This window comes from Alteromonas sp. W12 (assembly GCF_001924945.1).
Taxonomy (GTDB): domain Bacteria; phylum Pseudomonadota; class Gammaproteobacteria; order Enterobacterales; family Alteromonadaceae; genus Alteromonas; species Alteromonas macleodii.
Genome location: NZ_LQXH01000007.1, coordinates 461,370 through 519,040, shown reverse-complemented (window position 1 = coordinate 519,040; position 57,671 = coordinate 461,370). Strand labels below are relative to the sequence as shown.

General features: G+C 44.8%; 43 protein-coding genes and 1 other RNA gene (1 of these 44 only partly in view). 19 read left to right on the top strand and 25 right to left on the bottom strand.

The window, feature by feature from the left end; all coding sequences use genetic code 11:
* The 3 genes from AWH61_RS09820 to AWH61_RS09810 all read left to right on the top strand — a co-directional run.
* On the top strand, positions 1–575 hold the 3' portion of the coding sequence (locus AWH61_RS09820) for an SAM-dependent methyltransferase (protein WP_049587937.1). The gene continues 271 nt to the left of window position 1, outside the view; 575 of the gene's 846 nt are visible here — the last part of the coding sequence; its start codon lies off the left edge, out of view; its stop codon occupies positions 573–575.
* A gap of 14 nt (positions 576–589) precedes the next feature.
* The gene (locus tag AWH61_RS09815; RefSeq protein ID WP_014977183.1) at positions 590–796 is read left to right on the top strand and encodes a hypothetical protein; all 207 of its coding nucleotides are present in this window, start codon (positions 590–592) and stop codon (positions 794–796) included.
* Positions 797–873: 77 nt separating this feature from the next.
* Positions 874–4,041 carry a hybrid sensor histidine kinase/response regulator gene (locus AWH61_RS09810; protein ID WP_075177121.1) on the top strand — a complete coding sequence of 1,056 codons (3,168 nt, stop codon included), beginning with the start codon at positions 874–876 and terminating at the stop codon, positions 4,039–4,041.
* A 98-nt stretch (positions 4,042–4,139) separates the two neighbouring features.
* On the opposite strand, the gene AWH61_RS09805 is transcribed toward AWH61_RS09810, so the two are convergent.
* The 3 genes from AWH61_RS09805 to AWH61_RS09795 form a co-directional block, all read right to left on the bottom strand.
* Positions 4,140–4,589, bottom strand: coding sequence for a DUF3010 family protein (locus tag AWH61_RS09805; RefSeq protein ID WP_014950351.1), 450 nt, complete (start codon positions 4,587–4,589; stop codon positions 4,140–4,142).
* A 92-nt stretch (positions 4,590–4,681) separates the two neighbouring features.
* Positions 4,682–7,336 (bottom strand): ATP-binding protein, encoded by a 2,655-nt coding sequence (locus tag AWH61_RS09800; protein ID WP_075176936.1) that lies wholly within the window; start codon positions 7,334–7,336, stop codon positions 4,682–4,684.
* 362 nt (positions 7,337–7,698) lie between these two features.
* Entirely contained in the window at positions 7,699–8,889 is a 1,191-nt protein-coding gene (locus AWH61_RS09795) for a PQQ-dependent sugar dehydrogenase (RefSeq protein WP_075176935.1), read from the bottom strand.
* A 692-nt stretch (positions 8,890–9,581) separates the two neighbouring features.
* Here AWH61_RS09795 and AWH61_RS09790 point away from each other — a divergent pair.
* From AWH61_RS09790 to AWH61_RS09765, 6 genes are all read left to right on the top strand, one after another.
* The gene (locus AWH61_RS09790; protein WP_249922627.1) at positions 9,582–10,430 is read left to right on the top strand and encodes a hypothetical protein; all 849 of its coding nucleotides are present in this window, start codon (positions 9,582–9,584) and stop codon (positions 10,428–10,430) included.
* 101 nt (positions 10,431–10,531) lie between these two features.
* Positions 10,532–11,710 (top strand): alpha/beta hydrolase-fold protein, encoded by a 1,179-nt coding sequence (locus AWH61_RS09785; protein ID WP_075176933.1) that lies wholly within the window; start codon positions 10,532–10,534, stop codon positions 11,708–11,710.
* A 92-nt stretch (positions 11,711–11,802) separates the two neighbouring features.
* Positions 11,803–13,314 (top strand): serine hydrolase domain-containing protein, encoded by a 1,512-nt coding sequence (locus AWH61_RS09780; RefSeq protein WP_075176932.1) that lies wholly within the window; start codon positions 11,803–11,805, stop codon positions 13,312–13,314.
* Between the two features lie 212 nt (positions 13,315–13,526).
* On the top strand, positions 13,527–13,973 hold the full coding sequence (locus AWH61_RS09775; RefSeq protein WP_075176931.1) for a hypothetical protein: 447 nt from the start codon (positions 13,527–13,529) through the stop codon (positions 13,971–13,973).
* 78 nt (positions 13,974–14,051) lie between these two features.
* On the top strand, positions 14,052–15,011 hold the full coding sequence (locus AWH61_RS09770) for a hypothetical protein (protein ID WP_083605904.1): 960 nt from the start codon (positions 14,052–14,054) through the stop codon (positions 15,009–15,011).
* Positions 15,012–15,661: 650 nt separating this feature from the next.
* On the top strand, positions 15,662–16,909 hold the full coding sequence (locus tag AWH61_RS09765) for a hypothetical protein (RefSeq protein WP_075176930.1): 1,248 nt from the start codon (positions 15,662–15,664) through the stop codon (positions 16,907–16,909).
* A 365-nt stretch (positions 16,910–17,274) separates the two neighbouring features.
* Here the strand turns inward: AWH61_RS09765 and AWH61_RS09760 are convergent, their stop codons facing one another.
* The 10 genes from AWH61_RS09760 to AWH61_RS09715 all read right to left on the bottom strand — a co-directional run bounded on the left by AWH61_RS09760 (position 17,275) and on the right by AWH61_RS09715 (position 33,020).
* Positions 17,275–17,685 carry a hypothetical protein gene (locus tag AWH61_RS09760; protein ID WP_075176929.1) on the bottom strand — a complete coding sequence of 137 codons (411 nt, stop codon included), beginning with the start codon at positions 17,683–17,685 and terminating at the stop codon, positions 17,275–17,277.
* Positions 17,686–18,271: 586 nt separating this feature from the next.
* Complete coding sequence (gene gcvP, locus AWH61_RS09755) at positions 18,272–21,169, bottom strand: aminomethyl-transferring glycine dehydrogenase (protein ID WP_075177119.1); 2,898 nt, start codon at positions 21,167–21,169, stop codon at positions 18,272–18,274.
* Positions 21,170–21,290: 121 nt separating this feature from the next.
* Positions 21,291–21,680, bottom strand: coding sequence for a glycine cleavage system protein GcvH (gene gcvH, locus AWH61_RS09750; protein WP_014950360.1), 390 nt, complete (start codon positions 21,678–21,680; stop codon positions 21,291–21,293).
* Between the two features lie 26 nt (positions 21,681–21,706).
* Positions 21,707–22,786, bottom strand: a complete 1,080-nt coding sequence (gene gcvT / locus AWH61_RS09745; protein WP_014999215.1) for a glycine cleavage system aminomethyltransferase GcvT — start codon at positions 22,784–22,786, stop codon at positions 21,707–21,709.
* Between the two features lie 328 nt (positions 22,787–23,114).
* Complete coding sequence (locus AWH61_RS09740) at positions 23,115–24,467, bottom strand: sugar MFS transporter (RefSeq protein WP_075176928.1); 1,353 nt, start codon at positions 24,465–24,467, stop codon at positions 23,115–23,117.
* A 30-nt stretch (positions 24,468–24,497) separates the two neighbouring features.
* Entirely contained in the window at positions 24,498–25,649 is a 1,152-nt protein-coding gene (nagA, locus tag AWH61_RS09735) for an N-acetylglucosamine-6-phosphate deacetylase (RefSeq protein WP_075176927.1), read from the bottom strand.
* Positions 25,646–26,644, bottom strand: coding sequence for a glucosamine-6-phosphate deaminase NagB-II (nagB-II, locus tag AWH61_RS09730; RefSeq protein ID WP_075176926.1), 999 nt, complete (start codon positions 26,642–26,644; stop codon positions 25,646–25,648). Before nagB-II ends, nagA begins: the two co-directional genes overlap by 4 nt.
* The gene (locus AWH61_RS09725; RefSeq protein ID WP_075176925.1) at positions 26,641–27,546 is read right to left on the bottom strand and encodes a glucosamine kinase nucleotide-binding domain-containing protein; all 906 of its coding nucleotides are present in this window, start codon (positions 27,544–27,546) and stop codon (positions 26,641–26,643) included. The genes nagB-II and AWH61_RS09725 overlap by 4 nt, the downstream gene beginning before the upstream one ends.
* Positions 27,547–27,630: 84 nt before the next feature.
* Positions 27,631–30,192, bottom strand: a complete 2,562-nt coding sequence (locus AWH61_RS09720) for a family 20 glycosylhydrolase (protein ID WP_249922626.1) — start codon at positions 30,190–30,192, stop codon at positions 27,631–27,633.
* Between the two features lie 101 nt (positions 30,193–30,293).
* Positions 30,294–33,020: a TonB-dependent receptor gene (locus AWH61_RS09715; RefSeq protein ID WP_075176923.1), complete on the bottom strand. Its 2,727-nt coding sequence runs from the start codon at positions 33,018–33,020 to the stop codon at positions 30,294–30,296.
* A gap of 219 nt (positions 33,021–33,239) precedes the next feature.
* Here AWH61_RS09715 and AWH61_RS09710 point away from each other — a divergent pair, with 219 nt between their 5' ends.
* The 3 genes from AWH61_RS09710 to AWH61_RS09700 all read left to right on the top strand — a co-directional run bounded on the left by AWH61_RS09710 (position 33,240) and on the right by AWH61_RS09700 (position 36,734).
* On the top strand, positions 33,240–34,265 hold the full coding sequence (locus AWH61_RS09710) for a LacI family DNA-binding transcriptional regulator (RefSeq protein ID WP_014977199.1): 1,026 nt from the start codon (positions 33,240–33,242) through the stop codon (positions 34,263–34,265).
* The gene (locus tag AWH61_RS09705; RefSeq protein ID WP_075176922.1) at positions 34,265–35,785 is read left to right on the top strand and encodes a tryptophan halogenase family protein; all 1,521 of its coding nucleotides are present in this window, start codon (positions 34,265–34,267) and stop codon (positions 35,783–35,785) included. Before AWH61_RS09710 ends, AWH61_RS09705 begins: the two co-directional genes overlap by 1 nt.
* A 100-nt stretch (positions 35,786–35,885) precedes the next feature.
* A complete protein-coding gene (locus tag AWH61_RS09700) occupies positions 35,886–36,734 on the top strand; it encodes a LysR family transcriptional regulator (protein WP_014950370.1) in 849 nt (282 codons plus the stop codon).
* Between the two features lie 53 nt (positions 36,735–36,787).
* Here AWH61_RS09700 and AWH61_RS09695 read toward each other — a convergent pair whose 3' ends face one another.
* The 8 genes from AWH61_RS09695 to AWH61_RS09660 form a co-directional block, all read right to left on the bottom strand.
* Entirely contained in the window at positions 36,788–37,720 is a 933-nt protein-coding gene (locus AWH61_RS09695) for a DHH family phosphoesterase (RefSeq protein ID WP_039228034.1), read from the bottom strand.
* Positions 37,721–37,804: 84 nt separating this feature from the next.
* Complete coding sequence (locus AWH61_RS09690) at positions 37,805–39,094, bottom strand: M24 family metallopeptidase (RefSeq protein ID WP_075176921.1); 1,290 nt, start codon at positions 39,092–39,094, stop codon at positions 37,805–37,807.
* 110 nt (positions 39,095–39,204) lie between these two features.
* The gene (locus tag AWH61_RS09685) at positions 39,205–40,080 is read right to left on the bottom strand and encodes an EamA family transporter (RefSeq protein WP_075176920.1); all 876 of its coding nucleotides are present in this window, start codon (positions 40,078–40,080) and stop codon (positions 39,205–39,207) included.
* 47 nt (positions 40,081–40,127) lie between these two features.
* Complete coding sequence (locus AWH61_RS09680) at positions 40,128–41,672, bottom strand: M28 family metallopeptidase (RefSeq protein WP_075176919.1); 1,545 nt, start codon at positions 41,670–41,672, stop codon at positions 40,128–40,130.
* Between the two features lie 483 nt (positions 41,673–42,155).
* Complete coding sequence (locus tag AWH61_RS09675; RefSeq protein ID WP_014950375.1) at positions 42,156–43,328, bottom strand: FAD-dependent 2-octaprenylphenol hydroxylase; 1,173 nt, start codon at positions 43,326–43,328, stop codon at positions 42,156–42,158.
* Positions 43,315–44,661: an FAD-dependent monooxygenase gene (locus AWH61_RS09670; protein ID WP_075176918.1), complete on the bottom strand. Its 1,347-nt coding sequence runs from the start codon at positions 44,659–44,661 to the stop codon at positions 43,315–43,317. Before AWH61_RS09670 ends, AWH61_RS09675 begins: the two co-directional genes overlap by 14 nt.
* A 193-nt stretch (positions 44,662–44,854) precedes the next feature.
* Positions 44,855–46,174 carry a Xaa-Pro aminopeptidase gene (gene pepP / locus AWH61_RS09665; protein WP_075176917.1) on the bottom strand — a complete coding sequence of 440 codons (1,320 nt, stop codon included), beginning with the start codon at positions 46,172–46,174 and terminating at the stop codon, positions 44,855–44,857.
* Between the two features lie 76 nt (positions 46,175–46,250).
* A complete protein-coding gene (locus AWH61_RS09660; protein WP_039228193.1) occupies positions 46,251–46,817 on the bottom strand; it encodes a UPF0149 family protein in 567 nt (188 codons plus the stop codon).
* A 594-nt stretch (positions 46,818–47,411) separates the two neighbouring features.
* Between AWH61_RS09660 and ssrS the strand changes: the two genes are divergently transcribed.
* The 7 genes from ssrS to serA all read left to right on the top strand — a co-directional run bounded on the left by ssrS (position 47,412) and on the right by serA (position 54,416).
* Positions 47,412–47,594, top strand: a non-coding RNA gene (gene ssrS, locus AWH61_RS09655) — 6S RNA.
* Between the two features lie 21 nt (positions 47,595–47,615).
* Entirely contained in the window at positions 47,616–48,512 is an 897-nt protein-coding gene (locus AWH61_RS09650) for a ribokinase (protein ID WP_014950380.1), read from the top strand.
* Between the two features lie 22 nt (positions 48,513–48,534).
* Positions 48,535–49,476, top strand: coding sequence for a nucleoside hydrolase (locus AWH61_RS09645; protein ID WP_014977204.1), 942 nt, complete (start codon positions 48,535–48,537; stop codon positions 49,474–49,476).
* 66 nt (positions 49,477–49,542) lie between these two features.
* Positions 49,543–51,171 (top strand): hybrid sensor histidine kinase/response regulator, encoded by a 1,629-nt coding sequence (locus AWH61_RS09640; RefSeq protein ID WP_075176916.1) that lies wholly within the window; start codon positions 49,543–49,545, stop codon positions 51,169–51,171.
* A gap of 300 nt (positions 51,172–51,471) precedes the next feature.
* Positions 51,472–52,092: a 5-formyltetrahydrofolate cyclo-ligase gene (locus AWH61_RS09630; RefSeq protein WP_083605902.1), complete on the top strand. Its 621-nt coding sequence runs from the start codon at positions 51,472–51,474 to the stop codon at positions 52,090–52,092.
* 90 nt (positions 52,093–52,182) lie between these two features.
* Positions 52,183–52,839, top strand: coding sequence for a ribose-5-phosphate isomerase RpiA (gene rpiA / locus AWH61_RS09625; protein ID WP_014950385.1), 657 nt, complete (start codon positions 52,183–52,185; stop codon positions 52,837–52,839).
* A 347-nt stretch (positions 52,840–53,186) separates the two neighbouring features.
* Positions 53,187–54,416 (top strand): phosphoglycerate dehydrogenase, encoded by a 1,230-nt coding sequence (gene serA / locus AWH61_RS09620; RefSeq protein WP_014980012.1) that lies wholly within the window; start codon positions 53,187–53,189, stop codon positions 54,414–54,416.
* A 126-nt stretch (positions 54,417–54,542) separates the two neighbouring features.
* On the opposite strand, the gene AWH61_RS09615 is transcribed toward serA, so the two are convergent.
* The 4 genes from AWH61_RS09615 to AWH61_RS09600 form a co-directional block, all read right to left on the bottom strand.
* Positions 54,543–55,289, bottom strand: a complete 747-nt coding sequence (locus AWH61_RS09615; RefSeq protein WP_039232199.1) for a DUF481 domain-containing protein — start codon at positions 55,287–55,289, stop codon at positions 54,543–54,545.
* Between the two features lie 213 nt (positions 55,290–55,502).
* Positions 55,503–56,306, bottom strand: coding sequence for a DUF481 domain-containing protein (locus AWH61_RS09610; RefSeq protein ID WP_075176915.1), 804 nt, complete (start codon positions 56,304–56,306; stop codon positions 55,503–55,505).
* Positions 56,307–56,439: 133 nt separating this feature from the next.
* Positions 56,440–57,264 (bottom strand): HDOD domain-containing protein, encoded by an 825-nt coding sequence (locus AWH61_RS09605; RefSeq protein ID WP_039232196.1) that lies wholly within the window; start codon positions 57,262–57,264, stop codon positions 56,440–56,442.
* A gap of 40 nt (positions 57,265–57,304) precedes the next feature.
* The gene (locus AWH61_RS09600; RefSeq protein WP_039228189.1) at positions 57,305–57,595 is read right to left on the bottom strand and encodes a DUF1289 domain-containing protein; all 291 of its coding nucleotides are present in this window, start codon (positions 57,593–57,595) and stop codon (positions 57,305–57,307) included.
* Positions 57,596–57,671: the final 76 nt, after the last annotated feature.

Here is a 57,671-nt window from a genome sequence, read left to right as displayed (position 1 = left end):
TTGAAGGTAAAAAAGTATGCGTGGCTTTTTATGGTCACCCAGGCGTATTTGTTACGCCTTCTCATGAGGCTATTCGTAGAGTGCGGGAACTTGGCCTAGATGCGCAAATGCTCCCCGGCGTGTCTGCAGAAGACTGCTTAATTGCGGATTTGGGAATAGATCCCTCTCGCTTTGGCTGTCAGTCTTATGAAGCAACTCAATTTTTGTTTCGCGATTACCGCATTGATCCTCACATGACGCAAATCATCTGGCAAATAGGTTTAGCCGGAGAAGCAACGCTAAGCGTGTTAGATGCTAATCACAGTGAATCTGGGCTTGCCATGCTGGCTGACATTCTGGCCGAGCACTACCCAGAAGATCACGAGCTGATTATTTACGAGGCAGCCACCCTGCCCCTTTGCGAGCCCAAAATACAAAAAGTGTTGCTTCGCGAATTGCAGTTCGCCAAGCCAACATTAATTTCGACCCTAGTTGTACCCTCACTTGGCATGCCAGCATACCGTCAGGATCGTTTGGCAAAGCTAGGTTTAACTGAGCAGCAAGTTATTGACTTTAGATCTCCAAAAGTAAACTAAAAGGAAAAAACGACATGGCAAAGAAAACAATTGTAGATTTCTTGGTTGAGCTAGACAGCAACAGCAAACTAATGGATGCGTATAAAAAGGACCCAGTGGGCACTGCAGAAAAGTACGGTTTATCTGGTGAAGATCTTCAGCTAATTAAAGACCAAGACTGGGACGAAGTAGCCAAACGCTTTGATGATACAAGCAAGGCTACCCGCGTAATTAGCTACTAGTCGTTATCTTTTTAAGCTAGCTGAAGTAGAAAGTGAAGCGCCGTTTGAAATGCATCTTCGCTATCGTTTGTTTTACGATGGCGCTTCCTACTTTTGCGCTTTTAAAAGAACCACTTAACACCACATCATCAGTCACTACGCTAGACGAACTGAAACAGCGAATTCAAAACAACGATGAGTCTGTAGAAACCACATTCACCGAGCTAGGCTATTTCTTCGACGCCCACCCGAACGCTTTTCAGCAATCCCGCTTATTCAACCTAAGAGCTTATAAGCACATTCTTGAGCAAGACCTTGTTGCGGGGTACGAAACTCTGTTGGAAGCCCGCAAGCTTGCAAAAAAAGGCGGCAACACCATGGCGCTGGCAGAGTCTTTTCGCTTAGAAGGGCTTATTTTGGACTTGTCAGGTGAGCATGCTCGTGCACTCGAAGCCCTTAATAAATCCCTTGCTGCTTTTATTGAAGTAAATAGCGATAACGCCCTACTTGTATATAGCGCTATGGGCAATGTATACATGTCGCTGCAAAACTACGAAATGATGTTGCAGCTAGGTCAAAACTTCCTCGCCGCAGCCCAGCGTTTAAATGATAAAGAAAACAAAGCCATTGCTTACTTTTTCCAAGGTTACGCGCAAACGGAACTGGGGGACTATCAAGACGCTAAAATAAGCCTTCTGCTGGCAGAAGAATTGTTCAAAGAGGTGCACTACCCCTTTATTGGTATTGTTCATACCAAAATGGCTGAGCTACATATCGCCCAAGGCAATTTAACTGAAGCGCTGACTATGTTGAACCGCGCTGCGGAATCAGACCGCAAAGTTGGTTTTAAATACAACGAAGGGTCTAGACTACTGCGCTTGGTCGACATCTACATTAAACGCAATCAAATAGACTTGGCTATTAGCGAACTTGAAGGTGGACTAAAAAAAGACGCCATAAAGAACGACAAGTCAGTGGTTCTAAGCATGTTGGAAAAGCTCATTTCACTACTTGAATCAACCAACAATTTTGAAGCCGCGTTAGAATATTCAAAGCTATACACGAAAACTTATGAAGAGAGTTTTAATGAACAGCAGTCAAGATTGTTAGCCCTTAACCGCGTGCGGCTTTCTATTTCCGAAAAAGAAGAAACCATCAAGCTTCTAGAGAAAGACAACCAGTTAAAAGAGCAGCGTAACCTTATACAGAAAAAGCAAAACACGTTTCAGCTGTATTTCATCGGTTTCGTGATCCTTTCATTGGGCTTAGTCGTTGGCCTATGGCTTAGAACTCGCCAACAACGTAAGGCGCTCGATGCACTTACTCAAGACCTTCAGAAAGCAACAAAAGCAAAATCTGACTTTCTTGCACGCATGAGTCACGAAATTCGCACGCCGCTTAACGCCATTATCGGCCTGACCAAGCTTTCACAGCGGGCTGCAGAAGATAAAGACCAACAAACGAACCTTATTCAGATAGAAGGCGCGTCGCAAACCCTACTAAGTATAATTAACGACATACTCGACTTCTCGAAAATAGAAGCGGGCAAGCTTGATATTGAATCGACGCAGTTCAATTTAGACGCGCTAGTAAACCAAACCATTAGACTGCATTTAGGGCGCGCTGAGGAAAAGCACATAGAGCTTATTCAGCATATATCACGTGACGTACCATTAAACCTTATCGGCGACCCGTTACGCATACAGCAAATTCTAAGCAATTTAGTCAGTAACGCTCTTAAGTTTACCGAGGATGGACTGATTTCGGTAAGCGTTAGATGCACGCATAATGTAGAAGACATTCAGCTTGAATTTGAAGTTAAAGACACAGGGATTGGGCTAAACAGCACGCAAAAGGCATTACTATTTCAACCATTTAACCAAGGTGATGAGTCTATATCTCGTCGATACGGCGGCACCGGCCTAGGCTTAGCAATATGTAAGCAGTTAGTCACATTAATGGGCGGAGAGATCTGGGTTGAGAGCCAGCTTGGAAAAGGCGCAAGCTTTCATTTTACCGTAACCGTTAAACAGGATGCTTCCCAACAAATTGTATCGCCGTCTAAGCAACTTTCGTTACTTAAGGTACTTATTGCTGATGACATTGGCGTGTCGCGCGACGCTATTATCGAGTCGCTATCAGTGGCTAACATTAAAGCAGATGTTGCGACCGGCGGTAAAGAAGCCGTAGCCAAAATGCGTGCTGCTGTGGGAAACAGTGCGCCTTACGACGTACTTATTTTAGATTGGAATATGCCTGACATTGATGGATTGGAAGTCGCAGCCATCATGAAACAGGAGTTTTCAATTAAGCCACCGAAGGTGATAATGCTGTATGCATTCGAGTCGCCTCATATGCGAGAGCAGGCTAACCAACTAGGTATTCGAACCTTCATTAAAAAGCCTTTTAGCACCAGTGAGCTTGTAGATAAGCTACAAGAGCTTTGCTTAAATGTGAACACAAGAACCCTACCAGCAGATGCTGCGCCTGTGCCTAATCTGCGCGGAACGAAGATCCTTTTCGCAGAAGACAATACGCTGAATCAAAAAGTAACCCTTGGTCTGTTAAACGACACCCACGCAAATATTGAAGTGGTTAGCAACGGCTTTGAAGCCATAAAAGCCTTACGTGAAGATAACAGCTATGACGTGGTATTGATGGATATCCAAATGCCCGTTATGGACGGGTTAACAGCAGCTAAAAAAATCAGAGATGAGCTGAAGTTAACTTTGCCGATTATTGCCATGACGGCGCACGCCATGCAGCAAGACATCGACAAGAGCCTGGCAGCGGGCATGGACGGCCACATCAACAAACCGGTTGACCCAAACCGCTTCTTTGACGTGCTTGTTGAAGTGCTAAATAAAGGAAAGTCGACGGCGACCACTGAAGTAACCGACGAGCCATCGGCAAACACAATACCGCTGAGCTTTATAGATAAATCTCAAGCCATGCAAGCAATGTTAAATGACGAGACTTTGTATAAAGAGTTACTTAACGACTTTGCAGCACTTAACAAAGAGCTAGATAACCTTCGAAAAGCCATTGATGAAAAAGACTATGCTTCTATTGTTCGTATAGCGCATATCTACATAACTGCCCTTCGGTACATTGGCGCTTACGCCTTAGCTGAGCTAGCTGCAACGATTGAGCTAACGATAAAACGTAATGAGCATGGAAGCGTAGCTGGTTTTAGCGATCAGTTAGAAGCACTTTACACAGCATTGGTAGAGATGAATGCGAAAGTTGAGGGAATGATGAAGTAAAACCTTTCAGGCTGGGAGAAGATTAATTAAGAAAAACAATGCCCGCACAATAAATGCGGGCACAGTAGTATACACGTTGAGCCAACCGCTCCCGATTATTACTCGTCTGACTCTTGCGAGGCATACTCATTTTTCATAAGCCACGCGTACGCCGTTGTAAAAGCGGTTTCTTGAAACTGTTTTAAACCCGTGTCAGAAAATGGCACTGCAAGCGGATTTCTGCGTAGTGATTCTTTAATATCCGTTGGGCTAAATACTACAACTTGAAGCCCTTCAATCAATTCAATGGCAGCCTCTAACTTGAAGCCAATTGCACTACCTGCAAATTTACCTTTGCTTTGGCGCTGACGAATTATCACTGCATCAATTTTGTAGTCTTCTACAAGTTTAGCGAAGGTGCTTTGGAAGCTCTTTAGCCCCTTCGCACTGGTATCGGCAAGCGTTAAACGGCGCGTACGGCAATCTGGCAAATGAAACAATCCGTCAGCCAGCGACACCAAACTAACAATTGCTTCATTACCTTTTAAATCTACACCACAGACTTTCATATTTATTCCTAATTACGTTTGTCCGGCATTATAACGCGTTTCACAGCATTTGAGTCATTCAGTCGGTAAGCTTCAACCTCTTAAAAGAGGTTTTAACTTAGTACCGACTGAATTGTGTCTTTTGACAAGGGCTTCACGAAATGCTGATCGAACCCTGCCGCTTGGGAGTCCTCTACATATTTCTCTGAGCCCCACCCGCTTTGAGAATAAAACTTAACATTCTCTGATTCAGGTAAGGCTTTCAGCATTTTAACCAGCTCATAACCGTCAATATCTGGCATACCGATATCAAGAAATACGAAGTTAGGTTTAAACGCCTTGAATTCAGCGACAGCCTCTTTAGGAGAAGTAATACCTAAGGCAGTCACTCCCATAGACTCTGCTAATAAACAGTATGCATCGATAAGATCGGCATTGTCGTCAACGAACATAACTTTGGTTTGGCTTTGAATAGTCGGCTCAACTTCCTGATTGTCAGACTGCTCATAAGCCATTTTAGAAATGGGAAGTCTAACTTCAAAGGTACTTCCTCGGCCTAATCCTTCACTCATCACCGACACATCACCGTGATGCAGCATTACAAGTTTACTCACCAACGTAAGCCCTATTCCCAAACCGCCTTTAGTGTGTGTAGAGTGCGCCTCAATTTGGGTGAACATATTAAATACGTCTTTAAGCCTGTCTTCAGGTATCCCCATGCCGTTATCTTTAACCGCAACGACAACCATGACACCTTCCTCTCTGATATCTACAGTTATCCTTCCCTGCTCACTCGTATATTTAGCAGCGTTGTGAATAATGTTTGAGAATATCTGACTTAAACGCGCTTTATCGCCATAAACCGTCACATCTTTTTCAAGATAATTTACGGTTATATTATGCTTTTTCGCTTTTACCTGCTGGTCAACAATTTCAAGGGAATCTGACAGCACGTCTTGAATACTCAGTTTTTCAAACTCAAGCTTGACCTTACCTCGCGTAATACGCGATACATCCATCAAATCGTTGATAAGTTTTGACATGTATTCCGCTTGACGATTAATAATAGCCGTCACTCGTTTACGCGTTTTATCATCGTCAACCGTTTCTAAAATACTTGCGCCAGACATAATAGGTCCAAGCGGATTTCGCAATTCGTGAGCTAACGTGGCAAGAAATTCATTTCTGTAATTATCTTGTTTTTCAAGCTCTTGAATACTGATATGCATGCGTTCTTGCACATCAAGTGCATAAACAAGAAACATCCTGTTCAGTCGATTGGCAGTATCAACATCCGCCTTATCAAAACTCGTTGAGCGCCCTTTAATAGTGCGGGTATGGATAGTGAACGAAGCTCTGGGTTTAAGTCGCTGAGCTTTTGGTGCATCTTCAGACTTCTCATCTTCAGCGCCAATCCACTTTTGGACGCGATGGGTTTCCTTCCTGAACCAGGCGGTAAAATACTGTTTCTTTTCAAACAGTGGAATAATCATTATGCCAGCAATACCGTACTGTCGTGCTTCTGGGTAATCGTCATAAAGCGCGTCGTTGGTATATGGGAAGCCACCTTGGCTGCTTGCTTTGGAAAAGATTTCCTTGATAAGTTCTATCGGTAAAGTAGAACCGAGGGTAATGGTCTCGTACTGAGAATAATAAACAAACCCTGAACTATTAAGCGCTTCCAAAAATGCTTTTTCACCGCTTTTAACGACGCGACTGATAGGATTTGCTGGACCTATTCTATCTAGCATGGCATCAACTGCTTCGTCAGTTGCATACTTCTTGTGCTTTGCAATTTCTTCTTCTTTCGCCAATAAATGCCAGCTAAATAGCTGACTCAGGTTTTCGCACTGAAGCCTAACATCTTGTGGAATATAACTAGGCTCGCGATGGTGGCAAGAAATTAGCCCGTAAAGCTCGCCGTCCGTTACTAAAGAGATCGAAAATGAAGCCCGCAAACCTTGGTTTCTAATGTATTGAAGATGAATAGGTGAAAAGGTTCGCAGCAGCGAGCGAGTGAGATCCAGCGGCTCTCTGCCTGACGCTTCAGTCGATGGAACTAGCCTTGCAGGAGGTAACTCAGTATCAGGGGTTAGTCTTACCCAGTTAGTTTTGTAAAGCGCTCTAGCCTGTGCAGGAATATCTGACGCAGGAAAATACAAGTCTTGATATGAGTCCATATCATCGGCTTTAGCTTCTGCGATAACTTTCCCTGAGTAGTCATCATTGAATTTGTAAAGTACTACCCTGTCCATATTTGTGAGATACCGAATGGTCGAGACCATTTCTTGAGCCATCTCTCTTAGTGACGTCATTTCTTTAAAGCGCGGAGCAATAGACATAGCATAGAGTTTGATAAATTGCTCTGCGCTATAGGTATCTCTGAATTCAGTTGCGGGCTCTAGCTCGACAACATAGTTGTGACCAGAATCATAAACCACCGCCAAATAATCTATCGCCGCTCCTTCCTCTAACATCGAGGCTTTTAAGTGAAGCTTAATAGGCAGCCTAATTTTGGTTTTTGTAACCCTATCAAACGTCTCTTCAAGAAATGCCCTTTCATTCGTGTCTGATGAGAGTATTTCTAAAAAGTGTTTACCAATAAGAGGCTCAGTGAACACTGATTCGCAGTTGTCACTGACAATCGAAATCTTCAAGTCCTTGTAATTAAAAGCAATAAGAAAACCATAACTTTGTATACTTTCGGGAATATGTATTGGCTCGTCTTCGCAACGTTCAAAGTTAATGTTTTTTGGGGGCTGTGACATGAGGATCCTGAGGTTTGAATAGGTTAACTTATACTTTCATCTAGAGAGCAACGTATCACATCGCTCAACGGGTTGATACTAAACTCCTCCATTGTTTGCGCATGGCGTAAAGGTGCTCGCAGATACACCTAAACCATTTGCGAAACCGTCTTGTTTTTGCAATACATTTTTCCTTTGGGGTGTAAAAATGTGGCCCAACTTAGAAAAAGCGTCATTTAAAAGAAAAAGGCTTTAAAAAGTCACTCAAGAACAAGACTTGATGAAGCTATCGCAGCTTGAGAGCACACATTCTCATCACTTATCGATGTGTATTTATGTGCCCTCAAAGCCTATGTTTCAGCTTCATTCTGCTTACATAGCGTCTAGTTTAGTGAATTGAGCTTTATCAGCCTTCCGCCTTCTTTATCTTCAAGCACATAGATATTGCCCTTATTGTCTTGCTCAACCTCGCGTACTCGCTTGCCCCATTCATAGCGCTCTGCTTCTTCCACCTTCCAGTTGCCTTCATCGTCTATATTAAATGCAACTCGAACCAGCGCTTTTGAAGACAAACCGCCTATAAAACCATTTCCCTTCCAGTCACTAAACTTATCGCCTTTGTAAATGATAAAACCGGCAGGACTAATGGCAGGCACCCACGCCAATTCAGGCGACTTAAAGATGGGGTAGTCTTCGTGGTTAGGAATTTTCACGCCTGAGTAATGGTCGCCCTGCGACACTGCTGGGTAACCATAGTTGCGACCTCGTTCAATAATATTAAGTTCGTCGCCATGGCGCGGCCCCATTTCATGAGCCCATAAATTACCTTTCTCATCAAAATCGATGCCTAGCGGATTGCGGTGACCTAATGTCCAGATTTGTTCTGTTACGTTGCCTTGACCATAAAACGGATTATCTTCAGGTACGCTACCGTCTTCGTTTAAGCGCAGCACCTTACCTAAGTTCATCGCCATGTTTTGTGCTGGCGTGAATTTCTGGCGCTCGCCCGAGGTGATAAATAAATGGCCATCAGGTGAAAATGCCATGCGGTGAGAGTAATGCCCGTTCCCCGTCACCTTCGGCGACTGACGCCAAATTAGCTCTCTATCAGTCAGCTTCGCGCCACTATCAGATAAGGTAAGCGTGGCTCGCTCTATCACCGCACCGCTGAACGCATCGTCTTTTTCATCTCGTTCAATGTACGAAATATAAATGGTGTTATTCGACGCAAAGTCAGGGTGAATAATGACATCACCTAAACCGCCTTGCCCGCGCGCAGTAACACTTGGCACATTACTAACAGCAAAACGCTTCTGCTGGTTTTCATCAAGCAGCCATAGAGTGCCAGCTTTTTCCGTTACCAAGCTGTGCCCGTCTGGCAAAAATGTCATAGCCCAGGGGTTATCGAAGGACGCCTGAACATTACCCGTTACAGTAGTGCCCTTACTGCCCTTCATTTCAATTTGTTCAGATGTGTTCGACTGAGCAAAGGTAAAAAAAGAGGTGGCAAAAAGCGTAACCAATAGTGCGGCTTTCCGACGCTTGCTGGTTTTGTGCGTGCTTGTTGTTTGCATTAAGTTCTAGCCTTTTTGAGGGTTTGCGTACTGCTGGTTGCACGTTAAAACGTTAATTGCACGTAAACGGGCGGCGCAAAGGGTTTCAGTTAGCATTGGTTACGTAGATTTAATTAAACAGGTTTATATTATCGACTTGGTTTCGCTATTCGTATTTTTGCGTTGTGCTCGCTTTTCCTAAACTTTCTTTAATGCAGCGACACTTTACTAAAATACCGCCTGTGTTATTTTCCAAGAAGTTTTAGCAACGAAGATAAGGAGGTGATCATATGTCTAGAGTTAAGGTATTTGAACAGGCAGCTATGAGTGAGGGTCGTTCTAGCTAACCCCTTTTACGCAATTGCTCTATAAGGCTGCCTAGTCAGCCCAGCTCGGAAAGCCGCATCACGTTGCTGATTGCGGCTTTTTTACTCCCTCTACAGAATTTAATTACACAAGGCTAAATTTCTCGTTAGTCGCCTGTCAACACGTGAAAACCTTTCTAATATTCATAAAAACACATCAAAAAGATGGTAAATTGATCAAATCGTAGAAGCCGCGCTTAAAAAGCTACGTAAATTTAACGCTGTTACCTTTCCTAATAGAGTCACAAAGTAATAGTACGTTTAACACGAGACAAAGTGACGAGCGTTGAGGTTTTGCCAAGGAGTAAAAAGTTGTTCAGGGTTGGACTATTCATTTTAATAACATTAGTGAAATTTGCTCATGCAAATTCGAGTGACAGCATTGAGCAAAATAATGTTCTGGCGTTTCACGCAGACAATGCATTTCTTACTGAAAGGGTAAATCTGCAAGGCAATCCCTATTCTACTTCTGTCGATACGGTACAAATGCTAGTTAATGAAATAGGGTATACAGATCCCGTGCTTCATGTTCCACTTGTGCGTTCTTTTGCGTATATGCAGCATGGCGAAAACATTTGCGTACTTAATAAAATAAAAGCACCTGAACGCGAAAAAAATCACCTTTACTCACTACCGCTTAGCTTTTTCCAGACACAGCGTTTTTACCAACTGGCTTTACTGCCACCAATAGAAAAGGAACTTTTAGATGAAAAAGGCCGAATACTGAGCATATCTCGCGTATTAGAAGCCTTTCCAGACTCTTTTATTGTGTTACCAGAAGAATACTCATTCGGTGAAAGGATAGACGACGATCTAAAGCAAGTTAATCGAGAGCAAATCCTTCGTATAGCAAATAATATTTATTACTCTCGCTTTATGGAAATGTTTTCAAAAGGAAAGTCTGATTTTGCACTCATTTTTCCAGCAACTTTATACAGAAGTTTTGGAGAGAACATGCCTATTAAAGTACGCAGTTACTCTATTGCAGATAACCCTGACTATGTATCAGGCCACGTTATCTGCCCCAATACTCCTCAGGGTGCAGAGCACATAAAGCGTATAAACGCTGCAATAAAACGCATCTATTTAACACCTGAGTTTATTAATGCTCATACGCGCTATTTGCCCGCTCAGGACAAACAAAACTTGCGAACTATCATCGAGCAATCTATTGAAAAGTTAATGCTTGCCTATTAATGACTTGGTTATTTTTTGACAAGTTTGAGTGACTATGACAGCTTAGGTAAATTCAATTATAAAAAGAAACTCGCGCCTGATCGCGGGAAAGGGAATTCCAAATGTATCAAAAGCTTGCCTGCGTTTTTATCGGCGCCGTATTTACCCTAAGCCTTAGCTTTCACGTAAACGCCAAAGTACGTGGCGAGGCCGTAGTTACAACAATAAAGTCAGAAGTTTTGAATGAGTCGCGAGAACTACTTATTCACTTACCTAATAACTATTCCCGCTATAAACACACCACTTACCCAGTTTTATATTTGCTAGATGGACAGCGTAATTTTGCGCATACCGTAGGCACGCTTGATCTGCTAAATCAGTCTGGAATGGCGCAGGAAATGATTGTTATCGGTATTACCAACACCGAGCGCACGCGAGACTTCACACCTACCTATGATGAAAGCTACAACCAGTGGGGAATATCTGGTGGTGCCGACAACTTTTTAGACTTTCTAGAAAAAGAACTAAAGCCATACGTAAAGGCAAACTATCGCACTAATAACTACGCGATTGTTTCTGGGCATTCATTAAGCGCCCTTTTTACCTTATACGCACTGCAAGAGCGGCCTGAACTGTTTCAAGCTTACTTCGCATTTAGCCCAAGTTTGTGGTGGCACGACGAAGTGATATTTCCAGAGGCAAAAGCGTTCTTTGCGTCAGATAGCGACCTTAACAAATACCTTTATATCAATATGGGTAACGAAGGTGGGAACATGCTAAGCGCATACGAATGTTACGCTGAACTGCTAAATAGCAGCGAACGAAAAGGGCTTAACTTTGATACCGAGCTAGATACATCTGAAAGCCACAATACGACTGCACTTGCAGGTATGAGCTTGGCGCTTCAAAAGCAGCTTAATTCTTTACGCCCTACAGGTGCGATAATACAAGAAGGTATTCCTGCGGTAGAGCAATACTATAAAGACCTTTCTGCGAAATACGCTTTTGAAGCAAAGCCAGAATATAAAGCCGTAAACCACGCGGGTTATGCGGCGCTAAACAACCAAGAGTTTGACTCTGCCATTACAATTTTTAAGAAAAATATAGCTCGCTTCCCTAACAAATCTGATGCCTACGACAGCCTGGCAGACGGTTATGAAGCTAACGGCGATTTAGCCATGGCACTTGAAATGAGAGAGAAAGCACTAGCAATGAGCTATAAAGAAAATGTTGAAAATGGTGCTTTTAAAACGCGGTTGGCAAACTTGCGAAAGAAGATTGCGGAAGGTACAGGCGACTAGCTATCAAGTGCCTGAACTAGAAAATCGTTAGCATTAACCGAATAATAGTAGAAACGTACTCTGGTACGTTCACTCGTAATGGAATACACATAATGACATCAATCAAGCTCTTCTCCTCTTTAACACTTTCGTTTTGTTTAGCTTCGTTATTGGGCTGTACAGAGTCTGAAACCCTGCCCGCCTCCCCTTCTGCTGCCGCAGAATCAAAAGAAGCCAACCTTTTAAAAACTGGGCTTACTGAACGCATTCGAATTGAAGGCCAAGAGGTTGATTACCAATCTTTGGAGCAAAGACAAGCGCATTATGATGTGCCTGGGGTATCTGTCGCGTTTATGAGAAATGGCCAACTAGCTTGGACCATGCAAAGCGGCGTTAAAGATTTAGCCACTGAATTGGCTGTTGATGAAAACACAGTGTTCCAAGCAGGCAGTATTTCAAAACCCGCATTTGCGGCAGTATTGATGAAGTACCGCGAAGATAACCCACTAGATTTAGATGCAGATGTTAATACCTTACTCACCAGCTGGCAGTTGCCTGAACATGAATGGACTGGGCAAGACGTTGTTTCTTTACGCAGATTATTAAGCCACACGGCAGGCACCACAGTACATGGCTTCCCTGGTTACGCGGCGGGCGAACCAGTACCTAACTTGCAGCAAGTGCTAGAAGGTGCATTTCCCGCCAATACCGATGCCGTTGTTGTTGATATTCAACCTGGCACGCAAATGCGTTATTCGGGTGGCGGCACTACGCTTGCTCAGCTTACCTTGCAAGACGTAGCTAACGAGCCCCTGCCAACTCTGTCACAACGGCTTTTGTTTAAACCTTTAGGCATGACGCGTTCTGGCTTCGAGCAACCCATTACAACAAACCTATCAAACAATATGGCGACGCCGTATGACGGAGACGGTGCGCCAATTAAGGGTGGCGCCCATACCTACGCCACATTAGCAGCTGCAGGCATGTGGAGTACGCCATCAGACATGTTGAAATTGGCAAGCGGCGTGCGCAGTGCGTATTTAGGGCAGAAAACCGACTGGATATCGCAAGCCACCGCGCAGGAAATGTTAACCAACAATACGCCAAGCACTGAGCCGCCTAATGTAGGAATAGGCTTTTTTATCAATATGGATGATAACGGTGCAATTTTAGGCTTTGGTCACGGTGGCGCAGATGCTGGGTTTATGTCGCAGCTATACCTTGAACTAGATACCGGCAACGGCTATGCCATTATGACGAACGGCAATAACGGCAGGCAGTTAATAACTGAACTAGAAATGCGCTTAAAAGAAAAGTTAAACGTAGGTTACTCGGAAGCTGAGGTTAGGAAGTTAGTACCCATAAGCCAAAAGGAACTAAGCCAATACATTGGAACCTACGTGGTAACTAACCCTGTGAGTGTTGATGTGGTGCTAGAAAAAACAGCCAACGGATTTGTGCTTAACGCCTTACCTTATGTTGAAAACGAAGAATATTTTTATGAGGGTGGCGGACGATTTTTTGCTAAGAATGGGAGTAGTATTCGTTTTGAAGTGGATGAAGAAAATGGACTGGTTAATACGGTTGTGATGGATGGGAATATTCGGGGTTTTAGGAAAGAGTAGTTTATAGATTGTGAACTGTAAAATGCCCCTATTCCTTTTTTGTATCAGATACCGCCGTTGGTATATTCGAAGCCAGACGGCCGCTACGTACATGAAGCGGACATTTTGCCTTTCCCATGAAAACACAGAATATGTTTTTTTCAGGGGAAACGGGGGTTACTATGAGCTCTCAGTAATAAGCTGTTATGAGTCAATCAGCATCGAGTGTATAAATGGACGATAGAGTTAAGAAAATAGATAAACCTGAAAAGTGCGAGATCTTTGCCAAGAACTGTATCGAGCGTGGTAGAGAAGATTTGGCTCAAGAAGCAAGGGAGCGCGCCGTTCAACTTCGAGCTGAGGCATATGGAGCCAAAACTGAGGCGGAGCGTGAAGCGCTTGAAGCTGTATACGCATACGAAGAAGTATTGAGCGCGAAAAATGGAAAGAAAACTCGCGCTGGTCGAACCTGGCAAATGATAACTCGCCACGGTATTATTGGTGCAGTAGAACGTGCAGTAAACCGTCCAACTGAAACTCAAGGCTATACCGCTCTTGTCGAAATGGGTCTTGAAGACTATGCGTTTGAAAATGTAATTCTTCGTTATCCCAGCCTGTTTAGCGAGCAAGCAGTACAAATCTCCAGAGAGCGCATAGAGCAGTGGCAAAACTCATATTAAGCAAAGGCAACATTACCCTGCGGGCTGGACGCGCAAACGCGCGCCGCTGCTTTGGGCGTTATATTTTTCGGAGGGAAAGTGACTTTAATCATTACTGGGTACGTTCACAAGACAGGGTTTCATACAGAATATCCAAAATTACCACATGAATTCGAAGTCGTCAGAACCCCCACAGATAAAAGCCAAAAAAAATCAGGGATCTTTTCAATTGCAGACAGCGTTATTACAACAATAGGTGGTGCAGGGAAAATACCATTACTTAAAGGTTTTAAGAAAATTGTTAATATGCCTATTAAGTTATGGAAGCCTTATTTTGTGGGATCTGACTTTCGTGGTTATTTTTCAACATTTTTGGAGTGTGAGTGCTTTATTGCTTTCGCAGGTAGCACCCTTACTTCTCAACATGTATTGAATCAAATTTCTAATCATTTAAGCGAGCTTAGAATTGATTATAGGTCTAAACGAGTTGGGTCTGGTGACTTCATCGTTGTGAAAAGTTGTGATCATAATGAGCTAATTTCAACTGCGTCATTTTCACAATATGATGATTTATTTATTCCAGAGAAAGACTATGTTGGTCTATTGACGGCAGATGTAATAGTTGATGTCGTTGAACACTCAATTAATAAAGCCTTAAGCTCTGCTAAGGAATTTAGATTATCTGAAAAAGCATTCAATGAGATGTATACGGAATTTACTTTGGGCATAAATTGTCCTGCTACTGGAGAGGATGTTATTTATCAATTTGACATGGATAAACGCCTCAACAGTGACGGTGTTTTTGAGGTTTTCGTAAACAAACAAAGAATTGCAGATAACCAAGTGTCAATTATAGGAATGAGGAATGAATTCAAAAATAGAATTGACGATGTCGTGGAGTCAGCCATAAATAATAATATTAACTTGTGTGATGAATTAACTACCTTTATGGCTCAAGCTATTAGTGAAGTTGATGAACGTGGTTCATTTGAAATAGGCAGGCCAATCGTAGTTAAAAAACTTAAAGATGGAAAGCTTAAAAAAATATCAGTTCAATAAAAATCTATCAAACTTGTTAAACAAGGAAGGAACTGTTGGTTTTGCTCCTTCATCGCTAATTTTAAGAAACCATCTTTTTCCTGTTAACAGGGCGTTGACCGTCCGTTTCATGTCTCAAGATGCCGTTAGCGTGTAGGGCTGATAAGTACATAAAGCGGTAGTTCATCTCAACTCAGGTAGACGACTGCTCCACATACAATACAGTCATTCAGCATTACCTTTGGCCCTTTGCGAAAGTGGCTATATCACCTGACACCAGGGGTAGTTGATAGCTCTAGTTCGTCCGATACTCTTTTGAATCTTTACATAAAGCGTTCTCTCTCAACCGTTCAAGTTAATTGTCGCTCTATACTCATGAGTGAATCCTGAGAAGATTCATGAGAGAGAATGAGAATCGTTAGAACCACATTGGTTGTTTTTATATACACTTGAATGTCGGAATTTTTTACACGTTGTTGTGTTTTTGAAACTCTGATTACTTGTGTCTTGCTCATAGGCCGCATAATCATTTGGCCTTGTGGTAAAGGTGCATTAATTGCATTAGGTAAAAAATGTAAGTTGAATTTGCTGAAATTGAGCTGTCTGTTCGTTTTCAAGTAATCGCAATTATTCGACCAGCGCCTGCTACACAACATTAAAAGGAACTTAAAGTGAAACCTTACTTCTGTGTGTCTAATCTTTCAATTTCTTGTATTTTACTGACTGTTTTTTTTAGTTCTCCCAGTCAAGCCAGTTTTATGCAGGTGAGCGTTGGTGGAAATATTGCAAATGGTTGTACTCAAACGTTAAGTCAGTCAACTTCGGAGACATGTGTTTATGACGACAACTATTCAAGATTTTTAGCCCTCACAGACTTATCTAATTATACTGTATACACTGGAGCAGAAACTATTATCGGGGGAGCAATACAGACAATAGCTAATGCAACAATTACTGACACCGTTTCTTTTGACTTGCTTGATGGCCTAACGTCAGCGAACATCAAAATTAGGTTAACAGGCTCATACTCAATTCCTGATATGTTATCAAACGGACGTTCACAGAATGTGGGTGGAGGATACAGTTTCACTGGACGGGGATTGAATTCCGACGGGAGCGTTGATTTTAGCAAAGTCATTCGATCGGCTGAAGCTGCTCAATATGTCACACCTGGTTGGGGCAACGGTAACAGAAGCGACAATGAAACGTATTTCATCGATGAAGAACTGACCTTTAATATTACTGAGAATTTAAAAGACCTTAGTTTTACTTTATCCAGTACTGCAGGAATTAATATTACAAATAGCAAACCTGACCAGTATGCCGCCTTCAACAATACCAGCGGTATTCAATTATCCTTTGAACTTCCTGAAAACGTAGTTCTTTCTAGTACTGCGTCGGGTCTATACACGGGCTTAACTTCGGATCCAGTTCTTTTAGACAGAGCTGATGGCGGCTGGTCTTCTAATTTTACACCTGTAGTGTCCACGCCCATGGATCCAGAGGTCGCCATAGGTTACGAATATGAAGTAACTGGTAATCAGTTCTCTAGCATGCGAATTAGTGAAGACTACGGTGATGGAATTTTTGAGTTATATCTTTGGGATGATTTTGCCGGTGAATATATCTACGATCGCTTGTTTACAAGCCGAGAGTTAATCACCTTTAATTTTTCAACCGATGTTCAAAAGTTCAAAATCGAAGGCATTGAAGCAGACCAGATGGTCAACCCTGACGATCCTCTTGGTTTTGTGACTGATTTATCTTTCAGGTGGCTAAACCAGGGAAATTGGACAATGACGCCAATTACCACTTTCACCAACACGGCTCCGTCCCAAAATGTTCCTGACCCCCCAATGGTTTCGATTATGTTAGCGGGAATGATTAGACTTTTCTGGCGACGAGTTGCTAGAAAGTAAAATAGTAATCCGTTAACGAGACTCAAAAATGTGGATGTCTGCTGTCTGCAAATGGACTCATTCGAGTAACCTTCATTGACAGTCAAAAATATGCACTAATCAGAAGTTCAAAAAGTTCAGCGTAGAATGTCCGTTATTTGTCTAAAGCGGCACGTCAAATGATTTCTAAACCTACAAATGAGAGTGTCAGATCACAGGTAAGCAACAACAACCCGTATTAATACAATCCATCAATTCATAGACATAAAAACAGGCTAGCAAAATCTACAAGTTCTTTGAAGTTGCCTAGGAAGTACCTCTATCTCTCTTTTCCTTCTGGAACAATTTAAAAGCTAGTTTCTTCCTGTGCGCCTCTCTCTCTTCAGCTAGCTTGTTCTGATACTCATCCTTGGCGCTTTTCTCTTCTTCCTCACTAGGTTCTGGGTTCTGGGTTCTGGGTTCTGGGTTCTGGGTTCTGGGTTCTGGGTTCTGGGTTCTGGGTTCTGTAAAATAATATCTTCTGTAGTTTGCTCAAACTCAGTTTCAACTGTATTCCCGTTACCTTCAAATTCTTCAATTAAGGCATGTATTAATGTTGATTCATCTTTAAGTGAGTCAACTCTTAACTCAATATACTTACTTTTAGCTGCCTGCTCGTCACCACTAGATAGACTAAAGGCTTTAGCCCATAGCCCTTGCCTTATGTTTCCTTTCGCAATTTCACCTACCACAATCTCGTAGAGTCGCTCTTCTATCAAACGATTTATAGCCGCTTTTATTCTAAATTTTTGAAACATAAATTGTCCTTAATAACACGAATAGTGATTCGCACAAGCTTAATACCGCCCCTTATTTCCCTAAAAATAAAGAGTCAAGCAACTCCCGTTTCTGGCACAGATAGAGTATAAGAAATACTAACGCTATGTACTACCAAATGTTCCAGCTCAAATTAAGGCTAATTGCACGTGAATCAAAGGGGACTTTTTAGAAATCAGTAACGCAGTTGATGTTAAAATAGCTAATTGAATTGGTCTTTGGTACTGAAATTTACAATGAGATATTTACAAGCCCCTATCCGATCTTTTTGTGTGTTCAAGTGCTCGTGTGTTTTAGTGCTTCATGCGCCAAAATCGAAGTAACGTTGAATGATATAGTCGCTGAAAAGGCCATCTCCCAGCGTTGCTTGAGTTGCCGTTAACAGTGATGATAATGCATAGTGTCGTGCAGTAGGTTCCGTTTCGGAGATTGTGTCATGAAACTGACCGTCTGCAAGTTGTCTAAAACGGATTTCTAAGCACTATAACTATAAAACAAAAAAGGCGAACCACAGGTTCACCTTTCAAATCAATAAAGCTCTAGCAGCAGCGCTGCTAAACCAACACCCTACTCCTCAACATAGCTCTCGATGCTGGGGCAAGAACAGATCAGGTTACGGTCGCCATACACGTCATCAATACGGTTAACTGTTGGCCAGAACTTGTTTCTGTGTACTTCTGGAGCTGGGTACGCCGCTAGCATGCGGTCGTAGCTGCGGTTCCAGTCGCTGTCACAGATGTCAGCTAGTGTGTGCGGTGCATTGTGTAGCGGGTTGTCAGTCGCATCCCACTCGCCGCTTTCTACTTTCGCAATTTCTTGGCGAATGCTAACCATAGCGTTGATGAAACGGTCTAGTTCGTACTTCGCTTCCGACTCGGTTGGCTCAATCATAAGCGTACCCGCTACTGGGAAGCTCATGGTTGGCGCGTGGAAACCGTAGTCGTTTAGGCGCTTCGCAATGTCTAGCTCGGTTACACCGCTTGCTTCTTTAAGCGGGCGAAGGTCAATAATACATTCGTGCGCTACGCGACCGTTGTTGCCTTTGTAAAGCACTGGGAAGTGCCCTTCTAACTTCCTAGCCACATAGTTAGCGTTAAGAATAGCTACTTCGGTTGCACGGCGAAGACCAGCGCTACCCATCATTTTGATGTACATGTAGCTAATAGGCAGAATTGATGCACTGCCCCATGGCGCTGCAGATACCGCACCACAGTCTTTGCCTGCCGTTTCTACGTTAACAACCGTGTGGTTTGGAAGGAATGGCGCAAGGTGCGATTTAACACCAATTGGTCCCATACCTGGGCCACCACCACCGTGTGGAATACAGAAGGTTTTGTGTAGGTTAAGGTGCGACACGTCTGAACCAATGAAGCCAGGCGACGTAATGCCCACCTGCGCGTTCATGTTCGCGCCATCCATGTAAACCTGACCGCCGTATTGGTGAACAATGTCACAAATCTCGCGCACGGTTTCTTCATATACACCGTGGGTAGACGGGTATGTGATCATGGCGCAGGATAGGTTGTCGCCCACTTCTTCCGCTTTTTTGCGAAGGTCGTTAAGGTCTACGTTACCTTTGCTATCACAAGCTACTACTACCACTTTAAGGCTAACCATTTGCGCAGACGCAGGGTTAGTACCGTGGGCAGAGCTTGGAATTAAGCACACGTTTCTGTGACCTTCGCCACGGCTTTCGTGGTAACGCTGAATAGCCAATAAGCCCGCGTATTCACCTTGCGCACCTGAGTTAGGCTGCATTGAAAGTGCGTCGTAACCTGTTACGTTAATTAACCACTCGCTAAGCTCGGCAATCATTTCTTGATAGCCCGCTGCTTGGTCTAGTGGCGCAAACGGGTGAAGTTGACCGAATTCAGCCCATGTTACTGGGATCATTTCAGCCGTTGCGTTTAGCTTCATGGTGCACGAGCCCAATGAAATCATTGAGTGGTTAAGCGCCAAGTCTTTGTTTTCAAGGCTCTTGATGTAACGAAGCATCTCTGTTTCAGAGTGATACTTGTTAAACACTTCGTGTGTTAAGAAGTCGCTAGTACGTACTAAACCTTCAGGAATAGATTTTACGTCTTGCGTGGTTACTTCTGCATCCAGACCTTCCACTGTTAAGCCGTGCTCTTCACCAAGAAGTACGTCGAATAGCGCAACAATGTCTTCACGTGTGGTAGTTTCGTCTAGCGACACACCTACCGCACCTTCAAGGTCAGCACGTAGGTTCATGCCTTTTGCGTAGGCTTTTGCTAGTACGTCTTCCTTGTTGTCTACCATTACGGTTAGCGTGTCGAAGTACGTGCTGTGCTTTAGAGCTACACCTTTCTGATTCAAACCAGTAGCAAGAATGTCGGCGAAGCGGTGAATGCGCTCAGCAATAGTTTTAAGGCCTTGAGGGCCGTGGTACACCGCGTAGAAGCTTGCCATGTTGGCTAACAGCACCTGCGCTGTACAGATGTTCGAGTTCGCTTTTTCGCGGCGAATGTGTTGTTCACGAGTTTGTAGCGCCATACGAAGTGCTGGGCGACCACGAGTGTCTTTACTTACACCAATAATACGGCCAGGCAGTGAACGCTTGTAGCTGTCGCGTGTAGCAAAGAATGCCGCGTGTGGGCCACCGTAGCCCATAGGTACACCAAAGCGCTGTGCACTACCAAGTGCAACGTCTGCACCTAGTTCGCCAGGCGACTTAAGCATTACTAAGCTCATAAGGTCAGCGGCTACTGCCACAATCCCTTTTTTCGCTTGTACTGCAGCAATGATGTCGCTGATGTCTTTTACTTCACCAGTAGAGGTTGGGTATTGAAGTAGCGCACCGAATACGTCGTGTTCTGCTGCTTCTTCTGCCGCACCTTTGATGATTTCAAAACCGAACATTTCAGCGCGGGTTTCTACCACGTCAATGGTTTGCGGGTGAACGTCGTTTGCAATGAAGAAAGCGTTTGATTTTTTATTCTTAGATACGCGCTTAGCAAGGCCCATGGCTTCAGCCGCCGCTGTACCTTCATCAAGTAGTGACGCAGATGCTAGCTCTAGGCCAGTTAGGTCAATGGTCACTTGTTGGAAGTTAAGAATAGCTTCCAAACGACCTTGGGCAATTTCTGGCTGGTAAGGCGTGTACGCTGTGTACCAACCTGGATTTTCTAGCACGTTGCGAAGAATAACGTTTGGTACGTGTGTATCGTAGTAACCCATACCAATGAAAGAACGGTTAATTTTGTTCTTTTGTGCAACGGCTTTAAGTTCACTTAATGCTTCAACTTCTGTCGCCCCTTCACCACATTTTAGTGGCTCTGGTAGCGCAATACCTGCCGGTACAGTTTGCTCAATTAAATCGTGTAGTGAGCTTGCACCAATAGCAGACAGCATTTCTTCAATTTCGCCTTTACCCGGGCCAATGTGACGGCGGATAAAAGTATCTTTTTGCTCTAGTTGAGCCAATGTAGGGGAAGTATTCGACATAACGTTGTTAAGCACTCGTAATGGTTGCCGCAAGGGCGCGTTAAATCTTTAAGTTAAAAAGGGGCTGAATTATCTTCATGCCCCTTTTCAAATTATGGTTCTTTTAAAACTGCGTAACGAATTACTCTTCGTCGATGCTGTTTTCGTAGCCTTCAGCGTCTAGTAGACCTTCTACTTCTGCCGCATCGTCAGCTTTAATTTTGAATAGCCAACCGTCGCCGTATGGGTCAGAGTTAACTAATTCTGGTGAATCTTCTAGGTCTTCGTTAATCGCTACAATTTCACCTGAAATTGGCGCGTAAACGTCAGACGCTGCTTTTACCGATTCAGCAACACATACGTCGTCGCCAGTGCTTACTGCGTCGCCAACATCTGGCAAATCAACGAAAACCATGTCGCCAAGTAAGCCTTGTGCGTGCTCAGAAATACCTACAGTGAAAACACCGTCACCTTCAGGGCGAACCCATTCGTGCGTAGCGGCATAGCGTAAATCAGTTGGGATGTTGCTCATAATCGTTCCTGTTATTCTCTGTTAACTTATAAAACACTTTTTCCATTGCGAACAAAGGAGGGCTTAACCACTTTTACTGTAACCCACTTTTTGCGCATTTCCACTTCTACTGTTTCACCAACATCACTTGGTACTCGTGCCATCGCAATCGAGTGACCTAGTGTTGGAGAGAACGTACCTGAAGTGATAACGCCTTCGCCGCTTTCTGTTTTCACTTTAAGACCGTGACGCAGCACGCCTTTTTCAGTCATCACCAAGCCTACTAGCTTGTCGGTACCCGCTTCGCGCTGCGCTTCTAGTGCTTTACGCCCTACGAAGTCACGATCAGCCGGTTCCCATGTAATTGTCCAGCCCATGTTGGCGGCTAATGGCGATACGGTTTCATCCATATCTTGGCCGTACAGGTTCATGCCTGCTTCAAGGCGAAGGGTGTCACGCGCACCTAGGCCGCATGGCTTAACGCCCGCGTCTAGCAGTGCTTGCCAGAAGCTTTCCGCTTGCTCAGCTGGCACCATAATTTCGTAGCCTGCTTCACCGGTATAACCTGTGGTAGCAATAAATAAGTCTTCTGCTTGTACACCAAAGAATGGCTTCATGCCCGCTACCGCTTCTTTTTGCGCTGCGCTGAACAAAGTGGCGGCTTTTTCTTTTGCGTTAGGGCCTTGTACGGCAATCATGGCAAATTCAGGGCGCTCGGTGATGGTTACGTCAAAGCCTTCTGCTTTGCTCATTAACCAGTTCATGTCTTTTTCGCGCGTTGCTGAGTTAACCACTAAACGATAGTTAGTTTCGTCGAAGTGATAAACGATAAGGTCGTCTACAACACCGCCTTCTTCGTTAAGCATGCCGCTGTATAGCGCTTTGCCTTTGTCTTTTAGTTTTGCCACGTCGTTGGCTAAAAGGTACTGAAGATACGCTTTGGCTTGCGCGCCTTTTACGTCAACAATGGTCATGTGAGACACATCAAACATACCGGCGTCTTGACGCACAGCGTGATGCTCTTCAATTTGTGAACCATAGTTAATTGGCATATCCCAGCCGAAGAAATCGACCATTTTCGCACCGGCTTCTAGGTGCTTTGCGTGTAGGGCGGTGGTATTAGACATTCCACTTACTCTTTTTGAATTGAAAGGTAGAAAACGAAGTTGAGTATAGTGAGCTAACGTTTATGCAACAAATTGGAAATTTTTATCAATACATTTAAAAAGCAAATGTATTATGCGGTGAACATCAGAAATGCAAATATTCATTATAAGTTAGGGGTTAACCAGAATTCGACAAACTACCCCAGCTACCTGTCTCTTCAACCGAGACAGCACCGAATTTAATCCGGCAGCAGCATTAATGCAGCTACACCGACCAACAAAAAAATGCGCTTAAAAGCGCATTTCTTTAAACAATTAAACCGAGAGCCACACGGCATAACACTGGTATTTACCAGCGTTGTTTATTACAGCCCGATACGGCGTAGTAAGCAATAAAGCAGTAGCAAGGCAGCATAATCGCGTAGGCACTTTGACCACCTACTAGCTCACTAGCTGCGCCGTAAACCATGGGCAAAATAGCCCCACCTGCAATACCCATAATAAGTAGTGCCGAACCTTGTGCAGTGTATTTACCTAAATTATTTAGCGCCAGCGGCCAAATTGCAGGCCACACCATGGCATTTGCCAAGCCAAGAAGCGCAATACAGGTCACGCTGTTAGGTAAGAAAGGAAGCGATTGCACACCCGTCCATCCCCACAACACTTCAGAGATCCCAGTATCAGTGTTTGAGCTCATTAGAATGCATGTGGTAAAAACTACGCCCAATACCGCAGAGCTTAGTAGCGCCGTTTGCTGAGAAATAAATCGAGGAATACAAATAAGGCCTACTGCGTATCCAATAACCATAGCAATCATGGTAAATGACGTAAGCGTGGTCGCGTTTTCTACGCCAATTGAAGAGCCATACAACCCAATGGTGTCGCCAGCAATAACTTCTACCCCAACGTAGAAGAACAGGCTTATTGCGCCCAATATTAAGTGTGGGAAATGCAGGATCTTTTTATCTTTATTTGAGGAAAGCGATGCTTCCGCAGTTTCGCCTTCTGCTTGCTCATCATTAATGGCTGGCAATGCAAGGCGCATAAATACCAGAGCCAGTACGCCCAATGCGATGGCCATTGCAACGTAAGGCTGAATAAGTGAGACAGACATATCATTAATTAGCGTGGCTTTTACGTCTTGTGGCATGGCGTTTAACGACTCTTGATTTACGTCAGGCAAACCACTTAACACTAGACTAGTAAAAACAATAGGAGCCAGCACGCCAGCCGCTTTATTAAGCAGGCCCATAAAGGCAATGCGAGCGGCAGCGCTTTCTTCGTTACCTAGGCGAACAATGAACGGGTTTGATGCTGTTTGAAGTATGGTCAAACCGCTACCTACCACAAATTGTGCCAGCAAAAACACGGGGAACATGGCGCTCAGCGCGGCAGGTACAAACAACAAACATCCCACAGCGATAATGCTAAGCCCTAGGCTCATGCCCTTCTGGTAGCCTGTTTTTTCGAGGATCTTTGCCATAGGTAGCGCCATGACGACATAAGCGATGTAAAAACAAAAGGCGATAAGCAACGCTTGCATTTCTGTTAGCTCGCACACCATTTGCAAAAACGGAATTAATGCCCCGTTTAACCATGTAATGAAGCCGAAAATGAAAAACAGTAAACCGATACTTAGAATAGGTACAAAGCGCCCCATTCCTGTTGCGTTGGGTACTTGCGACTGAGCTTGTGTTGTCATAGCAAAGATCTCTTATTTATTATTATGTTGTTAGTTAGCGCAAAGGCGTTTACTTCCGTTCTGCCACACTTCTAACAGAGTATTGTCGTTGTTTATCACTAAAAAGTTAGCGCGCTTTCCTACCTCTATTTCACCTACCCTATCATGTATTTTGGTGAAGCGTGCTGGCGTTGCGCTTGCCATGGTACTGGCATGTTCTAATGCGATATTGATGTCGTTAATGCTGTTCGTTACTGCGCCGTGCATATCTAAACAGCTACCGGCTAACGTCCCGTCGGGCGTGGTTAACTTGTTACCTTGGCGCGTGATATGAGTATCGAAGAACGCGATGGTATCGTCGCTTGCGCCCACGTGGGCCATGGCGTCAGTCACTAGCATTAATTGATGCGGCCCTTTCACCTTATAAGCCAACTCTACCGCTTTCGGGTGAATGTGATGATGGTCCACAATTATCCCGCACACGCTGTTGTTAAGTAGCGCCGCCCCCACCATTCCAGGTTCTCTGGAAGTCAGTGGCGACATGGCGTTATAAAGGTGGGTAAAGCCTGATGCCCCAGCGTCTAATGCATTTTGCACGGTTTCAAAAGGTGCGTTTGAATGCCCTAAAGCAACAATAACTCCTTGCCCCACCAAATCGCGGATGATGTCGCAAGGCACGTTTTCAGGCGCAACGGTGATAAGGACTTGTCCAATATCTCTTCGGGTATAGGTTGCCAGTTCACGATCTGAAAGTGCGCGAATATAGCGTGGCAAGTGCACACCTTTTTTCTCAACAGAAAGGTGCGGCCCTTCAAAATGAACCCCCTCAACGCTGGGATGCGCCTGTGCAATGGCCTCGCTTACTGCATCTGCCGCTTGCTCAATGGTGTCTATATCGTCGGTAATGAGCGTTGGGAACAATGTGGTGGTGCCGTATTTCAAGTGCGCTTCGGCCATCACGTTTATGCTTTCAAGCGTAGGAGCATGATTAAACATTGCGCCCCCACCACCATTTACCTGCGTGTCGATGTAGCCTGGAATAACTGCACCGCGTATGCGCTCGTTGATTGTCGCCGTTGCGTCTTTTTTAAAGTAAGAAAGAGGTGCAATGTCAGCTATCACACCCTTTTCAATGCTTAGCACCTGATTATGCTGCCAGGCACCGTTCATCAGCACCTTTTCAGCCAGAATAATGGTCTTCATTGGGTTTTCGTTACCTTGTTTAATCCGGGTGGCGTATCTGGGTTCAAACCTAATTCAACGGCAATTTTCTCTATATCCAGATAGAAGCGTTGCATTAGTAAAAGTGCGTCCAGCCTTGGGTGTGAAGACGTTACTCCCCCTTGCAGATCTATACACTCACCGCCACGGGATCTAACATCTTGCACCATGTTTTGATGAAAAGGTGCGCTCTCATCTTCTATATTTAACGAAATAAGCTTCAACTTTTTCTCAACTAACGTCACTGGGCCATGGATGAACTCTGCACTGCTAAATGCTTCGGCGTGTATACCCAATACTTCTTTTAGCTTAAGCGCAACTTCTCGCCCAACCGCATAGCCAAAGCCACGCCCTAAAACAATGGTGTTTCGCGTATTTTCTAGATGGGCTTTTGTTAGCTGAGACGGCGCATTGATCACTGTTTCTAGCTGCGAAGGCACGGCTTTTAGCGCATTAAATAGCGAGGTATTTTCGCTCCAACGGGCACATAAATGAAGAAGCGCCGACAGCGTTGCTAAAAAGCTTTTAGTAGCCGCAACCGCCTTTTCTTCCCCGGCAGATAAAGGAATAACGGCATCAGCCAGCTCGGCTAATGGCGATGTTTCATCATTCACGAAGGCAACCGTAAATGCCCCGCCGTTTTTGGCCGACTCGGTTTGCTTTAGTATGTCTGGGCTGCGACCAGATTGAGAGATAATAAAAGCTACCGCCCCCTTCAAATTCAATTGGCGTTTGAATATGCCTGCTATTGAAAGGGCGGCACTGCACACTGGAATACCCATTTCTGTTTCAAATAGATACTTTCCAAACACGCCGGCATGATCTGACGAACCGCGACCAATAATATAAATTAAGTTAGGGTTTAGTTGCTGTAATCTACCCGCTAACTGACTTATCGCTTCATCATTCTTATCTAACTGCTGTGCAATAACTGACGGAAACTCTCTGGCTTCTTTTGCCATTATAGATAAACTCATTTCTCACCTTCTTTGTGATTAAACGCGGCTTTTGCATGATAAATAGCACCTTGCTGCGGCGTTGCTTTGCAGGGTACTAAACGCGCTTTGATGGATTCTGAAAAATAGGCTGAATAAACATTGCTAAGCCCACCTATCATGGCTAAACAATGGTTGTGATTAGCAAGAAGTCGCTTTGCCATACGCTCGATGTAAAGGGCACCTTCTTCAAAAAGTGCAGTAACCTTCTTTTGTTTTGTGTATAGCAAAGGCAGCATACGTTCTACCAAGGCGGCATAGTGATGGGTATTAAATTCCGCACATTTCGCTACGATTTCTTGGGTGCATGATGATTGCAGGGCGTTACATACTTCTGCTGCAAGTTCATCCTTTTCTTCCAACTCATCTAAACACAATAGCGTGTGCTGAACGGCCTTTAAGCCTAGCCAAGCCCCACTGGCTTTGTCGCCAATAGGAAACCCGTGCCCACCAACATCTTGAAAAGATTCATCTTGCCACATAGTGCCCGATGAACCCGTACCAATAATTATCGCTGCTCCCGGGTTTCCATTGTGTGCTCCAACGCATGCGGCGTGTAAATCGCTTAACACGTGTAGCGAATGAAACGGGTGCTGCCATTGTTCAAACTGTTGCTTCGCAGACTCAATGTTTGCGCCAGCTAGACCGGCGCCTACCACGCACTGCGACAGCGAAATTTGCTCAGATGTGTTGGCGTTCCCTGCATTCGAAATAGCGATATTAATCGCATCTACTATCGACGCTTTAGCTAAATCGCTATCGCGCATAATATTGGCAGGGCCACTTACGCCCTCACCTAAGACATTTCCGTCAACGTCTTCTAATCGTGCTCGGCACTTGGTGCCACCACCGTCTATGCCAATAAAAAATAAATCAGAGCTCATTTAAACATCTCAGTATAGATAAATGCATAGATGCACTTGGTAAAACATGACAGCGCTGTCATTTTAACCAATAAAAACAGGCGCTTACAGCTGCACCTGTCGACTCATTTGCTGTGTTCCCGCAATTCTGGCGCGAACAGTTACGTTCCCCTTCACTTCAACAGGAGCAGTAAAGGTTTCCCACTTGTTACCTGAAGTTAAATACTCCATCGTAAGAACAGACACTGGCTTTATATGTAACTTACCATTGTTAATTACCGCTGCTGGCGTAGGTACACGCACATTCACTCCCTGCTGCACTAGCGCGGGTGCATGGCGGTTAAATAACGCTAACTCAAACGCTTGCCAATCGCTTTCCTGCTGGTTTACTAAACCGCCTTTTTCATGAAGACCTTTCGCGTTTTGTTGCCATGGAGCGTAGTGCCAAGCCCGTTCAGCCAAGGCCAATAGTCGGGGAAACACCATATATTCCACGGCGTCTTGATTCACGGTGACTTCCGACCATAGCTGCCCCTGAATACCGATTACTGATGATGTGTCGGCCTCAGCAGAACTGCTGTAACTGTGGCCCATACGGTCGGTCCATACATCGGCATGAAGCGGCAGCTGTTCGGGCATAAACGAAAATACTTTTTCCGTATCGGTTGCCCGTGAGCCCCAGTAATAGCCAGGCTCATAAGGATTGCTTTGGTAAGGAAAGTCAAAATAAAGCACGTCTGGAAACGAAAGTACTACCGGAATATTTTCCTTGGCGAAATGCGATACTGTTTTCTCTCCACCCGCAGCAAGAAGATGCCAAACGTTGGTATACGCGCTGCTGTTATCCAGTGTATTTACGGCTTTTTCCATGCCATCGCTCCAGCCACCAATTGCTATATTGTGCTTTTGCGCAATTTTCTGCACTTCGGTAACAAACGCTGGCAGTATTTCATCTGCTTTATGACCTTTAGCAGCGCACACAGGGGATTTCACCCAAGCACCGGCGGTTTCATCGGCGCCAACATGGAAATGCGTCAGCGGAACGTTGGCCTTTTCATGCAGTGATTTCACAGAGGTAAGTACGGTTTCGATAAAATGATAGCTGCTATCTAAACAGGGGTTTATGGTGTTATCTGAATAGAATTGAACGCTTTCATATTGGGTTTTATCTTCTTTATCTACCAATAAGAATTCATGTGCAGCATCTGAGTTACCCTCTGCCATAAGCCGCTTGTAGCGCGCATTCATAGCAACAATTGCTGCGCGGGCATGACCAGGCATATCAAGCGACGGAATAACTTCAATACCGCGCGCGTGCGCCATTGTTAAAATATCAATGTAATCTAGCTGGGTAAGAAAGCTGTTACCTGTAGCACTTTTAAAAGGCCCGCTTCCTAGCTGAGGCAGCAAGCACTGTGTTTCAGACAAATCGTGGCATCGAAACGCACCAATTTCGGTAAGCTCTGGCAAAGCATCGATAGCTAATCTCCAGCCCTCGTCATCACTTAGGTGAAGGTGTAGCTTATTGAGCTTATAGGTGAACATTTGGCGAATAACAGATTCAATCGCGGCTTTTCCCGGAAAGTGTCGAGCAATATCTAAGTGCATTCCGCGAAATTCGAATCGTGGCGAGTCTGCAATTTCAGTGATAGGAAATCGGCCTTGCTGCGCATCAAATACTTGCATTAGCGTTAACAGGCCGTAGTTAGCACCAATGTTATCGTTGGCAATTATCGTAGCGCTTTGCTCTGTTATGCTAAGCGCATAGCCTTCCTTCGAGTTTATTGTAGCGGGGTCATTTGCAAGGACGTTCGCATTGTTAGCGCTGCGAATAATAACCTTAAGCGGTAAGCCTGTTTTCTGGTTAGTGAGGCCAAAATAGGCCATTTGCTCAATGGCTGGAGCAAGCATGTCTTGATCAGACTTATCTATATTAATGCCCGCGGCAGAAACAAATTTCCCCGAATCATCTCTTTGATTTACGTTGGGAATAACACGGTTCTGGGCATCACCTGAAATTAGCGCTGAATCGCCCTTATTGTATAAATACGCGCTGTCCATAAGCGGTGTTTTGTCGTTTTCAGTACGTTTGTACTGGGCTTGTTTGTTCCACAAGCCAGTGTGTTGATTGATGAGTAAATTGCTTCCTGGCTCTTTCACACGGGTTGTGGAGCCAACCACCACCGGTGATAAAGCAGGGTAAGTTAAATAGTAGTTCGGCATTGCGTCCGAGCGAGAGGCGTGCCAAAAAGGCGCAGATAGCGTTACTTTAACTTGATCACTTGCACTCACCTTATCTTCGAACGTCAGGCGGTGCAGGTCACCGTTTATATGCTCAATGCGAATTGCATTTTTTGAGTCATATCCGCGAATAGGCGCAATATGACTAAAGTAAAGCGACGTAGAGGCTTCAATGGGGGTTGCCATGGTTGCTATCGTAAGCTCTGACGAAAAGCAGTCGCCTTTTGGAATATGTACCCGGCACAAACTATCGTCCACATTACTTAATACTTCGTAATGTATATCGAGGCTTTCTCCTAGCGCATTCAAGCTGGCTTGCTGTAGCGAAGGCGTTTCAGCCATTGCCGAAGCGCTACCCACTAGTAGTAACGATAAGCTCAAGCACGCTTTGACAAAATTCGTCGAATTGCGGATCACGTCGCACATCCTTAAATCACAATTTCAGAGTAAAACAAGGGTAAAGCAAACGCCCTACCCTATGCTAAGTGAAGATAGTGAACACACGAACTATCTTCACATACTAGCAACTAGAACTTCATGCTAGCGCCAATGAAGAAACGGCGTCCATTAGCACTTTGCGTTCCACCAAGTCGCTTACCGTCACTGCTTCGAACATAGTAGTTCTCCCAGATTTCGTCGGTAAGGTTAAGGGCTTCAGCTTTAAGTGTAATGGTTTCTGTCACGTTCCAGCTTATCTGCGCATCAAGCTGTGACTGTTCGTCGCGGTACTGATCGCCAATTTCTGCTTGTGCAATAAAGTACTCAGAGCGGTAGTTGTAGTTTAAGCGCGCGCTGTAAAGATCAGTTTCGTAGAACACACCTACGTTAAACGAGTCTTTTGACGTGTTCGGAAAGCTTACTGAGCGCGTTGCGATAGTAGCACCAATGATGTTGCCGTCATCGTCTGTAACGGCAACCGCTTCATCTACTTGTGCGTCGGCCACATCAGTGTAGGTGTAGTTAGCGTAGCCACCGAAACCGTTGTCGAACACATGCTGAATTTGCATTTCGATACCGTCGATAGAGGTTGAACCGCCATTCTCTGGCGTTCTTAGCTGATTGATTTGCTGACCATCAATTTCACGAGATACGGTTTTGGTAAAAATAAAGTCGTTAATATCTTTCTTGAACACCGTTACCGCGGCTACCGACGATTCGCTAAAGTACCATTCTGCACCCACTTCAAATTGGTTAGCAGTTAGCGGGTTAAGCTGCGGGTTACCAGCAGAGCCAGAGCTAGTTTCAGGCGTTAAGTTTACCGCAGGTGCTAATTGAAACGGTGCTGGACGAGTAAGCACGCGTGCTGCCGCCATACGTAGTAACACATCTTCAGATAAGTCGTACGACAAGTTGATGCTTGGCAGCCATTCGTTGTAACCACCGTCAAACGCTACCGCTTCGCCTGTTGTTAGGTCGTAACCGTTCGATGTTGAATCGGTCTCAACGTAACGCATACCCACATTACCTCTGAAACCATCGCCACTAAATTTCGCCATGGCGTAAAGTGCAGTAATATCTTCTTCTATCTCAAATGAAGATTCATCTAAGAATTCATTGGTACGGCGGCAAAGTATAGTAGTGTCATCAGCACATTCGGCTACGCTATATAATGCGTTGTACATGCTGTCTTTGTCAGGGAAGAAATAGCTGGCAGCCACGCCGTTGGTGTTGTCGTGAGACACGTTAATCATGTCGCCATTCCAAAACGATGACGCGGGGCCAAGGCTACCTTCACCCACCGGCGCTAAATTGGCCAAGTCAGTTCTGTAGCGAGATTGCGCAAAGCTACGATCGCGACGCTTAATACCCGTTTTGATTTCGGTTACTGCACCCCAGTCTACTGAATGCTCGTAATCAAACTGGATATAGTTTTCTTTATCTTCCGTTGCATTTAGCTGGTCGAATATTCCTCCCAACCACATTTCATCCGTTGGGTTAGCTAGCCATGGGCTTGCCGTTGTAAAATCGATATACGGGTTGTCGCCACCTGGGTTGTAAAAATCGATGGCTGCACGCGGGTCGTTTGCGCTAGCCCAAAATTCAGTAAAGAAATCTCGGTTTTCGCCTTCACCGGTAGTTGTACCTAACTGGAAGTGCAACTTGCCATCACCCATTAGGTAGTGCCCCTCAATATCTACAATCTCGGTAGACATTTCAGAACCATCGCGGAAGATGTTGTCATACGCCATAAAGCGCGCCCACTCAGGGCGGTTATCTACACCCATCATGCTAAGCGACTCTACTACGTTGTCGCTGCTCACCGTACCCGGGCTGGTGTCAGTACCTGTGTACGCCACACCGCGAAACGGAATACCAATTAAGTTAGAGTTTACGTTGTCAGCTTTAAGCGTTGACGATAAATAGTGGACAGACACATCGAAGTCGTCGGTAGGTGCCCATTGGGCAGTTACATCAAAACCAACGCGCTCACGATCTTGCTTAAACAACGCTGAGCCCATCCCCCATGGAATAGCGCCTTTTTGTGAAGCGCCAACAGGAGCTTCAATAAGTGGGTCGATACGAGGAATGCTAGGGCCGAACCAGCCGAAGTCTTCGTTAGTTTCACGCTCTACCGTTCTTTCTTGATAAGAGCCTGAGAAAAGAATACCAAAGGTTTCGTCATCGTTTTTCCAGCTGTACAAACCAGATAGCGTTGGGTCGAGTGAATCGGCGATATCACCATACTGGCCTTCTACCGAGATTTGCCCAGAATTAGCGTCAAGGTCGAACGGTTTACGTGTTTTCAGAATTACCGTTCCGCCCAATGCGCCTTCATCAATGTCTGCCTGAGACGACTTGTACACTTCTAAACCTGCAATCATTTCTGACGCTAAAATTTCGAAGTTAAAGTTACGGGTTGCGTCTGATAACACAAACCACTGACCGGTTCCCACGGCTTGACCGTTCACTAGAGTCAAGTTTTGGTCTGGCTGAACGCCGCGTATAGTTACGCCTTGTCCTTCACCAAAATCGCGGTCGATGGTAATACCCGGAACACGGGCTAGTGTTTCTGCCACGTTTTTATCGGGGAACTTACCAATGTCTTCAGCAGTGATAGCGTCAACAATGGCGTTAGAAAAACGCTTTGCATTGATGTTGGCCTTTTGGCTTCCGCGGATCCCTGTGACTTCGATGATTTCAGTTTCACCTGCTTCCTGTGCTACCGCAATAGGTGCTGAAATACTTGTTAATGCGCCCATAGCTATGGCGAGGCGAACACTTCTTGTTAGTTTATGTTGTTGGTTTTTGAACATTGTATTTACCTTCTCTCAGCCAAAAATGACAACGCTGTCATTTATTGAAATAATAAAATGACAGGCGTTGTTGTGGGGTACAGCTTTTTGATGACAACGCTGTCATTGAATGTTAACTTACATGACACAATGTAAGGCTGCAATTAATTTTTTAACAAAAAAGTAATACAAGCTTCTTAATTGTTGAAAATTAAACCAATTTTTAGAGTGAGATCGAATTTGGCTGCTACCATCAAAAGTGTTGCCGAAATGGCGGGTGTTTCGATAAAGACCGTTTCGCGCGTAATTAACAAGGAAGGCACGGTAAAACCCGACACCTTGCAACGTGTTGAAGAGGCGATAAAGGCCTTAAAATACACGCCGAATAAGGCAGCACGAGACTTAGCAAGTAAAGGAGCATCGGTACTGGGTTACGTATACGACAACCCCAACGCTTACTACATAATCGATATGCAAAAAGGCATATTGGATGTGTGTCGCAAAAACAATTTCGAATTGTTAATTCACCCGTGCGATGCAAGCTCTAAAAACATAGCGAAAGAACTGGTGGACATGGTAGACACCGCGCAATTGGCTGGCCTTATCCTTTCGCCTCCGCTATCAGAAATGCCCGAGGTATTATCGGAACTTGATCAAAACCAAATAAGTTATGTGCGTATTTTATCTGGAGACGGCCTCTTTCCATCGCCCCTCCCCTACGTGTTGGTGAACGACTTCAAAGCGGCATACGATATTACTGAGCACCTTATTGGCCAGGGTCACAAAAACATTGCGTTTATTGCCGGTGAAGAAATTCACAAATCCACCATTGAGCGTTTGAACGGCTACAAAGCGGCGTTAGAAAAAGCGGGTATTGCAATTGATGAGTCGTTAATTATTAAAGGCACCTACTCATTTGAAACTGGGGTAAAAAGTTCTGAAACGCTGCTTGCCATGTCGCCGCACCCTACCGCTGTGTTTGCGTGTAACGATGAGATTGCAGCGGGTACGTTGTTTGGTGCAAGAATGAAGGGGGTAGATGTTCCTCAAGAACTCGCAATTGCCGGGTTTGAGAACAGCCCCTTTTCCCGACAGACCTTTCCGCCGTTAACTACGGCATCTCAGCCAACTAATGAGATAGCGCAGCACGCTGCGGCGTCGTTAATTCAGTATTTACGAGCTAAGAAAGCCAAAGCTGCCCACGACAATCTTAACCATACTTTCATCCCGGAACTGGTAGTGCGCGCGTCAACCGAGAAACAGTAATGAACAAATTACCTCAAGAAATCGTGATTGTGGGTGGCGGAACAGCAGGCTGGATGACGGCGGGCTACTTAGCAAGAACCGCCGAGTTGATGGCCAATAACAATAATGTACCTGCCCCCGCCCCTAAAATAACGCTTCTTGAATCTGCGGTTATCAGCACCGTTGGCGTAGGCGAAGGTTCAACGCCTTATCTGCGCCACTTTTTTGAGTTTTTGGGAATAAATGAAAGTGAGTGGATGCTGAAGTGCAGCGCCACGTATAAGATGGGCATTAGCTTTGAGCGTTGGACTACAACGGCTGAATCAAAAACAACGCGCCCCGCGTTCACCGATTCAGACAGCTATTTTCACCCATTCTTCTCTTCTTTAGATATTCCCACCGCGGATATGTACTTCAGCGCGGTAAATGAATACAGAAAAGGCGCTTCGCACGACATTAATCCGTCGCACTACTTTACTGCTGCGCATATGGTAGAAAAAAGCATTACGCCCGACGCCATTTGTAGTTCTGCGAATATTGATTACGCCTATCATTTTGATGCAGGGCTGTTGGGTGACTTCTTAAAAGAATACGCGCTAAACAAAGGGGTGTCTCATCAAATAGGCACTGTGGCAAATGTTGAAAGTCATGAGCACACTATTAACTCGCTAAAACTGGATGACGGAAATACATTAAGCGCAGACTTTTTTATTGATTGCTCGGGGTTTCGTGGGCTTCTTGGCAAACAAGCCCTGTCGCGAAAGTTTATAAGCTATGCCGACACCTTGTTTAACGATGCTGCCGTAGCCATTGCCAGCGACGCGACAGCATCACCAGAAACTGCATTACAAACTCGCTCTATTGCGCTTAGTCACGGCTGGCAGTGGCACATTCCCCTAACTAGTCGCACCGGCAACGGCTATGTGTACAGTTCACAATTTTGCACTGAAGCCAAAGCAGAAGAAGAGCTTAGACTTGCATTAGAACCAGACCAACCCCATCAGCAGGCGCGGCATTTGAAAATGACCGTAGGCAGACTAGAAGAACACTGGAAAGGTAATTGTTTATGCATAGGGTTGTCTCAGGGCTTTATTGAGCCATTGGAAGCCACTGCACTTATGCTGGTGCAGTACGCACTGCATCACTTTATCGATTGCTGGCAAAGTAACAATTCGCGAAGAGAGGAACGCTATAATTCTGAGATAAACCGAATGTTCGATGGTATTCGGGACTACATTGCTGCTCATTACTATTTAAATACGCGCGACGATTCTGCCTACTGGGTTGCCTGTCGCGAAGACTTAAAGGTGCCGGATACCCTTTCTTATTTGCTGAATGCGTGGGACAAAGGCGCCAGCTTTGAACAAGCGCTTAATGAAGTAGATAACAAATTGGTTTATTTGCGACCTTCGTGGTACTGCATTTTTGCGGGAATGAAGCGCTTTTCTAATAACACAACGCCACTTGCGCACCCCAACACCCTTGCACTTCGAACTATGCAGCAATCGGTAGAGGGAGCGCATCGAGTAAGGCAACCCTAACTTGGTTAGAACGCACAAACATACAAAATTACGCCTTTCGCCCGCTTACATTTAAAAATATAATAAAAGCAGGCAAATTCATTAGAAAGTGTAATTAACTATGAAGCAGCTTTCCCTTGATACCTTACGCACCTTCGTTAGCGTTATTGAGCTTGGTGGCTACGCTAAAGCGGGCGATTTTTTGGGCCGTTCTCAACCGGCAATAAGCCTACAAATTAAAAAGCTAGAGTCGCAGTTAGACCGCAAGCTGTTTACTAAAGTTGGGCAACGGCATGTGCCTAGCGCCGACGGCAATTGGCTGTACCCAAAAGCGAAAGAATTGCTAGAGCTTAACGATAACATCTTTCGCAGCTTAACCCCTGCCCCGCTAAGCGGTCGCTTGCGTCTTGGCATTCCCAATGAATTTGCTTCTACATTATTGCCGGGTCTAATTGGCGAATTTTCAAAGCGTTACCCCGATGTATCACTTGAAGTGACCTCGGCCTTAAGCCGTGATTTGCTTCACCCGTCGCAGCGCGATCATTTCGATTTGATTTTGGCGTTGGTGAATCCGGGCGAGCAGACAGAAGGCGAAGTAGTGTTAGAAGATGACGTAGTTTGGGTTGGCGACACGGCTCACCCGTTGGTTGGCAACAATATTCCTTTGGTGCTTGCTCCCGACGGTTGTATGTATCGAAGCCGCGTTATTGAACAGTTAAAGCAGCAAACCTTTGCATGGAAAATCAGCTACACCAATGCAGATTTAGGCGGGCTGGTTGCCGCCATTCAGCAAGGTTTAGGCGTGACAGCTCTAGCAAAATCTAGCTTACCGGCAAACCTTGTAGCGCTAAACCACCCGCACCTGCCCAAATTAGGCAAGGTAAATATTTGCCTGTTCAATCAAGATACACAGCACCCAGTGATCAGTAAAACCCTGGCCGAATTCTTTAAAGTGAGGCTAACGCAATAAAAAAAATGGGGTCAGAGTACTTTTTCTGCCCCACCGTTCTTATTCAATTAGCTTTAGCCATCACTCGTGATGGTTTCGATAAGCTCGCCGAGTACAGTTTCGGCTTTGCTGGTTTCAACCTGACATGTACCTGCGTTCATGTGACCACCGCCGCCATACTTTAAGCACAACTCTCCCACATTGGTTTTTGAGCTACGATTAGTAATGGATTTACCAATAGCAAATACCACGTTTTGCTTTTTCAGCCCCCACATCTTGTGAATAGAGATATTGCAGTCGGGGTACATGGCATAAATAACAAACCGGTTTGTCGCGTAAATGGTTTCTTGGTCGGTTAAATCAAGCACAACTAAGTTGTCGTATACGGTAGAACACTTGGCAATTTGCGCCTTCGCCATTTCATTGTGCTCGTGATACAAACTCACGCGCTCGGCCACGTCTTCCATTTGCAGTATTTCTTCAATGCTGTGGTCTTTGCACGCATCTATTAGCTTCATCATTAGCTGATAGTTAGAGATTTTGAAATCTCTGAAACGACCAAGCCCAGTTCGCGCATCCATAATGAAATTCATGAGCACCCAATCTGTGGGCTCAAGGATTTCTTCTTCGCTAAACTGTGCAGAGTCTCCTTTATCTACCGCGTCCATCATATCTACTGAGATATTAGGAAATTTATCTGCACCACCGTAATAGTCGTAAACAACGCGCGCCGCCGACGGCGCTTTCGGATCAATGATGTGATTATCAATATCGCCTGAGTTACGCACTGTTTCACTTAAGTGATGGTCGAAGGCAATATGGCAACCCGCAACGTAAGGCAGGTTAGTGGTGATATCATTCTCGGTAATATCAATTTTACCGTCTTGCATGTCTTTTGGATGAACAAACAAAATATCGTCAATTAAGTCTAAATCTTTCAATAAAACTGCACATACCAGTCCATCGAAATCACTTCGCGTAACCAATCTAAATTTTCTTTCAGGCATAGTTTATCCATCATTCACTTAGGTAATAATTTTAAGTGTAACAGCTAATAAAAATTTTGAGAGACAGGTTTATTAACTTCTTATTTAGCTTTTTAAATTCAACAATTTACCCAGCGGCTTGGCCAAACTTTCTGGCGGTTCGGTAAAGTAAGCGGGGCCTGTTTCTGTCATGTACAAACAGTCTTCTAAGCGCACACCAAATTCACCCGGAATATAGATACCCGGCTCATTAGAAAAGCACATGCCTTTTCTAAGTGGCGTATTTTCACCACGCACGAAGTTAACACTCTCGTGTCCTTCCATGCCGATACCGTGACCTGTTCTGTGACTTAGCCCAGGCAATGCATAGTCTTTGCTGTACCCCTTGCTAGCATAGTATTGACGCACTGCGTCGTCCACTTTACCTGCTGGCTCACCAATTTTAGCTGCGGCAAATGCTACGTTCTGCCCTTCCCTTACTGTATGCCATACGTCCTGAACTTTCTGAGACGCTTTGCCAAATACCAAAGTACGGCTTATGTCGCTTTGGTAACCGTGCACGCTGCAACCGCTGTCTAGCAAGATCACCGAGCCTTCTTTGATAGTTTGTGCTGCGTTTGTGCCATGAGGATAAGCACTTGCATCGTTAAACAGCGCCAAACACCATGTACCGCTGCCGCCTAAGCGCTGCTGTGCGGTGTTCATCAAACTTTTTACATCCTGCTGACTCATGCCAAGCTTTAGGTTGCTAAAAACAAACTCGTAAGCACGTAAAGTAACTTCATTGGCCTTATGCATAAGTGCCAGTTCACTCGCAGTTTTATACATGCGACAGCCAAGGGTAATTGGCTCGGCGGGAACGATATTAATGTTTGGCAACGCTCGGCTGACTCCAGTAACTACAAAGTAGCGTACGCTGCTTTCAAAGCCGATATTGCCGCTTGTTATACCGCGCGATTTTAAAATATTGGCTACGACATCAAACGGGCTTTCATGCTCTTGCCACACTCTTACATCATCGCCTATAGCTAACGACTCAAGCACACTTGGCTTTTCGAAAAATGGCGTTACCACCGCCATGTCACCTTTTTGAGGGATAACCAGCGCGGTCAAGCGCTCACTACGCCACCATTTTATCCCTGAAAAATAATCCATCGCAGCGCCAGGCTCGACCAGAATTGCCGCAATGTCTTGGGCTTTCATAAGCGACTGCGCTTTTTCAATACGCGCTTTGCGTTCTTCTACGGTAATCGGCTTCGCATTTGCGGTGATATCACTTAGCCCGCTTAAACCGTTAATGTCTGTTGCATTGGTTTGATTAATTGCAGCCATAGAAGCCACAGGAGCAAGCGCAAAGCTAGCGCCCGCTAATTTCAAGAAATGTCGCTTATCCATGTTCCCTTCCTGTCGTTTTAATTAAGGTTGTTTAGCACTTTTTTGTTTTATGAAAATAACATTCAGTTGATTTTGTACTAAAAACTTCAGTGTTTAATATTGTCATTACTTTATGCCCACATAACAAAGATTGCGGCAAGCCCAATAAGAAGTAAGCCAGCAATTTCGCGTTTTGTGACTGCATTTTTTAGCCAGTAATGTGAGAGTACCAAGGTAAGTAACACCTCTAACTGCCCAAGCGTTTTTACTAGCGCCACATGTTGTAATGCCATAGCGGTGAACCAACAAATTGAGCCCAAACAGCTTACCGTGCTAATCGCTAGCACCTGCTTTTTAGCGTTGGTTAGCTGTCTGAACACGAAGGGTTTAGTTAGCGCAATATAACCACTTAAACTTATCGTTTGTACACACAGTACCCATAACAACACCCAAGCAGCAGCGACCGTATGCTGAACATTTAGCATATGACTTGCCTCGCGCACCAACAGTGATGTCAGCGCAAAACAGGTACCGCAAGCAAGACCTATGACCATGGTTTTCACACTAATGCCATGGAGCCGATTGCCGCTGCTTAACACAAATACTGCTATTGCGCCTATTACTATGCCCGCCCACCCAAGGGGCGTTAAATAACTTCCGAAAAAGAGCATGCCTACAACGCCGGCCACCAAGGCCTCACTCTTCGCTAGACCTGCGCCAATAGCAAAATTCTTCTGCTTGAACAAAATCACCATTAAAGAAGTGGCCGCTATTTGAAGTAGCGAAGCACACAGTATCATTGCAATAAAAGAGCCTGAGAACTCAGGTACTTGACTGGCGCTACTACTGTAGAGAATGAGTAAATAGACGAGAGCTATTGGCGGTGCCAAGATAAAGCGAGATAGCGTCACCCCAGAGGTGTTAACTGCGCCGCTCAATTTGCTCTGCAGCGCATTGCGCACGGTTTGCATAACAACCGCGCCCAACGTAAATAAAATCCAACTCATTAGCGTCGCTTTACCTTGTTATATCGCTACCTATAGTTAAGCGTGAATTACTTTGCCTCTTTCACTTCCATTGCCTGTGTGCGCTTGTCTTTAAAGTCAGAGTCACGTTTCCAGTATGGCCACACATCGCCTTGGGCGTAATAGTTCAGCATAGAGCCGATAAGTGAGAGGTCTTGTTGCACACCACCTAATGTCCAGCTTGGAAGGTAGTCATCATCTGCTTTATGGTAGCGTTTGGCGATGAAGCTAGGGTCGGTATCGCCTAAGCTCATGAACAAAATTGAAGGCACGCCCTGCTTAGCAAGCGCGAAGTGATCTGAGCGGAAGAACAGTCCATTTTGAGGTCGCGGATCCATTTTAACCGTTCGTCCTTGTAGCGCGGCAGCTGTTGCTAAATCGTCTTCAATAGATAAATAACCTTCGCCGTACTGCAAAATGTAATCAACATCATCGTTTACATTCATGCCGTCGATATTTAAAAAAGCCACCATGTTCGATGTTGGTACCGGCGGGTTATTTGCAAAATAATCGGCACCGAGTAGCCCTGTTTCTTCAGCGGTAAACGCACTAAACATTAGTGTGCGCACAAAGCCCTCTTCGCGTTTTGAAAGCGCATCTGCCAATGTAAGCACACCTGCTACGCCAGACGCGTTGTCTACCGCACCATTGTAAATAGTGGTTTGGCCGTTCTTCTCAACTTTGCCTAGGTGGTCCCAGTGAGCGTGAAGCATTACCCATTCTTCTGGCTTATCTGTACCTTCTAAAATGCCTGCAACATTTTGCGACTCGGCACGCTCAATAGTATTGGTGAAGCCCAATGATGCTTTTGTGTTTAGCGCGATGGGCATAAATCCTGGCTTTGAAGCTTTGTCTTTAAGCTCGCCATAGTCCATACCCACTTTTTCAAATAGCTGTCTTGCGGCATTTAAATGAAGCCAACCCATTACGCCGACTTGTGAAGCATTGTTGTTGTCGTCGACTAAACTGAATTTGGTATTGGAATTTGAGTTTTCGACTACGCCCCACCCGTAACCCGCAGGCATGGTTTCATGAATAATGAAAACCGCTTCTGCCCCCTGCCTGGCTGCTTCTTCGTACTTATATGTCCAACGACCGTAATAGGTCATTGCGTTGCCCTGAAAAAGCTCTGGATCTTTAGAAGCGAAACCTGGGTCGTTTACCAGCATTACAACGGTTTTTCCTTTTACATCCAGGCCTGCGTAATCATTCCAATTGTACTCTGGGGCATTAATGCCATAACCCACAAAAACTACATCACTATTAGCAAGTGAGTAGTCATTAACAATGCGCTGAGTACGGGCTGTAAACTCGCTGCCTGCGCTAAAATCAAGCCCGCCTATTTTTAACGATGAAATGTTCTTAGGCGTTATTTTGGCTAAAGGCACAGCTTGGGTGTAGCTATCGCCAAAGGCTGGCTTCAACCCTAGCTTTTTGTATTGGGTTACCAAGTAATCGACTGTTTTCTCTTCACCTTTCGACAAAGGCCCTCGCCCTTCAAACTCATCGCTTGCCAGTGTTTTAACGTGCTGACGATATACGTCCAAATCGATAGAGGCATTACTCAGCGTCATCTTTTTGCTTTTTGTTGTCGCCGACGATTCAACCGAAGCTAAGTTAGAAGCAGGTACTTCGGCATTCGCCGAAACAATAGATAAGGTAGAGGTGAGTACGGAAGCGGCGCATACAAAGGAAAAGGCGCGATAAGGTTTGCAAAGATAGGTAAACATAAGCCATTGGTACAAATAAAAAAGGATACCGAAGAGTATCCTGTACCGCATACTATCTCAACGCCGAAACGACTAAACCACAAGAATGGGGTCAGAGTACATTTCTTTGCTTTTGGAGCGAGATAGATAATTAGAAAGCTTTGCCGCCTGTTTTCTATGATGTGTGAAAAAGTACACTTCCAAGCTTCAATAATGGGGTCAGAGTACATTTATTCGGTTTTGTAATAGGGAAAGCCAATAATGTACTCTGACCCCACTATTCGAGGGTGGCGAAAAAAGTACTCTGACCCCACTATTTAAATGTACTCTGACCCCATTTTTTTGGGTTTATAGGCCCATGGCGTGGCTGACGAAGGCGGTTTTAATGGTGCTGAGTTTGTCTGTGGCTGAAAGACCAATTCCTCTGACCAACTTTTTGAGGGGGTCGTCGCCGTCGAATAAGAATTTAAAGCCGTCCATTGCGGCAATCATTTTCGTGGCTTCTGTTTTACGGCTTCGTTCGTAGCTGCGTAAGTGCTTGTACAAACCTATGTCTTTACCCGACGCCTTTAAGCTGTTTAGGGTTTCAGCCAATGCGAGCGCATCTTGCATTCCCAAGTTAGCGCCCTGCCCTGCAAGCGGGTGAATGGTATGCGCTGCATCGCCTACCAGCACCACACCGTCTTTCGCCCACTGGCGTGCATAACGCATGGTCAACGGGAAAGCGGCGCGCTTGGTTTCAAGCGAAATAGTGCCAAGAACGCTATTACTAGCCGCAGTTAACGCATTACAGAACGCAGCGTCATCCAATGCCATTAATAAGTTCGCTTGCTCTGGCGTTTGCGACCATACAATAGAACATACATTTGGCTCAGACATAGGCAGTAGCGCGAGCGGTCCTGTGGGTGTGAACGCTTGTCTCGCCACATTATTATGCGGCTCTACCGTTTTGATATTAGCGACAATCGCCGTATGCTCGTAGTCTTTAAAAGTAATAGGCAAGCCAGCTTGCTTTCTCACAAACGAATTTGCGCCATCGGCGCCTACTAATAACCTGCAGCTTAGCACGTCATCATTATCAAGCATCAGCATGGTTTGGTTTGGGCCAGCTAATACTCTATCAATACCCGCGGTAATCAACTCCACGTTAGGCTGCGCTTCCACAGATTTAGACAGTGCATTGACTAAAGCCTGATTCTCTACAATCACGCCAAGCGCATCACTGCCCATTTCATCGCATGAAAAGTGAATGTCGCCAAAACTGTCTTTGTCCCATACATGCATGTCGGTGTAAGGGTTGGCGCGATCTTGCTGCAAATGCGACCACACATCAAACTGTTGCAGCGCTTTAATATTAGCCTGGTTTATGGCACTCACTCTCGCCGTTGGCTTCTCGTCCAGAGTCTGATAACACGCCGCTTTATCGACTATTGCTATGCTCAATTCACTGTGTTTAAGCGCCGCTGCAAGGGTTAGCCCTACAATTCCGCCGCCCACTATCGCTATATCAACATGCTGCATTGTTATCTCTTTTTCTTAGTGGTGTTTCGCCATAGCCCGTCGTGTGTTTAACAAACGCTTTTTTCGCTTGGGGCATCATGCTTAATGCCAATAACGACACATTACGCCCAATTACCGTTGGAAAATACTGGTTTGAAAAGGTGCGAACTAGCGTATCGGTCAGGGCTATCGTGTTGTCCCTGTCATTCTTACGCGAATTGGCGTAATGCTGAGTAATACTAAAAGCACCTGCATCGAAATTAGCGGATGCGATTGTATTGTTTTTCTCTTCGTATGAATCCTGCTCGCCGTGCTTTTCCGCTGACGCTTGCAGCACAGACACTAAAGTACTTAAGTCGCGTAAGCCTAGATTGAAGCCTTGCCCTGCAATAGGATGTAGCGCCTGTGCCGCATTGCCTACCACCACGGTGCGATGACTAGCAACTTGCTGCGCCTTAGTAAGCGCTAACGGGTAACTTGCCAACTCACTGACTCTCAGTACTTTGCCCTGTCGATAGCCAAATGCTTCCTGTAGGGCCTTGATAAATGCGCGTTGATTTAATGCCATTAACGACTTTGCGGCGTCGGTATCTACGGTCCATACAACTGAAAAGCCGTTTCCATTAGCCTTGATATCATCGATTTCACTGTCGAAAGGCAGGAACGCTAACGGGCCACTCTGGGTGAAACGCTCGTACGCTTTGTTTTCATGGGGTAGCTGAGTGTGCACGTTAAAAACAATGGCCGTTTGGTGATAATCATTGACTGTTTTTGAAATGCCAACCTGGTCAGCTAATCCTGAGCGACCGCCATCGGCCAGTACCAGCAGCTTTGTGGTAAGCGATTGCCCATTATCTAGCTGCACCTCTACAAAATTGCACTGCTGCTTTACGTTCGTTACCTTGGCAGGTGCGATATATTGGTAGCTTGAGGCTGCACCTGCCGCCAATCGCGTTAGTGCGCTTAAGCTCACCACCTGGCCAAACGCGTCAATGTGGTAGTCACTGCTTTGAAGGTTTAATAGCCCCAAGTGCCCTTTGTCGCTAACCTCAATATGCTTAATTTGAGGAGGTAACTCACCGTTGTGCTGCTTAGCTACATCATCAAGGTTTAGCCCCATGTGAGACAGTTCTTCAACAGTACGTCTTGCCAAGGCAATCACTCGGGTGTCGGTAAAAGGGTTAAAGTCGACTAAGCTTTTACTGGTTTGCTCTGGGTCAGCCGCATCAATTAGGGTGACAGATAAGCCAGAGCTGTTTGCAGGAAATACTTTCTCTACGAGTGCTTTGGCTAATACAGTACCGACAATACCACCACCAATAATTACTACATCAACCGCTGCTGCCGATTCCACTGTTTTTATATTCCTGTCGTCCAGAGGCTCTAATTATTAAAAGCGTTAATTCTGAGATTTTTTTCTTTATATTAAAGGCTAGTTTTTAGCGTAATTAAAACTGGTAGTTTAAACCGGTAACTTGAACCAAAGTTCCGTATTTCACACTTATCGCAGTTTTTCAAACCTTGGTAAACCCAGCAAATTTTGACAACTAGTCTCTGCTTTCAGCCATAAGTGCTTCAATCTCATCAATGTCTTTTGGCACATCTGCGGTAAGAATATCGACACCCGTCGCAGTAATCACCACATCATCTTCAATTCTTACACCAATGCCTTTGTATTTTTCCGGCACGTTGCTGTCTTGGCTAATGTAAATGCCGGGCTCAACAGTGATCACCATGCCAGGCTTTAACGGACGGTCTTCACCGTCAATTTTGTAGTTGCCTACATCGTGCACATCTAGACCTAAATAGTGCCCTAAACCATGCATGTAAAACTGACGCCACGTTTCATTTTCAAGGTTTTCTGCCACACTACCTTCAAGAACGCCAAGGTCAACTAAACCTTGAGTAATAATTTCTACGCTATGTAACATGGCTTGTGACAAGGTAACGCCGGGCGCTAACATGTCTAACACGCTTTTTTGCGCTTTTAATACAACGGTGTAAATTTCGCGCTGAGCATGTGTGAACTTTCCATTTGCAGGAAACGTTCGCGTGATATCCGCAGCATAACCTTGATATTCAGCACCTGCATCGATCAAGATCAAGTCACCGTCATTTACCTGCGCGTTATTTTGCGTGTAATGCAAAATACACGCATTATCGCCGCTTCCAACAATAGTACTATAAGCAGGTGAACGGGCTCCCGCCATGGCAAATTCGTGGTGAATTTCAGCTTCTAGCTGGTACTCGTAACAACCAGGCGCAGCGAACTGCATAGCTCGCTTGTGCGCACGTGCGCTTATCTCACCCGCCGCTTTCATCATGGCCACTTCACACGCTGATTTGAATAAACGCATTTCGTGTAAAATAGGCTGTAAGTCGTGAATCGCCCTTGGTGCCAGTGATTCTTTGGGCGCATCGCGCAAGGTGTTTAGCGCTTCAGAAAATAACAGGTCATTGTCTTTCTTGTGACCCAACGAAAAGTACACATTGTCTTGACCTTGAATTGACGCTAACAGCGCTTCTTCAAGTTCTTGCAACTCAAACGCTTCATCTAGACTAAATCGGGCAAGTGCAGCTTCGGCTCCTAAGCGTTTGCCGTGCCAAATTTCTGCACTTTTGTCTTTCTCTTGTACCACCATTGCACGATAACTTTCACCGTAACGAGGGTGGTTAGACAATATCAACCAAGCATTAGGCTCTTCAAATCCTGTCAGATACCAAAAGTCGCTATCTTGCCTGAACGTATATTCGGTATCGCGACTTCGGGTTACCATACCTGCTGCTGGCACAATACACACACTATTCGGCTCGCACTGTGCAAGCAGTCGGTCCTGCCTGGCGATAAACTCTTGCGCACTAATCATAAAAGAGAAAACCCTAAAAAAATCTCGTTAAAACGAGTGGCGACTTACGGCCACTTTTAATATCTTCAGTTAATTACTAGTGTACGGATGGCGTGTCTTGTTGATCATCTAGAAGTGATTGGCCAAGTTCGCTGAAGCATAAAATTGCTGAAATTTTCACGTATTCTTCAACCTCTAACAGCGCCTTTTCAGACTCTTCGTCCGCGTCCATTGGCTCTTCCATACGTGAAATATCTGAAAAGTCTTCAAGTGCCTCTTTTACGTCGTCAGAACATTGCATAAGGTCTTGCTGGTGTAGGCCAAACCCAAGCATGAAACCTTGCACCCAGTTTATTAGTGCAGCCCCACGATCGTTGATAGGCGCTTGATCATCAGGAAGTAACAAATTGAGCGCGAATTCAGGCTCAAGAAGCTGCTGACAGGTTTGATTGAAAAGGCTATTTAAAAGGTGCTGGGTAGGGTCGCTAAACGCATCACCCTGATTAATGGTTTCACTTAACGCTTCTAGCCATTTTTGGTCGGTAAGCGACATGCCTCCGCAAAGCATACCGCACAAAATGCCATGCACTTCTGCAGCATCAACAATTACGCCTTGCTGAGACAATTTATTACTTACGCTATCGTAATCGAGCTGTTTTTCCACGAATTGTTCTCTTTTGTTTTGAATAGTTTGAGATACAGACGCCACTTTTATATAGCGATTAATTACCGTCTATTTTGGCGGCGACTTACGTCAATGTCATCTCTTGATGGAGTTAATACTAGCAAAAATCAATGTGTAACGCCTCCTTTTGCCCTACCACTGCTCTAGCTTTGAACAAACAGCAAAAGTACTTTCAAGGTCTAATAACACTGTGTCGTACACACTTTACACAACGGTACTTAAACGTTGTTTACTCACTGTTCAAACGATGTTTAATTTGCGGCTATTTCGCTAAATTCGTTGCCGGACGGCTAGCAACATCGTCAGATTTCATCTAAGATCGCTGGTGTTGGATACGGAATTCCTTTAGCAACAGCGTGACAACGTTCATTAGCCTTTAATGCCTGAATAGCTGATTGGTTATTATTGAGCTTCTCTTATATGCGTGTATAATTGCTGACCAATTGGTCAAGAAAAGTAATATTTTTTTACCGCTTTTATAATCACCACGCAAAATAGTTATAAAGCGCTGTAGGTGATCCTCTTCACTGGATCTCGCGTTTGTTATACCCTGTTGCGTTAATACAACAACAATGTTTCCTGGGATGTTTGCTAGTTCATTCATGTCCCTGGCCGATGCTTTAAACCAAGGAAGTTGAAACAGCTGCTATTGTGCAAGCTCGACGCGTATCGAGAAGCCTACGGCAATTGTGATACTTCCGCCCTGAACTTTTCGGTTCACGGGCGAAACATGGACAGCGGCATTCTGGGAAGCGCCCTCTTTCGACGGAAGAAGAAATGGCAATAATAAATTTTGGCTCTATAAATATTGACCACGTTTATCAGGTAGATCACTTTGTACAACCTGGTGAGACGTTGGCCTCTACCCATTATCAAACCTTATTAGGTGGTAAGGGTGCAAACCAGTCTATTGCTTTAGCGCAAGCAGGTGCAGACGTAAGACACGTCGGTAGCATTCACGAAAACGACGCCTCATTTAAACAAGCTCTTATTAAGAAGGGTGTTGATTGTCGTGGCGTAAAGTGCTCAGAAGTTCCTTCAGGTCATGCGATTATCCAAGTCACGCCTAGCGGTGAAAACGCCATCGTATTATTTGGTGGTGCTAACCAAACCATTACCGCAAAAACCGTAATGCAAGCGTTAGACGATACGCGTCCTTCAGATTGGGTACTAACCCAAAATGAAACAAGCAGCATTGAAGAAGTACTTCGCCAAGCGAAAGAAAAGCAGCTTAAAGTAGCTTTTAACCCAGCGCCTATGAGCGAGTCGGTTAAACAGCTTCCGTTAGACTGCGTTGATTTACTTATTGTAAATGAAACCGAAGCTGCTGCGATTACCGGTAAAGAAGAACTTGAAGATATTGTGACAGTGTTCAAAGAGCAGTGGTCACACAGCGAAGTTATTATTACACTGGGTAAAGCGGGTGTAATGATGCTGCGCAAAAACGATGTTGTAGAAGTAAAAGCATTCTCTGTAGACGCGGTAGATACCACCGCAGCCGGTGACACCTTTATCGGTTATTTCCTGTCTGCATACAGCAACCACACCGATGCTAAACAAGCATTGCGTCGCGGGTGTGCAGCTTCAGCCATTGCGGTAACACGCGAGGGCGCAGCACAGAGTATTCCAACACAAAAAGAAGTGGATCGTTTCTTAGCGAAACACGCCAACTAGCAAGACGCATTGAGATAAATTGATGGCACATAAGATCATATTAGATACGGATCCGGGGATTGATGATGCAATGGCGATCTTTTTCGCCTTTCAGTCTCCAGACATTGAAGTACTTGGCTTAACGACCGTTTACGGTAACGTTCCAGTAACAATGGCAGCGCAAAACGCACTAACACTTTGTGAAATTGCAGGTAAAGATATCCCTGTAACTAAAGGTGTTGGCATGCCATGGGTTGGCCCAGAGTCAACGTACGCACACTTCGTACACGGTGAGCACGGCTTCGGTCATATTAAACCTGAAGCGCCTAAAACCGAGCTTGACCCACGCAGCTCTGCGCAGTTTATCGTTGATATGGCACGTAAGTACCCTGGCGAAGTTACTATTGTTGCTATTGGCCCACTAGGTAACTTGGCCCTTGCGCTTCGTCTTGAGCCAGAACTTCCTAAGTTGGTAAAAGGCGTTAGCATAATGGGTGGTGCAGCGTTTGTACCAGGTAACGTTACGCCGGTAGCTGAAGCGAACATTTGGAACGATGCACATGCTGCAGAAATCGTTTTCGCAGCAGACTGGGAACTGACCATGTTTGGTTTGGACGTAACAAACTTCACGCCGTTCTCACCAGCCTTTGTTGAAAAGCTTGAAGAGAAAAACAATACCCTTGGTGGTTTTGTGAAAGAAAGCGCCCAGTTCTACATGGATTTCTACTCGCAAAACCGTGAAGATCGCGTGTGTTTCTTCCACGATGCATTCCCGATTGCTCACCTTCGCCACCCTGAGCTATTTGAACTAACTGAAGGTCACGTTCGCGTTGGAACAGGGACACTAGATAGAGGGCAAACTGTAGTTGCGCCTAAAGGTACAACACCGAGTCCACTATGGAATGAAGCAAATACCATAAAGGTAGCGACCAAAGTTGACCACAAAAAGCTGGAACAACTATTCATAGACACCTACGCTCTATGATATGTTTAAGGGATTGTTAATACACAATCCCTTTTTTATTTACAGCTAGGTTTAAACTCAACGGTTATGAAAGCGGCGCCCCTCCCTCAAAATGAAGATGAACGTCTTGCCGAACTGCTCAGCTACGACGTACTCGATACTGAAGCTGAACAACTCTTTGATGACCTTACAGCCCTGGCCTCTCAAATTTGTGAAACCCCTATTGCGCTTATCAGCCTCATTGATCCAAACCGCCAATGGTTTAAATCAAGAGTAGGTTTAGACGCAGAAGAAACATCACGAGACATCGCGTTTTGCTCACATGCTATTTTGCAAAGCGATGTGTTTGAAATACCTAACGCTAAGTTAGACCCCCGGTTTCACGATAACCCGCTGGTGACTGGCGCGCCTGATATTCGGTTTTACGCCGGCGCACCACTGATTACCCCGTCTGGCCATGCAATTGGCACGCTGTGCGCCATTGATAGCAAACCACGCAAGCTAACCGAAACACAAAAAGCCTCGCTCCAAACCTTAAGTAAATCGGTAGTAGCACATTTAGAGTTAAAGCGGAAAAACCGAGAGCTTGAGCGCACCAGTCAATTCAAGTCTGACTTTCTTTCTTACGTAAGCCACGAAATTAGAACACCGCTTAATGCCATTAATACGTTTAGTCAGTTGCTTGAAGGCGAAGCCCAAAAGTTAAATTTACCCTCGTCATTTACCACCCCGCTTTCTCATGTAAGCCAAAGCGGTGAAAGGCTTTTAGAAATAGTAAATTCTGTTTTAGATATAAAGCAGATAGAAGCGGGGAAAATGCGTGTGATGCCACGCGCGGTGAATACCAAAGACTTTTTCACCCACTTATTTTCGCTTACTAAGATCCGCGCTGAAGACAGCGGTATCGTATTTAGCACTAGTATTGATGACGCTGTGCCCGACTCGTTGTTTTTCGATGACACCAAATTTGGTCAAGTTGCGCTTAACTTGCTATCGAATGCGATTAAGTTCACTAATCACGGCAAGTCAGTAAAAGCGCAGGTAAAATACAAAAGCGGCAAGGTAATATTTAATGTCATTGATCAAGGCATTGGTATGAGCGATGACGATCAAAAGCGGCTTTTTACACCTTTCGAGCGAATGGAAAACGCCCGTCAGATAAGTGGAACCGGCTTAGGCTTGAATATATCGAAGCGCCTTGTCGAGCTCATGGACGGGTCTATTAAAGTTAGTAGTAAGTTGAATCACGGTACCCGAATAAGTGTGACCTTACCTGCCGACGCCCTAAGCGCAAACCAGTTCGTTGAGGCACAACCGCGTAGCTTTGTTGCCCAAGTAAACATAGATAACTCAGTAAATGTATTGGTAGTTGAAGATCACTATATAAACCAAGTGGTTATTCAAACTTTGTTTGAAAAACTGGGCGTGTCGCTTTCTGTAGTAAGCACTGGCGAGGAAGGCGTTGAATACGCCAAGTCTAATCCAGTCGACTTAGTTCTTATGGATCTTAATTTACCAGGTATTCAAGGCGATGAAGCAACAGTAAAAATAAAGGGGTTTAAGCCAAACTTACCTATTGTTGCATTGACGGCCGATGTCATTACCCAGCCTGAATATTTGCGAGAACAAGGTCTTGATGACGTACTCACTAAACCGATAGATAGTAGTGAATTGGTGCGTGTGCTCAATCACTATTTAGGGCATCCAGACCAATGATTCTATTTGTTTTATTTAGGTAGCTTTATCTAAGTAGTTTTACCAAAGTGATTTTACCTGAGTCATCTTTACCTAGCCCAACAAACCTTTTTAACAGCCGTGGTAGTATAAGCTAACTCAATTGTAAGACAGGAGAACTCCTCTACCATGTCCCCCTCATCTTCAGGAAGCGGTACTTCTAGATCGTTGGCGTCTAACAAGGTTAATTCAACGGAAACGGCTTCAGCACCAGCTTTAGCAATGAAACCAACGCAGATTGCGCCGTCGCAAACCATACAAACAAGCGTTTCTAATGAAGACATGCAGGCCCGCGCTCAGCTTAGAAAAAAGCTTCGCGAGGCACGCCGAGGGTTAACTAACCAGCAACATACGGACGCCGCTAAGCGCATTGCTTCACGACTACGTACACTGCCCTTTCTTGATAACAGCACGACCATAGCCGGATATTTGGTTAACGATGGCGAGGTCAATTTAACCTATTTTATCGAGTCTATTTGGCAGTCTACACATGATAAAAAATTCGCTCTACCTGTATTACACCCCGTATGTAAAGGACATTTGTTATTTTTGTCTTATACCCAGCACTCTCAATTGGTGAAGAATAAGTACAACATTGAAGAGCCAGTATTGTCGTGTGAAAACGTCGTTCCTGTTAGGCAATGCGACGTTATTCTTATGCCGCTTGTAGGGTTTGATGTAAACGGCAATCGCCTGGGTATGGGGGGCGGCTACTACGACCGAACTTTGAGTTTTACCCAACGCGCGCCAGATTCACATTCATTTTCGGTTAGTAAAACGCCTAAGTTAGTGGGTATTGCCCACGACATTCAAGAAGTAGATGCTCTGCCCGTTGCACCATGGGATGTCCCCCTTGATGCCATCGTGACGCCCTCGCGCACACTGCAATTCACTAAACCGTGATAGTCATTATAACAAATTGAACATACGAACTTGTGGGTTCACGTGCGCTTATAAGTTACACTTGCGAACACAATAAGTCGGAGAATGACCATGGATCAGAACGCAAAAAAACAAGCCGTAGCCAAAGCAGCCATCGAATATGTTGAAGCAGACAGCATTGTCGGTGTGGGTACAGGTTCTACCGTAAATTTCTTTATTGAAGAACTCGGTAAAATTAAACACAAAATTGAAGGTGCAGTATCAAGTTCAGAAGCCTCTACCGAGCGTTTAAAAGCCTTAGGCATTGAGGTATTCGAGTTAAACGAAGTCAGCAACCTATCGGTTTATATCGACGGTGCCGATGAAGTGACCGAACACAAGCATATGATTAAAGGCGGAGGCGCAGCACTCACTCGCGAGAAAATTGTAGCCGGTGCGGCGACCACGTTTGTGTGTATTGTTGATGAAAGTAAGCGCGTTCCTGTGTTGGGCTCGTTCCCCCTTCCCGTTGAAGTTATTCCCATGGCTCGTTCTTTCGTAGCACGAGAGCTAGTAAAGCTTGGTGGCGATCCTGAATATAGACAAGGTGTTGTCACCGATAACGGCAACGTTATTTTAGATGTTCACAACCTTGAGATTCTGAATCCTCGTGAGCTAGAACAAAAAATAAATAATATTCCTGGCGTGGTAACGAACGGCATTTTCGCACTACGAGGCGCGGACATAGTGCTAAGTGCTACAGATAGTGGTGTTGAAACCTTTAAGTGATAACTGAGTAAGACGTATAGTGCGGTGAAAAGCTATACAAAATACTACTTTCAACTTAACGCGTTTTCTGTTAGTTTCCGTTTAGACGTCTAGATGTCCTTAAAAGAAGTTCACTAAGCGTCTTAACTTTTACGTTAGTTAAGGCCAATTCCTTAATAACGAAAGCAATCAACGTGATTATAAAAGCTTGGTAGCAATAATGCCCAAGCAAGGCTTTCAGAGCTGCAAAGCGATGTCGTTGCAGCGCAGGTTATACGCAGCCTTGTGTTTAATAATGGCAGGTTTCTGAGAGTCTTGGATTGCGGTGCAAGCAAACCAAAATTACATCAGTGAGAGATAGCGAGTTCATGAGCAAAGTTTCATTAGAGAAGGATAAGATCCGAATTTTGTTGTTGGAAGGTGTTCACCAAAGTGCTTTGGAGACACTAAAAAGCAATGGGTATAGCAATATTGAATTTCTCAAGACCTCTCTTCCTGAAGACGAGTTAATTGAGAAAATTAAAGACGCCCACTTTGTTGGTATTCGCTCGCGTACTCAAATTACAGAGAAGGTAGTTGAAGCAGCACAAAAGCTTGTGGCTATCGGTTGTTTCTGTATTGGCACCAACCAAGTTGATCTTGAAGCCACCCAACGCCGCGGCATTCCCGTGTTTAACGCGCCATTTTCTAACACTCGTTCGGTTGCAGAACTTGTACTTGGCCAAATTATCCTTTTACTTCGCCAGGTGCCGAGTAAAAATGCCAAGGCTCACCGCGGTGAGTGGGAAAAAACGGCAGTCGGCTCATATGAAGCCCGCGGAAAGACACTTGGTATCATTGGTTATGGTCATATAGGCACACAGCTGAGTATTCTTGCTGAACACCTAGGTATGCGCGTTCAATTTTTCGATATCGAAGACAAGCTTGTGCTAGGTAATTCTGCCCAGGTAAAATCGCTTGAAAAGCTGCTTAATACCTCTGACGTTGTTTCACTTCACGTTCCTGAAACACCACAAACTCAAGATATGATTGGTGAAAAAGAGCTGTCTCAAATGAAGAAAGGCAGCATTTTGATTAACGCGTCTCGCGGTACTGTGGTAGATATCGATGCGCTTGCGAAGGCATTGGAAAGCGGCCAATTAAACGGCGCTGCTATTGATGTATTCCCGGTTGAGCCTAAATCTAATACTGAAGAATTCGAGTCGCCGCTTCGCGCGTTCGATAATGTCATTCTGACCCCGCATGTGGGCGGCAGCACGCAAGAAGCGCAAGAAAATATTGGTATTGAAGTGGCGGGTAAACTCGCGAAGTACAGCGATAACGGTTCAACGCTGTCAGCCGTTAACTTCCCTGAAGTGTCACTGCCAGAACATACTGGTCGTTCACGCCTACTTCACGTACACAAAAACCAGCCAGGTATTCTTACTCAGATTAACCAAGCGTTTGCAGAAAAAGGCATCAACATCGAAGCCCAGTACCTACAAACTAACGCAGAAATTGGTTATGTAGTAGTTGATGTTAAAGAAGACCGTGGTTATGAGGCACTTGCAGAGCTTCAGCAAATTGATGGCACAATTAAGACACGTATTCTTCACTAAGAAGAGTTGTTTAAAGGCTAAATAAAAACGCTGCACAATGTGCAGCGTTTTTTTATGCCTGTGATTTTACTTCAATGCGTTGAAGTGCCCAGCCCTACTTCAGTGCGCTGAGCATATAAGGTAGGCTTAGAAGAAGTTGTAAACTAAGCTAACTGCTGTTTCTGTGTCTAGTTTTTCAACGTCGTCTTCAACATTGGTGTTGTGGTCAAGCTTGAAAGAAAGACGCATTGAAAGGTTACCGCTGATTGTAGCTGTAAGGGCTGACTCAGCACGTGATTTCGTGTTGTCAGAACCCACTTCGGTACTTACTGTTTGCGTAAATTTGGCGGTATCAGAAATTTTCCAAGAATAAGCTGATGACGCACGAACAATCATGCTATCTAGGTTTTCACCATCCTGAGTTTCGATGAATGAGTAACCAGGACCGATTGAATATTCAAGGGTGTGACGCTTGTTCTCAAGAACTTTTTGGTTCCAACCCGCAGCAACAGTAGACTGGTAGTTAAAGTTGCTAAAACGGTTGTCTTCGTACGAAGCAAAGCCGAACAAGCGGTTATCTGGATTTTCTAGTTTATAGTTACCTTGTGCAGAACCGAAGAAACTTTGAGCAGAAGTACGCTCTACTTCTTCGCCAGAGGCGTCTTGAGTAGTTTCTCTTTTATAAAGGCCTTCAAGGGCGTAGTCGTTACTCCAATTTTCTAGCTCTTGGTGCGCTACTATACCTGCAGTAATTGACGTGGTTTCAGTGTTACCTGTTGTTGAGATAAAACCTAGCTCACCTTCCATTGTAAAAGGCTTAACTTCATCGTCTTGAGCAAAAGCGGCTGGAGAAAGAGAAATTGCAATTAAAGATGCAAGCACTTGCTTTTTCATTGAACAATCCTATTGATTATCGGTCCATTCGTTGTACTCGATACCTTTTGAACTGCAAGGCGGTACAACACGAGTTTTTAAACAGATCTGCTAGGCAGTGCCGCGAGGCGGCAAGCACTACAAACAATGGTGCGCAGTGTACATTTTCAAAGCTCTCAGTCAATGCGAACACGGTAAAAAGCCAAAGATAACCCGTTAATTTACACTAATTGACTAAAAAAACTGATAGACCAGCGCCACAGAGGTCTCTGTACTTAAGGCTGCGACATCTTCTGCGGTGTCTGTTTCATGGTTTAGTATGAAGGATAGCTTCATCGCCAGTGAACCAAATACGTTAGCTGAAAGCGAAGTTTCTGACCGTGATTTCATATTTTCTTCACCCGCCTCAGTGCTAACAAACTGCCTTAGCTTAGCACCTGAACTCCAGTGGTATTTGTATTCGGCGGACGCTCTTACAATGATGCCATCGTTGACTACGCTTTCATTATCTTCTTCAGCTTCAATAAAACTGTAGCCAGGACCAATGCTATAGCGAAACTCACTGTCTTCACTGCGCCAGAGGCGCTGAGACCAGCCCGCTGCCAGCGAAGCACGGTGATCGTAACCGGTAAATTGATCGTCTTCGTAATCACCGTACATAAAGAGACGGCGACCAGGATTCATGAGTTTATAGTCGAACTGCGCGCTAGTGAAAAAGCGCTGGGCGCTGATGTCCCGCTCTGTTGTTGGCGTACCGCTTTCTTTATAGAGCAACTCGGCGAAGTAGATACTGCTCCAAGTTTCCGTTTCATGGTCAGCATTGACCGCGGCTTTCACACTAGCAGCTGAGGTGTTTCCGGTGTTTACAAGTACACCTAGTTCACCGTCTAGCGTAAAACGAGGAATTTCGTCATCGGTGTCGGGCGTGAAGTCTGCGTGATAGAGGGTTTGTATAAGATCCCTCGCGCTTGCGTGCACACACACGCAGCAACAAACAACGCCAACAACAATGCTTGGCCGGAAGATTTTTTTGAACATAATCTGATTTACGTTGAGCTTTATAGTTTTTAGATTACGTCTTAGTACGACGCTTGTTATACCAATCCTCTGGATGAGCTTTACTACATTTTGCTAATTATCAGTAAAGTAACGGAGTTGTTGCACCGAAAGCTCAGTGAATAAGCGACACAATTTTTGCCGTTTCTTGTTCGGCGTATTCAATTGAATTGCTTATCACTTCCATGTTGAGACTTACTGTATTGGCTATCTCAGGGGTAAAAAGTTCAATGTCAGCGTAACTTTCTTTATTTAACTGACTTACCGTAATTCGATTTGCTAAACACAGGACGCAGATATCTACATCAGATTTATGTTTAGCTTCATCATTCATGAACGTTACCGGATAGTACAACCCAATAGGTAAGTGCCAATTTTCTAGTATGATACCGCTGCATTGAGCAAACGTAAAACCGAAATGCTCCAACTGATTAACGTGCGGCAACACGTTCGTCTCAGCATTCAGGTATGACTGATAGCGTTTAGTTTCTTTCTTGGCCACGACCAGTTCACTTAAGTTTTGCAATATACCCATTACAAAGAAGCGTTCTGCTCCGCGCACGTTAAGTCTCATCGCAAGACTTTTGGCCACCATGCCGCAATACACTGATGCATACCAATGTTTGTCTAAATTTATTAACTTAGTATCAAAGCGTTTAAATGCTGTGCTGGCAGTTTCTGCAATTACCAAGTTATACAGGGCTTCGCCTCCAATCACACTGATTGCTTTGGCAACAGATTCTACTTGAGAAGGAAACCGAAACAGCGAGCTATTTGCCAGCCTTAGTACCTTCGCGGTAAGAGAGGGATCAGCACTAATAAGCTCGCCAATATCCTCGGCGCTGGAACGGGGATCGTCTAATGTTGAACGCAGGCGCACGCATATATCCGGTAACGTAAATGATTTCGCGGCATACGAAACATACTTATCTAACGACATCTAGAAACTCTCAGTCTACTTTTTACAAACTCAAGGCCGCTTATTCTGAACTTGGCGGATCATCAAACAGCGTGAACTGCCCAATTGATTCCCCCAGCTCTTTTTGCTGTTGCTTGCGAGCGCGCGTCAGCACCGCTTTTTTGCGCCGAGCACAGGCGCTGATTATTTTACGTTTAGTTGCATCATCAACCTTAAGCCAGTACAGGCGCTCGTCGCGACTTCGATAGCACCCTTTACAGAAACCCCTTGGACCTGACTCACACACACCAATGCATGGGCTTGGAATTTCAAAAAACTCCAGCTGTTGGGATTGTGATTTTTGTTCCGTCATGTCAGTGGCATAACCTTCAAAAGGTGAAACGAATACCACTTGGGCTGCATTTTCAAGCAAGCAACAGTGGCCACGC

Bases quoted from the DNA above. Each gene is read 5' to 3' on its own strand.
- pepP (WP_075176917.1), bottom strand. From the start codon at position 46,174: ATGATTAGTGCGCAAGAGTTTATCGCCAGGCAGGACCGACTGCTTGCA.
- AWH61_RS09690 (WP_075176921.1), bottom strand. From the start codon at position 39,094: ATGGATAAGCGACATTTCTTGAAATTAGCGGGCGCTAGCTTTGCGCTT.
- rpiA (WP_014950385.1), top strand. From the start codon at position 52,183: ATGGATCAGAACGCAAAAAAACAAGCCGTAGCCAAAGCAGCCATCGAA.
- nagB-II (WP_075176926.1), bottom strand. From the start codon at position 26,644: ATGAGTTTATCTATAATGGCAAAAGAAGCCAGAGAGTTTCCGTCAGTT.
- AWH61_RS09600 (WP_039228189.1), bottom strand. From the start codon at position 57,595: ATGACGGAACAAAAATCACAATCCCAACAGCTGGAGTTTTTTGAAATT.
- AWH61_RS09700 (WP_014950370.1), top strand. From the start codon at position 35,886: ATGAAGCAGCTTTCCCTTGATACCTTACGCACCTTCGTTAGCGTTATT.
- AWH61_RS09680 (WP_075176919.1), bottom strand. From the start codon at position 41,672: ATGACGCTGAGTAATGCCTCTATCGATTTGGACGTATATCGTCAGCAC.
- AWH61_RS09705 (WP_075176922.1), top strand. From the start codon at position 34,265: ATGAACAAATTACCTCAAGAAATCGTGATTGTGGGTGGCGGAACAGCA.
- AWH61_RS09640 (WP_075176916.1), top strand. From the start codon at position 49,543: ATGAAAGCGGCGCCCCTCCCTCAAAATGAAGATGAACGTCTTGCCGAA.
- AWH61_RS09720 (WP_249922626.1), bottom strand. From the start codon at position 30,192: ATGTGCGACGTGATCCGCAATTCGACGAATTTTGTCAAAGCGTGCTTG.
- gcvT (WP_014999215.1), bottom strand. From the start codon at position 22,786: ATGTCTAATACCACCGCCCTACACGCAAAGCACCTAGAAGCCGGTGCG.
- gcvH (WP_014950360.1), bottom strand. From the start codon at position 21,680: ATGAGCAACATCCCAACTGATTTACGCTATGCCGCTACGCACGAATGG.
- AWH61_RS09775 (WP_075176931.1), top strand. From the start codon at position 13,527: ATGGACGATAGAGTTAAGAAAATAGATAAACCTGAAAAGTGCGAGATC.
- AWH61_RS09650 (WP_014950380.1), top strand. From the start codon at position 47,616: ATGGCAATAATAAATTTTGGCTCTATAAATATTGACCACGTTTATCAG.
- AWH61_RS09610 (WP_075176915.1), bottom strand. From the start codon at position 56,306: ATGTTCAAAAAAATCTTCCGGCCAAGCATTGTTGTTGGCGTTGTTTGT.
- AWH61_RS09695 (WP_039228034.1), bottom strand. From the start codon at position 37,720: ATGCCTGAAAGAAAATTTAGATTGGTTACGCGAAGTGATTTCGATGGA.
- AWH61_RS09725 (WP_075176925.1), bottom strand. From the start codon at position 27,546: ATGAGCTCTGATTTATTTTTTATTGGCATAGACGGTGGTGGCACCAAG.
- AWH61_RS09740 (WP_075176928.1), bottom strand. From the start codon at position 24,467: ATGACAACACAAGCTCAGTCGCAAGTACCCAACGCAACAGGAATGGGG.
- AWH61_RS09815 (WP_014977183.1), top strand. From the start codon at position 590: ATGGCAAAGAAAACAATTGTAGATTTCTTGGTTGAGCTAGACAGCAAC.
- AWH61_RS09615 (WP_039232199.1), bottom strand. From the start codon at position 55,289: ATGAAAAAGCAAGTGCTTGCATCTTTAATTGCAATTTCTCTTTCTCCA.
- AWH61_RS09810 (WP_075177121.1), top strand. From the start codon at position 874: ATGGCGCTTCCTACTTTTGCGCTTTTAAAAGAACCACTTAACACCACA.
- AWH61_RS09685 (WP_075176920.1), bottom strand. From the start codon at position 40,080: ATGAGTTGGATTTTATTTACGTTGGGCGCGGTTGTTATGCAAACCGTG.
- AWH61_RS09785 (WP_075176933.1), top strand. From the start codon at position 10,532: ATGTATCAAAAGCTTGCCTGCGTTTTTATCGGCGCCGTATTTACCCTA.
- AWH61_RS09800 (WP_075176936.1), bottom strand. From the start codon at position 7,336: ATGTCACAGCCCCCAAAAAACATTAACTTTGAACGTTGCGAAGACGAG.
- serA (WP_014980012.1), top strand. From the start codon at position 53,187: ATGAGCAAAGTTTCATTAGAGAAGGATAAGATCCGAATTTTGTTGTTG.
- AWH61_RS09630 (WP_083605902.1), top strand. From the start codon at position 51,472: ATGCAGGCCCGCGCTCAGCTTAGAAAAAAGCTTCGCGAGGCACGCCGA.
- nagA (WP_075176927.1), bottom strand. From the start codon at position 25,649: ATGAAGACCATTATTCTGGCTGAAAAGGTGCTGATGAACGGTGCCTGG.
- AWH61_RS09780 (WP_075176932.1), top strand. From the start codon at position 11,803: ATGACATCAATCAAGCTCTTCTCCTCTTTAACACTTTCGTTTTGTTTA.
- AWH61_RS09795 (WP_075176935.1), bottom strand. From the start codon at position 8,889: ATGCAAACAACAAGCACGCACAAAACCAGCAAGCGTCGGAAAGCCGCA.
- AWH61_RS09645 (WP_014977204.1), top strand. From the start codon at position 48,535: ATGGCACATAAGATCATATTAGATACGGATCCGGGGATTGATGATGCA.
- AWH61_RS09805 (WP_014950351.1), bottom strand. From the start codon at position 4,589: ATGAAAGTCTGTGGTGTAGATTTAAAAGGTAATGAAGCAATTGTTAGT.
- AWH61_RS09715 (WP_075176923.1), bottom strand. From the start codon at position 33,020: ATGTTCAAAAACCAACAACATAAACTAACAAGAAGTGTTCGCCTCGCC.
- AWH61_RS09760 (WP_075176929.1), bottom strand. From the start codon at position 17,685: ATGTTTCAAAAATTTAGAATAAAAGCGGCTATAAATCGTTTGATAGAA.
- AWH61_RS09605 (WP_039232196.1), bottom strand. From the start codon at position 57,264: ATGTCGTTAGATAAGTATGTTTCGTATGCCGCGAAATCATTTACGTTA.
- gcvP (WP_075177119.1), bottom strand. From the start codon at position 21,169: ATGTCGAATACTTCCCCTACATTGGCTCAACTAGAGCAAAAAGATACT.
- AWH61_RS09675 (WP_014950375.1), bottom strand. From the start codon at position 43,328: ATGCAGCATGTTGATATAGCGATAGTGGGCGGCGGAATTGTAGGGCTA.